This is a genomic window from Bifidobacterium sp. LH_419, from assembly GCF_056356955.1.
Window position 1 is genome coordinate 1 of record NZ_JBKEVG010000001.1, and the last position, 57,671, is coordinate 57,671.

50 protein-coding genes, 1 tRNA gene and 1 rRNA gene (1 of these 52 running past the window's edge) are annotated in these 57,671 nt (G+C 65.8%); 38 read left to right on the forward strand and 14 right to left on the reverse strand.

Annotation, left to right across the window (positions count from 1 at the left end):
* Positions 1–7: 7 nt before the first annotated feature.
* The 6 genes from rrf to AC1AYX_RS00030 all read left to right on the forward strand — a co-directional run bounded on the left by rrf (position 8) and on the right by AC1AYX_RS00030 (position 8,456).
* Positions 8–124: ribosomal RNA gene (gene rrf / locus AC1AYX_RS00005) — 5S ribosomal RNA — on the forward strand.
* Between the two features lie 175 nt (positions 125–299).
* Positions 300–1,781: a DUF1846 domain-containing protein gene (locus AC1AYX_RS00010; RefSeq protein ID WP_476501579.1), complete on the forward strand. Its 1,482-nt coding sequence runs from the start codon at positions 300–302 to the stop codon at positions 1,779–1,781.
* A 126-nt stretch (positions 1,782–1,907) separates the two neighbouring features.
* Positions 1,908–3,770 (forward strand): DUF6020 family protein, encoded by a 1,863-nt coding sequence (locus tag AC1AYX_RS00015; RefSeq protein ID WP_476501580.1) that lies wholly within the window; start codon positions 1,908–1,910, stop codon positions 3,768–3,770.
* Entirely contained in the window at positions 3,767–5,281 is a 1,515-nt protein-coding gene (locus tag AC1AYX_RS00020; protein WP_476501581.1) for a lipopolysaccharide biosynthesis protein, read from the forward strand. Before AC1AYX_RS00015 ends, AC1AYX_RS00020 begins: the two co-directional genes overlap by 4 nt.
* Positions 5,281–6,333, forward strand: coding sequence for a glycosyltransferase family 2 protein (locus AC1AYX_RS00025; RefSeq protein ID WP_476501582.1), 1,053 nt, complete (start codon positions 5,281–5,283; stop codon positions 6,331–6,333). The genes AC1AYX_RS00020 and AC1AYX_RS00025 overlap by 1 nt, the downstream gene beginning before the upstream one ends.
* A gap of 5 nt (positions 6,334–6,338) precedes the next feature.
* Positions 6,339–8,456 carry a hypothetical protein gene (locus tag AC1AYX_RS00030; RefSeq protein WP_476501583.1) on the forward strand — a complete coding sequence of 706 codons (2,118 nt, stop codon included), beginning with the start codon at positions 6,339–6,341 and terminating at the stop codon, positions 8,454–8,456.
* A 52-nt stretch (positions 8,457–8,508) separates the two neighbouring features.
* Here AC1AYX_RS00030 and AC1AYX_RS00035 read toward each other — a convergent pair whose 3' ends face one another.
* Together AC1AYX_RS00035 and AC1AYX_RS00040 are read right to left on the reverse strand one after the other, a co-directional pair.
* On the reverse strand, positions 8,509–9,990 hold the full coding sequence (locus tag AC1AYX_RS00035; protein WP_034528036.1) for an ATP-binding protein: 1,482 nt from the start codon (positions 9,988–9,990) through the stop codon (positions 8,509–8,511).
* An 87-nt stretch (positions 9,991–10,077) separates the two neighbouring features.
* On the reverse strand, positions 10,078–10,329 hold the full coding sequence (locus tag AC1AYX_RS00040; RefSeq protein ID WP_476501584.1) for a helix-turn-helix transcriptional regulator: 252 nt from the start codon (positions 10,327–10,329) through the stop codon (positions 10,078–10,080).
* A 234-nt stretch (positions 10,330–10,563) separates the two neighbouring features.
* On the opposite strand from AC1AYX_RS00040, the gene nhaA reads away from it, so the two are divergent.
* Positions 10,564–11,931 carry a Na+/H+ antiporter NhaA gene (gene nhaA, locus AC1AYX_RS00045; protein WP_476501585.1) on the forward strand — a complete coding sequence of 456 codons (1,368 nt, stop codon included), beginning with the start codon at positions 10,564–10,566 and terminating at the stop codon, positions 11,929–11,931.
* Between the two features lie 133 nt (positions 11,932–12,064).
* On the opposite strand, the gene AC1AYX_RS00050 is transcribed toward nhaA, so the two are convergent.
* Together AC1AYX_RS00050 and AC1AYX_RS00055 are read right to left on the reverse strand one after the other, a co-directional pair.
* Complete coding sequence (locus tag AC1AYX_RS00050; RefSeq protein WP_101623109.1) at positions 12,065–13,429, reverse strand: nucleobase:cation symporter-2 family protein; 1,365 nt, start codon at positions 13,427–13,429, stop codon at positions 12,065–12,067.
* An 86-nt stretch (positions 13,430–13,515) separates the two neighbouring features.
* Complete coding sequence (locus AC1AYX_RS00055) at positions 13,516–14,097, reverse strand: xanthine phosphoribosyltransferase (RefSeq protein ID WP_476501586.1); 582 nt, start codon at positions 14,095–14,097, stop codon at positions 13,516–13,518.
* 171 nt (positions 14,098–14,268) lie between these two features.
* Here AC1AYX_RS00055 and AC1AYX_RS00060 point away from each other — a divergent pair, with 171 nt between their 5' ends.
* The 11 genes from AC1AYX_RS00060 (at position 14,269) to mltG (ending at position 26,360) form a co-directional block, all read left to right on the forward strand.
* On the forward strand, positions 14,269–16,935 hold the full coding sequence (locus AC1AYX_RS00060; protein WP_476501587.1) for an ATP-dependent helicase: 2,667 nt from the start codon (positions 14,269–14,271) through the stop codon (positions 16,933–16,935).
* 211 nt (positions 16,936–17,146) lie between these two features.
* Positions 17,147–17,539, forward strand: coding sequence for a DUF4418 family protein (locus tag AC1AYX_RS00065; RefSeq protein WP_476501588.1), 393 nt, complete (start codon positions 17,147–17,149; stop codon positions 17,537–17,539).
* Positions 17,540–17,559: 20 nt separating this feature from the next.
* Positions 17,560–18,777, forward strand: coding sequence for an ABC transporter permease (locus AC1AYX_RS00070; protein ID WP_476501589.1), 1,218 nt, complete (start codon positions 17,560–17,562; stop codon positions 18,775–18,777).
* 1 nt (position 18,778) lies between these two features.
* The gene (locus AC1AYX_RS00075) at positions 18,779–19,537 is read left to right on the forward strand and encodes an ABC transporter ATP-binding protein (RefSeq protein WP_476501590.1); all 759 of its coding nucleotides are present in this window, start codon (positions 18,779–18,781) and stop codon (positions 19,535–19,537) included.
* Between the two features lie 213 nt (positions 19,538–19,750).
* A complete protein-coding gene (gene rpsD, locus AC1AYX_RS00080) occupies positions 19,751–20,377 on the forward strand; it encodes a 30S ribosomal protein S4 (protein WP_101623104.1) in 627 nt (208 codons plus the stop codon).
* Between the two features lie 169 nt (positions 20,378–20,546).
* Positions 20,547–21,221 (forward strand): histidine phosphatase family protein, encoded by a 675-nt coding sequence (locus AC1AYX_RS00085; protein ID WP_476501591.1) that lies wholly within the window; start codon positions 20,547–20,549, stop codon positions 21,219–21,221.
* Between the two features lie 36 nt (positions 21,222–21,257).
* Positions 21,258–21,650 carry a DUF948 domain-containing protein gene (locus AC1AYX_RS00090; protein ID WP_476501592.1) on the forward strand — a complete coding sequence of 131 codons (393 nt, stop codon included), beginning with the start codon at positions 21,258–21,260 and terminating at the stop codon, positions 21,648–21,650.
* Positions 21,650–21,886, forward strand: a complete 237-nt coding sequence (locus AC1AYX_RS00095; protein WP_476501593.1) for a hypothetical protein — start codon at positions 21,650–21,652, stop codon at positions 21,884–21,886. Before AC1AYX_RS00090 ends, AC1AYX_RS00095 begins: the two co-directional genes overlap by 1 nt.
* Before the next feature lie 131 nt (positions 21,887–22,017).
* Positions 22,018–24,711, forward strand: coding sequence for an alanine--tRNA ligase (gene alaS, locus AC1AYX_RS00100; RefSeq protein ID WP_476501594.1), 2,694 nt, complete (start codon positions 22,018–22,020; stop codon positions 24,709–24,711).
* A gap of 5 nt (positions 24,712–24,716) precedes the next feature.
* Positions 24,717–25,172: a Holliday junction resolvase RuvX gene (ruvX, locus tag AC1AYX_RS00105; protein WP_476501595.1), complete on the forward strand. Its 456-nt coding sequence runs from the start codon at positions 24,717–24,719 to the stop codon at positions 25,170–25,172.
* A 9-nt stretch (positions 25,173–25,181) separates the two neighbouring features.
* Positions 25,182–26,360, forward strand: a complete 1,179-nt coding sequence (gene mltG, locus AC1AYX_RS00110) for an endolytic transglycosylase MltG (RefSeq protein WP_476501596.1) — start codon at positions 25,182–25,184, stop codon at positions 26,358–26,360.
* A 64-nt stretch (positions 26,361–26,424) separates the two neighbouring features.
* Here mltG and AC1AYX_RS00115 read toward each other — a convergent pair whose 3' ends face one another.
* On the reverse strand, positions 26,425–26,883 hold the full coding sequence (locus AC1AYX_RS00115; RefSeq protein WP_476501597.1) for a peptidase A24: 459 nt from the start codon (positions 26,881–26,883) through the stop codon (positions 26,425–26,427).
* A 111-nt stretch (positions 26,884–26,994) separates the two neighbouring features.
* Between AC1AYX_RS00115 and aroC the strand changes: the two genes are divergently transcribed.
* Genes aroC through AC1AYX_RS00140 form a run of 5 tightly spaced genes read left to right on the forward strand, consistent with a single transcriptional unit; the run spans position 26,995 to position 33,445 of the window.
* Complete coding sequence (gene aroC / locus AC1AYX_RS00120; RefSeq protein ID WP_476501598.1) at positions 26,995–28,188, forward strand: chorismate synthase; 1,194 nt, start codon at positions 26,995–26,997, stop codon at positions 28,186–28,188.
* Positions 28,189–28,196: 8 nt separating this feature from the next.
* Positions 28,197–29,819: a bifunctional shikimate kinase/3-dehydroquinate synthase gene (locus tag AC1AYX_RS00125; RefSeq protein ID WP_476502012.1), complete on the forward strand. Its 1,623-nt coding sequence runs from the start codon at positions 28,197–28,199 to the stop codon at positions 29,817–29,819.
* Positions 29,820–29,844: 25 nt separating this feature from the next.
* Entirely contained in the window at positions 29,845–30,294 is a 450-nt protein-coding gene (gene aroQ / locus AC1AYX_RS00130) for a type II 3-dehydroquinate dehydratase (RefSeq protein WP_476501599.1), read from the forward strand.
* A gap of 31 nt (positions 30,295–30,325) precedes the next feature.
* Positions 30,326–31,777 (forward strand): DUF2142 domain-containing protein, encoded by a 1,452-nt coding sequence (locus tag AC1AYX_RS00135; protein WP_476501600.1) that lies wholly within the window; start codon positions 30,326–30,328, stop codon positions 31,775–31,777.
* Between the two features lie 6 nt (positions 31,778–31,783).
* Entirely contained in the window at positions 31,784–33,445 is a 1,662-nt protein-coding gene (locus AC1AYX_RS00140) for a CTP synthase (RefSeq protein WP_034528073.1), read from the forward strand.
* A gap of 157 nt (positions 33,446–33,602) precedes the next feature.
* Here AC1AYX_RS00140 and AC1AYX_RS00145 read toward each other — a convergent pair whose 3' ends face one another.
* The 4 genes from AC1AYX_RS00145 to AC1AYX_RS00160 form a co-directional block, all read right to left on the reverse strand.
* Positions 33,603–34,505: a TraX family protein gene (locus AC1AYX_RS00145; RefSeq protein ID WP_476501601.1), complete on the reverse strand. Its 903-nt coding sequence runs from the start codon at positions 34,503–34,505 to the stop codon at positions 33,603–33,605.
* Positions 34,506–34,573: 68 nt separating this feature from the next.
* A complete protein-coding gene (locus AC1AYX_RS00150) occupies positions 34,574–35,080 on the reverse strand; it encodes a hypothetical protein (protein WP_476501602.1) in 507 nt (168 codons plus the stop codon).
* Between the two features lie 231 nt (positions 35,081–35,311).
* Positions 35,312–36,457: a sensor histidine kinase gene (locus AC1AYX_RS00155; protein WP_476501603.1), complete on the reverse strand. Its 1,146-nt coding sequence runs from the start codon at positions 36,455–36,457 to the stop codon at positions 35,312–35,314.
* Between the two features lie 77 nt (positions 36,458–36,534).
* Positions 36,535–37,212, reverse strand: a complete 678-nt coding sequence (locus AC1AYX_RS00160; RefSeq protein WP_476501604.1) for a LuxR C-terminal-related transcriptional regulator — start codon at positions 37,210–37,212, stop codon at positions 36,535–36,537.
* A gap of 156 nt (positions 37,213–37,368) precedes the next feature.
* Between AC1AYX_RS00160 and sufB the strand changes: the two genes are divergently transcribed.
* The 6 genes from sufB to AC1AYX_RS00190 all read left to right on the forward strand — a co-directional run bounded on the left by sufB (position 37,369) and on the right by AC1AYX_RS00190 (position 43,686).
* Positions 37,369–38,868, forward strand: coding sequence for a Fe-S cluster assembly protein SufB (sufB, locus tag AC1AYX_RS00165; protein WP_034528076.1), 1,500 nt, complete (start codon positions 37,369–37,371; stop codon positions 38,866–38,868).
* A gap of 4 nt (positions 38,869–38,872) precedes the next feature.
* Complete coding sequence (gene sufD, locus AC1AYX_RS00170) at positions 38,873–40,108, forward strand: Fe-S cluster assembly protein SufD (RefSeq protein WP_476501605.1); 1,236 nt, start codon at positions 38,873–38,875, stop codon at positions 40,106–40,108.
* 31 nt (positions 40,109–40,139) lie between these two features.
* Positions 40,140–40,919, forward strand: coding sequence for a Fe-S cluster assembly ATPase SufC (gene sufC, locus AC1AYX_RS00175; protein ID WP_476501606.1), 780 nt, complete (start codon positions 40,140–40,142; stop codon positions 40,917–40,919).
* A 177-nt stretch (positions 40,920–41,096) separates the two neighbouring features.
* Positions 41,097–42,368 (forward strand): cysteine desulfurase, encoded by a 1,272-nt coding sequence (locus AC1AYX_RS00180; protein ID WP_476501607.1) that lies wholly within the window; start codon positions 41,097–41,099, stop codon positions 42,366–42,368.
* A gap of 80 nt (positions 42,369–42,448) precedes the next feature.
* Complete coding sequence (sufU, locus tag AC1AYX_RS00185; protein WP_476501608.1) at positions 42,449–43,006, forward strand: Fe-S cluster assembly sulfur transfer protein SufU; 558 nt, start codon at positions 42,449–42,451, stop codon at positions 43,004–43,006.
* Between the two features lie 92 nt (positions 43,007–43,098).
* Positions 43,099–43,686 (forward strand): metal-sulfur cluster assembly factor, encoded by a 588-nt coding sequence (locus tag AC1AYX_RS00190; protein ID WP_476501609.1) that lies wholly within the window; start codon positions 43,099–43,101, stop codon positions 43,684–43,686.
* A 94-nt stretch (positions 43,687–43,780) separates the two neighbouring features.
* Here the strand turns inward: AC1AYX_RS00190 and glgC are convergent, their stop codons facing one another.
* The 3 genes from glgC to AC1AYX_RS00205 form a co-directional block, all read right to left on the reverse strand.
* The gene (gene glgC, locus AC1AYX_RS00195) at positions 43,781–45,028 is read right to left on the reverse strand and encodes a glucose-1-phosphate adenylyltransferase (RefSeq protein WP_476501610.1); all 1,248 of its coding nucleotides are present in this window, start codon (positions 45,026–45,028) and stop codon (positions 43,781–43,783) included.
* 141 nt (positions 45,029–45,169) lie between these two features.
* Complete coding sequence (locus AC1AYX_RS00200) at positions 45,170–46,036, reverse strand: TrmH family RNA methyltransferase (RefSeq protein WP_476501611.1); 867 nt, start codon at positions 46,034–46,036, stop codon at positions 45,170–45,172.
* A 105-nt stretch (positions 46,037–46,141) separates the two neighbouring features.
* Positions 46,142–46,230 (reverse strand) — tRNA-Leu (locus AC1AYX_RS00205).
* Between the two features lie 100 nt (positions 46,231–46,330).
* Here AC1AYX_RS00205 and AC1AYX_RS00210 point away from each other — a divergent pair.
* The 6 genes from AC1AYX_RS00210 (at position 46,331) to era (ending at position 51,858) form a co-directional block, all read left to right on the forward strand.
* A complete protein-coding gene (locus tag AC1AYX_RS00210; RefSeq protein WP_476502013.1) occupies positions 46,331–47,128 on the forward strand; it encodes a 16S rRNA (uracil(1498)-N(3))-methyltransferase in 798 nt (265 codons plus the stop codon).
* 110 nt (positions 47,129–47,238) lie between these two features.
* On the forward strand, positions 47,239–47,577 hold the full coding sequence (locus AC1AYX_RS00215; protein ID WP_476501612.1) for a histidine triad nucleotide-binding protein: 339 nt from the start codon (positions 47,239–47,241) through the stop codon (positions 47,575–47,577).
* Between the two features lie 82 nt (positions 47,578–47,659).
* On the forward strand, positions 47,660–48,832 hold the full coding sequence (locus tag AC1AYX_RS00220; RefSeq protein WP_476501613.1) for a PhoH family protein: 1,173 nt from the start codon (positions 47,660–47,662) through the stop codon (positions 48,830–48,832).
* A complete protein-coding gene (gene ybeY / locus AC1AYX_RS00225; RefSeq protein WP_476501614.1) occupies positions 48,822–49,367 on the forward strand; it encodes an rRNA maturation RNase YbeY in 546 nt (181 codons plus the stop codon). The genes AC1AYX_RS00220 and ybeY overlap by 11 nt, the downstream gene beginning before the upstream one ends.
* 36 nt (positions 49,368–49,403) lie before the next feature.
* On the forward strand, positions 49,404–50,846 hold the full coding sequence (locus tag AC1AYX_RS00230) for a hemolysin family protein (RefSeq protein WP_476501615.1): 1,443 nt from the start codon (positions 49,404–49,406) through the stop codon (positions 50,844–50,846).
* Position 50,847: 1 nt separating this feature from the next.
* Positions 50,848–51,858: a GTPase Era gene (gene era, locus AC1AYX_RS00235; RefSeq protein ID WP_476501616.1), complete on the forward strand. Its 1,011-nt coding sequence runs from the start codon at positions 50,848–50,850 to the stop codon at positions 51,856–51,858.
* A gap of 90 nt (positions 51,859–51,948) precedes the next feature.
* On the opposite strand, the gene AC1AYX_RS00240 is transcribed toward era, so the two are convergent.
* On the reverse strand, positions 51,949–53,607 hold the full coding sequence (locus AC1AYX_RS00240) for a substrate-binding domain-containing protein (protein ID WP_476501617.1): 1,659 nt from the start codon (positions 53,605–53,607) through the stop codon (positions 51,949–51,951).
* A 96-nt stretch (positions 53,608–53,703) separates the two neighbouring features.
* Complete coding sequence (locus tag AC1AYX_RS00245) at positions 53,704–54,924, reverse strand: NADP-dependent isocitrate dehydrogenase (protein ID WP_476501618.1); 1,221 nt, start codon at positions 54,922–54,924, stop codon at positions 53,704–53,706.
* A gap of 138 nt (positions 54,925–55,062) precedes the next feature.
* Between AC1AYX_RS00245 and AC1AYX_RS00250 the strand changes: the two genes are divergently transcribed.
* From AC1AYX_RS00250 to AC1AYX_RS00260, 3 genes are all read left to right on the forward strand, one after another.
* Positions 55,063–56,190, forward strand: a complete 1,128-nt coding sequence (locus AC1AYX_RS00250) for a GuaB3 family IMP dehydrogenase-related protein (RefSeq protein WP_476501619.1) — start codon at positions 55,063–55,065, stop codon at positions 56,188–56,190.
* A gap of 186 nt (positions 56,191–56,376) precedes the next feature.
* Entirely contained in the window at positions 56,377–56,880 is a 504-nt protein-coding gene (locus tag AC1AYX_RS00255; protein WP_476501620.1) for an Rv3235 family protein, read from the forward strand.
* Between the two features lie 77 nt (positions 56,881–56,957).
* Positions 56,958–57,671: the beginning of an AMP-dependent synthetase/ligase gene (locus AC1AYX_RS00260; RefSeq protein ID WP_476501621.1), read on the forward strand. The gene runs 1,383 nt beyond the window's last position; the window shows 714 of its 2,097 coding nt (coding positions 1–714); it begins with the start codon at positions 56,958–56,960; its stop codon lies beyond the right edge, outside the window.

Below are 57,671 nucleotides of genomic sequence, written 5' to 3' on the forward strand. Positions count from 1 at the left end.
GAAGATTTGCGGCGGTCATAGCCCAGGAGAGACGCCCGGTCCCATTCCGAACCCGGAAGCTAAGACCTGGCACGGCGATGGTACTGCACCCGAGAGAGTGTGGGAGAGTAGCACGCCGCCGCATTATAACGATCAGGCCCCCCGGTCGAGCACACGCTCCCGGGGGTCCATGCATATCTACGCAACCATTCCACGACCCTCCCGATGACGTGACGGGCCGCATGAATCGGTATAATGCTGTGGTCATGTTTCAGGGCCGGACCATGCCGTTCCGCCGTTCGAAAGGGTTGCCACAGCATATGCGACAGGGATTCGACAACGACAAGTACATCGAGCTGCAGGCCGCGAGGATCAAGGAGCGCATCGCCCGCTTCGGCGGCAAACTCTACCTTGAATTCGGCGGCAAACTGTTCGACGACCATCATGCGTCGCGCGTGCTGCCCGGATTCGAGCCGGACGTGAAGTTCCGCATGCTGAAGAGCCTCTCCGACGACGTGGAGATCGTCATCGCGGTGAACGCGAACCACATCGAGAAGGCGAAGACACGCGGCGATCTCGGCATCACCTACGACGAGGACGTGCTGCGGCTCATCGACGTGTTCCGTTCGCGCGGCTGCTACGTGGGCTCCGTGGTGCTCACCCAGTACGCCGGGCAGCCGGCCGCCGACGCATACCGTCGCCGGCTCGCGCGCCTCGGCGTCACCTGCTACCTGCACTATCCGATCGCCGGCTATCCGCATGACATCGAACGCATCGTCTCCGATGAGGGTTATGGGCGCAACGACTACATCGAGACCAGCCGTCCGCTCGTCGTCGTGACCGCGCCCGGCCCCGGATCGGGCAAGCTCGCCACCTGCCTGTCGCAGCTCTACCATGAGCACAAGCGCGGCGTCGAAGCCGGTTATGCGAAATTCGAGACGTTCCCCATCTGGAACCTGCCGCTTAACCATCCGGTGAACATCGCCTATGAGGCGGCCACCGTCGACCTGGACGACGCGAACATCATCGACCCGTTCCATCTGGAGGCGCACGGCGAGACCACCGTCAACTACAACCGCGACGTGGAGGCGTTCCCCGTGCTCAAGGCGCTGATGGAACGCATCATGGGGGAGAGCCCGTATCAGAGCCCCACCGACATGGGCGTCAACATGGCCGGCTACGCGATCGTCGACGACGAGGCGTGCCGTGAAGCCGCGGACATGGAGATCGTGCGTCGCTACTTCACCGCCGCCGTGAACTTCAAACGGACCGGTGCCGGCGAGGAGCAGATCGAACGGTTGCGTTCCATCATGAAGAAGGCCGGCGTGGACGAGGATCTGTCTCCGGCGCGCGCCGCCGCGTTGCGCCGCGAGGAGGAGACCGGTGCCCCGGCCGGTGCGATGGTACTGCCCGACGGACGCGTCGTCACCGGCAAGACGGGTGTGCTGCTCGGCGCCGCCAGCGCCCTGCTCATGAACGCGTTGAAGGCCGTCACCGGCGTGGACACCGATCTGCCGGTGATCGACGACAAGGCGATCGAACCAATCTGCCGTCTCAAGACCGAGCATCTCAACAGTGTGAACCGTCGTCTCCACTCCGACGAGACGCTCATCGCCCTGTCCATCACGAGCGCCGAAGACGAGACCGCCGCACGCGTGATCGCCGGACTGGAGCGATTGCGTGGCTGCGACGCGTTCTTCTCGGTCATCATCTCCGCCGCCGACGAGGCGCTCTACCGCAAGCTCGGCATCAACGTGTGCTGCGAACCGAAGTACGAGCGTCTGAGTCTCTACCACAAGTAGACCGCTGCATACGCACCGGTGCATACACCGGTTCCGACGCGGTGGATGTTACCGATGCGCCAGCATTGGATGAACTTTAGGCCAAATGGAACGTAGCGGCATGCCGGCGCGCCTATCGTCGTAACCATGTTGTTGGGGAGTATCGGACCGTCGGCCGTGGCGCGGCTCGCGTCGTGCGCCGCCGGCGGTCTGGTGATCTCCCTCGCCGACCGTATGGCCGTGCGCGCCGTGGCCGGTCCGCTCGACGGCGGCTTCTGGCTGGAGACGTGCGCGGTCGCCGGAGTCCTGTACGTGGCGTTCACCGCGGGCGAATGGCTGTTGTCCGTCCGACTGCGTGTCGGAATGCCCGACGGCCTCCCCGGGCCCGCGAGACGGTTCGTCGCCCGTGCGCGCGGGGGATTCGACCGGTTCGACACGCTCCGCGCGCCTGTGAGACTGGCGGTCTGCGCGACGGTTATCCTCGTATGCTGGCTGCCGGTCATCGTGGTGATGGCTCCGGGCACGATATGGTACGACACGGGCGATCAGATCGTCCAGTTCCTCGCCGTCGTCTCGCCGGACGGAACCACGGGCGCGGTGTCCGCCCATCATCCTCTGCTGGACACCATCGTCTTCGGAACGGCCGCATGGATGGGGGAGAGCCTGTTCGGCGGCTACGGCACCGGCCTCGCCTGCTATCTCACCGTCCAGGTGATCGTCACCGGCATGGAGTTGGCCGGCGTGTGCCTGTACGCGCGCCATATCGGGTGCGGTCGCGCCGCCTCGATGTGCATGCTGCTGTTCTTCGCCGTATTCCCCGCGTTCCCGATCTTCACGATGTCGATCGTGAAGGACACGTTGCACATGATGGCGCTCATCCCGTGGCTCGTCATGGTCGCTGAGTCGACGCGCACGCGTCTCGCCGCATTCGATTCGCGGCGTTTCCTCATCGGCTTCATCGTCGTTTCGACGCTGTGCGCGCTCACCACGATGACCGGTCTGGTTATCGTCGTCCTCACCCTGGCCTGTCTGCCGTTGCTGCGCGCGCGTCGCGGCCGGCGGATCGCGGCGTTCGCCTGCATGCTCGTCGTGGCGTTCGTCTCCGTCGTGGCGTTCCCGGCGATGGTGCGCGGCCCGCTTCACGTGCGCGGGGAGGATGCGAACCAGCTGCTCGTCGTCCCCATGCAGATGACCGCACGCTACGCGCTCGACCATCCCCATGACGTGACCGACCGGGAACGTCGGATCATCGACCGGGTCAACCGCGTGCCGTATGAACGGATGGCGTCACGCTACAACCCGTATCTCGCCGACCCCGTCATCCAATATTCGCTGCGCGACCCCGCGGCCGTGCCCGAATACCTGCGCGTCTGGGCCGCCATGGGATCACGGCACCCGGACTCGTACGCCGCCGCGTTCGCCGCCTTGGAATCCGGGTGGTTCTCGCTGCGCCGCACGCCACTCAACACCACGAACCGGGGCATCTCCTTGGACCGGTTGTCCCGGCACGCGGACGAGGCGATCGGCAACACCATGTGGTTCCAGATCAACGACGCGATCAGCCCGTCGTTCCGCCCGCTGGCGAAACGCTCGCCCCGCTTCACCGTCGACCGTCCCGCCGTCTACCGGCTCTGGGACGCATGGCGTACGACGCCGATCCTGAACCTTCCCACGTTCACCGCGATGTGGACGTTCATCCTGCCGTTGTTCCTCGCCTTCCGCCTCATCGGCCGCGCCGGACGACTGCGGGAGCGGGCCTCGGCCCTCCCTCAGTCGTCGCCGCGCCGCGCATGGTGGCCGTTCGCGATTCCGCTGTTCTGGTCGCTGCTCTCGTTGCTGCCGAACGCGATCTCGATTCCGTTGAAGCCGACGGCCACACGCTACATGATGTGGGCGCCCGTCACGGTCATGCTGATGCTGGCGCTGCTCCGCGCCGACATGGTTGCGCCGGAACGGCTGTGGAACGACAGGCGCGGCACGGAACGGAGCGTCAGGAGGGCCGACGCATGAGACGCGGCCTCGTCCTCAACCTGATCAGCAACATCGCCTTCTTCGTCGCCGGATACGCGATCCACTGGTTTCTCGGCGGATTCGCCTCACCAGCCGACTACGGCGTGGTCGGCACGGTCATCACCGTGCTCGACTTCGAATACCTGTTCGTCAGCAACGGAGCCCGGCAATCCCTGTCACGCAACATCGCCTCCCACCGTCATGACGGCCGTCAGGTGATTGTGCGCACGCTCGCCGTGCAAGCGTCCATCGTCGCCGTGTTCTTCCTCATCGACTTCGCGGGGGCCCCGCTGTTCGGCTTCATGCTCGGCGACGGAACGCTGGACCGCTATTTCCGCTACGCCGCGTTCCTCGTGCCGGCCAACGGACTGTACGTCGTCATGCTCGGCATCAACGACGGGCTCCAACGGTTCGGTCGCAGCGCGTTCCTCTCCACGTTCTACCCGATCATCAAACTGGGCACGATCCCGCTCATCATCCTCGTGTTCCCGCACGAGCCGGTCATCGGCGTCGAAGCCGGCTACTGCACCGCCATGATCCTGACCATCATCATCGGCCTCATCATGCTCCTGCCCGCATGGAACCTGCTGCCCGACGGCGACGGCACGCCGTTCCCGTGGCGCGACGCCACGCACGGCACGCTCTCGTTCTCCCTGTTCTTCATCATGGCGTCGCTGGTCCTGAGCGTCGACACGCTCGTCGTCAAGGCCGAACTGCCCGACCGGATGGCCGGATACTACACGGGCGCCATGAACTTCGGCAAGACCACGTACTACCTGCTGCAGGCGTTCTCCGTGATCATCCTGCCGGTCGTCTCCCGTCTGATCGCCGAGGACGCGCGCGACGAGGCGCTCGCCAAGGCCCGCGGCCTGTTCCTGCTCGTGTTCGCGCTCGTCGCGCCGATCGCCGCGACGATCTCCGCCACCGCCCCCGACCTGCTCGCCGCGTTCTACTCGTCCGCCTACGCCACCGCCGCGCCCGCCCTGTCGTGTCTTGCGTTCTCGAGCTTCTTCATGGGCGTCACCGTGATCCTCAACATGACGCTCAATGCCGAGCGGGATACGCGCTTCTCCGACCTGCTGTCGCTCGTCTCCCTCGCCGTGGTCGTGCCGCTGTTCGTCGCATCGGCCCGCTACGGCGGCATCACGGCGCTCGCCGCTTCCAGCATGGTCGCGACGTCTGCGGCCATGGTCGTCTCGTACGTCGAGGTCCGCCGCCGGTTCGGCGACATGATGAGCCGTCGCGCGTGGGCGGCAATCGGCTGCGACGCTGTGTTGTGGCTCGTCATGGCCGTGGTCTCGCGGACGGCCCACGTGACGGACTTCGTCGCGCTCATGGCGGTGTACGCGGTCGTCTACGTCGCGTTCGCCGCCGTGCTCGTGCGGATCGGCGTCCTCGACGTGCGCGGGATCGCGATGATGTTTGCGAAACGGACGGAGGACGCCGACGGATCCATGACCCGCGCGATTGCGACAAGGAACACCCTAGCCAAGGAAAAGGATGGCGACTGATGCATGTGTTCGTCCAGATACCCTGCCTCAATGAGGCCAAGACGCTTCCGCTCGTCATGGCCCGCATGCCGAGGCGCATCCCCGGCGTCGACCGGCTCGACGTGATGATCATCGACGACGGATGCACCGACGAGACGGTCGCCGTCGCCAAGCGTCTCGGCATCCGTCACATCGTGCGCCACAACGGCACGATGGGATTGGCGCGGGCGTTCCGCGACGGCGTCGACTACGCGTTGAAGCACGGCGCCGACATCGTCGTCAACACGGACGGCGACAACCAGTACCCGTCCGAACGCATCGGCGACCTCGTCCGCCCGATCATCGAAGGCCGGGCCGACATCGTCGTCGGAGACCGGCAGACCGCCACGATCAAGGAGTTCAGCCCGTTCAAACGGCTCATGCAACGGTTCGGCTCATGGGTCGTCAACCGTGCCGCCGGCACGGACATCCCCGATGCGGCGAGCGGCTTCCGTGCCTATTCGAAACGTTCGCTCCTCCAACTCAACATCGTCACCGAATTCAGCTACTGCATGGAGACGATCATCCAGGCCGGATACAAGCGCATCGCCATCACCTCCGTGCCGATCGTCACCAATCCGAAGACCCGCAGATCGCGCCTGTTCCACAACATCTTCGAACACATGGGCAAATCCGCCGGCGCGATCGTGCGCAGCTTCCTCATGTTCCGGGCCCACTCGGTGTTCACCTGGTCCGCGATCCTGCCCGGCATCGCCGCCCTCGTCGTCTTCGTACGCTATCTCACGTTCTTCTTCGCCGGACAGGGACGCGGCCACATGCAGTCGCTGCTGCTCGGCGTCATGTTCTTCATCTGGATGGTCGTCTCCCTGCTGCTGCTCATCGTCTCCGAAGTGCTGCGCACCCAGCGTAAGCTCGAGGAGGACGAGCTGGAACGCGTCAAGGAGATCGCGTACGCGTCGGCCTCCCGCCGCCTGTGGACGGACGCCGACGGCGATGCCGTGGACGGCGATGACGACAGCCTGGTCCCCGGCGCGGCGGCGGACGATTCCGGATCGAAGGGAGGAACGCGGTGAACCCGATGCCGGATCTCCGACGTTTCGCATCCCGGCTCTCGCCGTGGACGAGACCCTGCGTGGTCGCGCTCGCCGTGATTGTCGCGCTCGAACTGTTCGTGTTCAACCTGCCGTTCTGGCAGACGCTCGGCTCGACGCCGCGGACGGCGCACGACGAGGGATTCGGCAACGGCCTCGTCGTCGAAACCGGCGGCACCGCCGTCGTCACCGACCCGGACCACGCGTGGCGCGACATCTCCTCTGACGAGCCGATCGACTACCTGTACATCGGCCACGCCGCATCCGAACGCCCCGGGCAGAACGACGCGGTGCGCTGGCAGGTGTCCACGATGAAGCCGACCGACTCCGGCTGGTACGACGCCAACGCCGACGTCGGCTATTCGCCGTCCGCCGAACACTCCCGATACCAGCGCATCGGCGACGGCTCCACGCACGTGCGCCTGCGCTACCAGACGGACAAGGGCGCGGTCATCCCGATCAACACGATCACCGTCAACCCGCACGTGCCGATGCGGTTCGACCCCATCCGCCTCGTCGTCGAGATCCTTACGGCGCTCATCATCATCGCCTTCCGGCCCGCATCGCCCTTCTACCGCATGCGGCTCGCCTTGCGCCGCCGATCTACGATCGTGCCGCTCGCCGTATGCGCCGCGGTCTCATGCATCCTGCCGCTCGCCCTGTTCGCCATGGCCGCGCCGCAGGAAAGCCCCGAACCCGTGTACTGGGATTTCTTCGCCTCCTATCAGGCGACCGACCAGTACCAGCGGCTCGCCGACGCGATCCTCCACGGCAGGACGTGGCTCGGCTATCCGGTCAACGACGCGCTCGCCGCCATGGGCAACCCGTACGACACCCGCGCGCGCACGATGACGGCCCTCGACAGTCCGGACACGCCCGTCTACTTCGACGTGGCCTTCCACAATGGCCGGTACTACTCGTATTTCGGCGCGCTCCCCGCGCTGCTCCTGTTCGCCCCGTTCAAAGCGGTCACCGGCATGCGCCTGCCCACGAACGCGGGAGTGGCAATCGCCGTCGCCCTCGCATCCGCGGCGACCACCCTGTTCGCCATCCAGCTGGCGCGCCTGCTCGCACGGCACCGCTCCGTCTCGCTCGGCGCGGCCATGCTCGGCGTGACCGCCATGATGTTCGGCAACGGCATCGCCATGCTCGTCCAGCTCGGCCTGTTCTACCAGATCCCGCAGGAGATAGCCGTGGCGTTCGCCTCGCTCGGCCTCGCGCTGTGGATCGAGGCGAAGCTGCGCGGCCTGGAGAACCACCTGCCGCTGCTCGCCGCCGGATCGGCGTGCATGGCGCTGACCATCGCCTGCCGGCCGCAGGTCATCCTCGCCACGTTCATCGCCATCCCCTTGTTCGCCGACGAGATCCGCGACCTCTGGTCACGCGGGCTGCACGACGCGCGGGCGCTGACGCATGAGACCCGCGTGTGGGCGTGTGCCGCCGTCCCGTACCTGGTCGTCTTCCTGCCACAGTTCGCCTACAACCAGGCGCGGTTCGGCAGGTTCACCGACTTCGGCGCGAAATACAACCTCACCGGATACGACATGACGAACACGCATCCGCCGTTGACCCAATACCTGTCGTTCGTATTCCAATACCTGTTCCAGCCGCCGAACCTCACCGCGCATTTCCCGTTCGTCCAATTGCAGAGCGTGCCGTTGACCACGTGGCGGAGCGAACACCCCATGTTCGGCGGGTGGCTGTTCACCGCCGCGCCGTTCGCGCTCCTGCTGTTCACGATGCTCGTGTGGCGGTTCGCGCTGCGCCGCGTCGCCGCCACACGTCTCATCGTCGGCGCGCTCGCCGCATCCGCGCTGACGTTCCTCATCGACGCGCGCGTCCCCGGCGTCGACTTCCGCTACGAGATCGACTTCGGCTTCATGATCATGACCGCCGTGCTCGTCCTGCTCTACGCGGTCGACGGCGCGGCGAACCGGGCGGGGTATGGTCCGTGGCGGGACGTGACGCGGCGCCTCACCTTCGGATGGTTCACCACCGGAATCGCGGCCGCCTTCCTGTTCCTGTTCTTCAAGCAGTTCGCCTCGGGCATGAACATGCCGGCCGCCATCTGGTGGGACACGGCCTCCTGGTTCGTGTTCATGTGACGCGACGTACGATTCACGCGCCGTATGATACGCGGCGTATACGCCTGCCGGGTCAGGCGCTCGCCAGCCGGTAGCGTTGGGTCGGGTCGTCGCGGAAACGCACCTTGGTGACCCGCCCTTCGCGTATCAGTTCGCGCATGCCGGTGGTCACCGCCAGCGGCGTCAGCTGCAGCTCGTGCAGGATCTCCCGGATGCTCATCGCCGAATGGCGTTCCAGAACGCCGGTGATCGCCTTGGCGATGTCGCTGGGGGTCCCGGCCACGGCGGTCCGATGCCGGGTGATCGTCATCGTGAACGTGTTGATTGTGTTGCGCGTCGTCGCCGGTTCGATGCCCGCCTCGCGCAACGTGGCGGCGATGCGCTGGTAGCCGTCGCCGCCCTCCGGGTTCACGTAGCCGCCGCCCGGATAGGGGGTGGATTCGAGCAGGGTGAACAGGAACTGGTTGCGGGTGGAGACGAACGGCACGCCCGTGACCGGATGCGGGTTGGCGAGCACGTCATGCGTCACCGTGCCGTAGAGGCCTCCGGGATTCGTGATCTCGATGCGGTCGGTGAATACGTTGATGTTGACCTGCGTGCCGCGGGCGTCGGGGGAGTAGTCGCGGTGGGTGAGCGAGTTCGCGATCGCCTCCCGCAGGGCCACGGGCGGATAGTCGGGCTTCTTCGCGCCGATCCAGTGCATGAGCGCGTCGACCGCATCGTCGATCATCACCGGAATCGGCCCGACGATGGTCTGCGAGGCGACGAGCCGTTCGTCACCGCGGAACACGTCGTCGCGGCTCGTACCCGGAAACACGGCGATGGAGACGCTCAGACGCGGATAGTATTTCTGAGGGTAGCGGCCGAGCGCGAGGAGGCCCGCGAGCGTGGGGCGCAGCACGCCGCCCACCGCCCTGACGTCGGAATCGTCGTGGCGCAGCACCTCCAGATCGAGTAGCATGTCGGTGTCGCCGCGACCGGCGAACACGTGCGGATGCTGCCGTCTGACCCGCTCCAGCAGCCCCGCGACGAGTCCGGGATCGAGATCGTCGGGCGTGGCGCGCGGCACGACGTCCAGATCATAGGTGGGTTGCAGGTGCTCCTCGATGAGTCGGTCCACCTCGTACGAGGTCATATGCCGGTCGCCGTCGCCGGTGCGGATATAGGAGCCGCCGTAAGGTCCCCGTTCGGTGATGAAGCAGGGCTTGTCGCGGGGAATCATCTCGTCGATGCGGGCGAACACGAGGTTCGCTCCCTCGAACGGACAGGTGACGATCACCGGACGCACGACCGGCGTCATCTTCTCGCACGCCTGGCTCAGCGCCTCCTGCATGGCGCGCGCGTTGAACCCTTCGACCGGCGTGAACCCGTTGCGTTCGCTCAATCCGAGGATGATCCAACCGCCCGAGCCGTTCGAGAACGCGGACAGCGTGTCCGTGATCGTGGACGAGATGCGCCGCGCGCACTCCTTGACCTCGCACTGCTGCGTATCGTTGCCGATCAGACGCATGAGACCGATCAGTTCGGTCATCTTCGCGGTGTAGTCATCGACCATGGCGGGCCTCCTTGCCACCATTGTGCCGTATGCGAGGCGGCGTCCGGCGTGCGTGCGTCGGTTCGCCGTCGGCCGTTCACCCGGAATTCACGCGTCGAAGCTGATGGTGAGCGTGCGGCCCATCCCGTGCGCGAGCGCCTCCAGCGTCTTGAACGACGGGTTGATGTGCGCCTGTTCGATGCGTTGGATGGTGATGCGCGAGACACCGGTCGCGTCGGCCAGCTGTTGCTGGGTCATCCCCGACTCCTTGCGCGCCTTGAGCAGCGCCGCACCCACCTCCGGGTAGACGCGCGGCTTGTCGGATGCGGATGCGTCGCCGTCGATTGTTGTCTCGGTCATAGTCGTCACAGCCTTTCTCACGGTGTCCCTGCCCATCCAACATACCGCATGCCACGGTGCGATCGGACACGTTCCCCCGTCCGTCCGCGACCGGACGGTTTCGCGGGCGGCGGAGGGATGTTTGGGGGAGTCCGGTAGAGTGGATGGGTTGAATCCTCGCGGCCGCGCATGACGGGCATGGCAAGTCATGCCGGGCGGCCGACTCCATTCACCCCAAGCAGTCAGGAGCCTCACATGACCTCACACCCTCCGATCCACGAGGGCATCCTCGAACCGGGCGCCGTCAGGATACACAAGGGCAAACGCCGCCTCATCCGGTTCACCCACTCGTCGACGCGAGCCACCATGCTCATGGTCGGCGCCGCGCTCGCCGCGTTCCTCATCGAGAACACGCCCGCATTGCCGTACTTCAACGAATTCTGGCAGTCCGTGCATCTCTCGTTCTCCATCGGCCCGCTCCACGCGGACATCAGCCTCGAACACTTCATCAACGATTTCCTCATGGCCCTGTTCTTCCTCATGGTCGGACTGGAGATCAAACACGAGATGCGCGCCGGCGAGCTCACCGAACCGCGCAAGGCCGTCCTGCCGATCGTCGCCGCGGCCGGCGGCGCCGTCCTGCCCGCCCTCGTCTACCTCGCGGTCAACATGGGCGGCGAGCACGCGGGCGGCTGGGGCGTGCCCATGGCCAACGACATCGCCTTCTGCCTCGGCCTGCTCGCCCTGCTCGGCAGCCGCGTGCCCGCAGGCCTGCGCGCCTACCTGTCCACGCTCACCATCGCCGACGACATGATCGCCATCGGCGTGATCGCCCTGTTCTACACGTCCGATCTGGATCTGCCGTGGCTGATCGCCGCGCTCGTCATGCTCGCCGTGCTGTTCGCGTTCAACCGACTCCACATCCACGACCTGCCGCCCTATCTCGCCGTCGGATTCGTCATGTGGGTGTGCGTGCTGTTCTCCGGCGTGCACGCCACGCTCGCCGGCGTGATGCTCGCGCTCGCCGTCCCCGCCCGGTCCGAGATCAAGCTCGACCGTGTGGGCGCATGGTTCGCGAAGCGCGTGCGCTCCGCCGAGGACCGCTACGATCCGGGCGAGCCGGACATCGCGCAGAAGGAGTACCTGCGCGAGGTGGAGTCGATCCGGCGCGTCTCCAGCGCCACGATCCCGCCGACCATCCGGTTGGAGAACGGCCTGCACACGTTCGTCACCTTCTTCGTGCTGCCCCTGTTCGCGTTCTCGAACGCCGGCGTCGTCTTGGGCGGCATGTCCGTGGGGGAGATCGTGACCAGCCCGGTCGCGATCGGCGTGTTCCTCGGCCTGTTCGTCGGCAAGCCGCTCGGCATCTTCCTCGCCACGTGGGCGACCGTGCGCCTCGGCGTCTCCGGTCTGCCGGACGGCGTCAGGTGGGGGCATATCGCGGGCGTGTCCATCCTGGGCGGCGTCGGATTCACGATGGCGATCTTCGTGACGAACCTCTCGTTCGCCGACCCGCAGACCGCGGCCATCGCGAAGACCGCGATTCTCGCCGCGTCGATTCTCGCCGGGGCGATCGGCTTCCTCGTCCTGCGCCGGCAGGTGGCGGACACGGAGGAGGCATAGGCCTCCGGACCCATGCCGGAGAGTCCCGGATATGCAACAGGTACGCGAAAGGGCGGGGCCCGAACCATATCGGTTCGGGCCCCGCCCTTTCGTCATGCGGCCGATCCCGTTTCAGGAACCGGCCGGAACGTCGTCACTCGGCGTCCGCCTGCTCCTTCGGAGCGGAGAGGAAGTGCTCCTCGCTCGGTAGCACGGCGTTGAGGATCACGGCCACGACGAATGCGACCGCGATGCAGTTCGAGGCGAAGATCTGCTGGAACAGCGCCGGGAACTGGTCGAAGATGTCGCTCACCTGCGTGAAGCCGATGCCAATCGTCAGGCTCAGCGCGGCGATCGTGATGTTGCGCTGCGTGAAGCCCGCCTCCGCGATCATCTGGAAGCCGGAGAGGATGATGTTGCCGAACATCATGATCGTGCAGCCGCCGAGCACCGCCTGCGGCAGCGAGTTGAACACCTCGGCGATGGCCGGCACGAAGCTCGCCACCACGAGAATCAGGCCGCCGGAGAGAATCACCTTGCGGTTGACGACCTTCGTCATCGCGACCAGTCCGATGTTCTGCGCGAACGAGGTGAGCGGCAGGCATCCGAACAGGCCGGACACGGAGGAGATGAGACCGTCGCCGGCGATCGCGCCCGCCGTCTCCTTCTCCGTGGGGAGCCTGTTCAGACCGACCTTGGTGAGGGCGGCCGTGTCGCCCAGCACCTCGACCGAGGAGACCACGTACAGCAGGCCGAGGGAGATAATCGCGCCCCAGTCGAACACCGGCTTGAACGGCATGAACTGCGGCACGGAGACGATGGCGAGATGCTGGAAGCCGGAGAAATCGACCTTGCCCATGCAGATGGCCGCCACATAGCCGACGACTAGGCCGAACAGCACGGACAGCTGCTTCGCAGTGCCCTTCATCAGCAGCTGGAACGCGAGGCAGGCGACCAGCGAGATCAGACCCAGCGTGAGGTTCTGCCACGAGCCGAAGTCCTTCGCACCGCTGCCGCCGCCGAAGCTCGTCGCGCCCACGTTGAGCAGCGAGAAACCGATCGACGTGACGACGATCGCCGAGACGATCGGCGGCACGAACCGACGCCAGTACTTCGCGGTCAGGCCGAGCACCAGTTCCAGCAGACCGCCGACCATGACGGCGCCGACGACCGCGCCGTAGCCCTTGTCCGCGCAGATCGCGACCGCGGCCGCCACGTACGTGAACGAGATGCCCGTCACCATCGGCAGGCGCGAGCCGATGCGCCACGCGCCGTACAGCTGCAGGCAGGTGCCGAGGCCCGCCACCAGCAGGCCGGCCTGGATGACGGCGGCCGACTGGGCGGCGCTCATCTTCGCCGCCGAGGCGACGATGAAGATCGGGGCGAGGTTCGCGACGAACATCGCCATCACATGCTGCAGGCCGAACGGAATGCCCTTCCAGAAGGAGACCGGCGCGTCGAGGGAGGTCAGCGCCTCCATCGAGATGCCCGCCTTCCCGACGTTCTTCTTCTCTTCCATGATGTCCTCTCTTGATTCCTTGCGACATGAACGGCCCTCCCCGAGGATGGTCAAGGGGAGGGCGCGGTCACATCGTCATCGTACGGTCAGCGGCGGAACTCGATGTCGCCGGTCTCGGCGTCCATGCTCTCGACGATCGCGAGGGAATCCACGTCGTAGCCCTCCTCGCGCAGCCTGTCGCCGCCGCCCTGGAAGCCCTTCTCCACCGCGATGCCGATGCCCTCGACCACCGCGCCGGCCGACTCGCACAGGTCGATCAGGCCGCGCAGCGCCTTGCCGTTCGCCAGGAAGTCGTCGATGAGCAGCACGTGGTCGCCCGCGTTGAGGTACTTCTTCGCGACGATCACCGGGAACTCCTTCTGCTTCGTGAAGGAGTAGACGGTGGTCGTGTACTGGTCCCCATCAAGGTTGATGGACTGCGCCTTCTTCGCGAACACGACCGGCACGCCATCGAAATGACGGGCGGCGACGCAGGCGATGCCGATGCCCGACGCCTCGATCGTGAGGATCTTCGTGATGGTCTTTCCCGCGAAATGCTCGGCCCACGCGGCGCCCATGTGGTCGAACAGGGTCACGTCGCACTGGTGGTTCAGAAAGGCGTCCACCTTCAGCACGTCGCCCGGCTTGACCGTGCCTTCCCTGCGGATGCGCTCCTCGAGTTCCTTCATACAACCCCTTTGATGAATAACGGGTAACGGATGATTGAACCGACAGTCTACGCCGCGCGCATGACCTCCACGCCCCATCCGCACGACGACGGCATGTGGTAGACATGGATGGCCGAAAACAGGGGGAGCGCGTCCCCCGGAAGAACCCATCAGACGACACAAGGGAGCAACGTGCAGCAGGATCCGGACGTCATCGCAAGAAGCGCCGACGAACTCGTCGGAGACCTCAATCCGCAGCAATCGCAGGCCGTGCAGTACCGCGGTCCCGCGCTGCTCATCGGCGCCGGCGCCGGATCGGGCAAGACCCGCGTGCTCACCCGACGCATCGCATGGATCCTGAGCCGGTTCGGCGCATGGCCCAGCCAGGTCCTCGCCATCACCTTCACCAACAAGGCCGCCGCCGAGATGCGCGAACGCCTCGAAACGCTCATCGGGCCCGTCGCCCAGCGCATGTGGGTGTCCACCTTCCACTCCGCCTGCGTGCGCATCCTGCGCCGCGACGGCAAGGCCATCGGGCTCAACAGCGGATTCTCCATCTACGACTCCGCCGACTCCGAACGCCTCGTCAAGATCATCGCCACCGAATTCAACATCGACGTCAAACGCTACACGCCGCGATCCATCCTCGGACGCATCTCCGACTACAAGAACCAGCTCATCGGCGTCCAGACGCAGCTCGCCCAGTACGCGCCCGACTTCAAACCCGGCCAGCGCGGCTACAAGATCGGCACCGTCGGCGACATCGAAGCGCTGTACGCGGTCGTCTACGCCGAATACCAGCACCGGCTCGCGCTCGCCAACGCCGTCGACTTCGACGACCTCATCGTGCGCACCGTCGAGCTACTGCGCGACCATCCGGACGTCGCCGAGTACTACCACCACCGCTTCCGCTACATCCTCGTCGACGAGTACCAGGACACCAACCACGCGCAGTACGTGCTCGTGCGCGAACTCGCTGGCGTCGACGCGGGGGAGGGGAAGGCCGTCGCGCCCGCCGTCCCGTCGCAGGAGGCGACCGCCGGCCGCCAGGGCCCGGCGTGGATCACCGTGGTGGGCGACTCCGACCAGTCCATCTACGCGTTCCGCGGCGCCGACATCCGCAACATCCAGGACTTCGAGCAGGACTTCCCCGACGCGAAGACCATCATGCTCGAACAGAACTATCGTTCCACGCAGACCATCCTCGACGCGGCGAACGCCGTCATCTCCAACAACGAGGGGCGCAAGCCGAAGAAGCTGTGGACGGCGCTCGGCAAGGGCGAGCCGATCGTCGGCTATGCGGCCGACAACGCGCAGCAGGAGGCGCAGTGGGTCGCCGGCGAGATCGCCCGTCTCCACGCCGAGGAGGCCATCGCGTACTCGGACATGGCCGTCATGTACCGCGCCAACGCGCAGTCCCGCTCCCTCGAGGAGGCGCTCATCAACGCGGGGCTGCCCTACCAGCTGGTCGGCGGCACCAAGTTCTACGAGCGCCGCGAGGTCAAGGACGCGATGGCCTACCTGCAGGCCATCGTCAACCCGGACGACGATGTGAACCTCAGGCGCATCCTCAACGTGCCCAAGCGCGGTCTCGGCGCGCGCGCCGAAGGCATCATCCTCGACTACGCGCGGGCGCACGGGGCGAGCTTCTTCGCCGGCCTCATGCACATGGACGAGATCGAGGGCATCCCCACCCGCACGCTCAAGCAGCTGCACGCGTTCCGCGACCTCATGGGCGGACTGTCCGCGTTCGCGCGCGCCAACGAGACCAAGCCGAGCGAGATCGTCGCCGAAGTGCTCGAGAAGTCCGGCCTGCTCGAGGAGCTGCGCAAATCCACCGATCCGCAGGACGAGTCACGCGTCGAGAACCTCTCCCAGCTGCAGTCCACCGCCGCCGAATTCGAGCAGAAGACGCCGGACGCCACGCTCGCCGGGTTCCTCGAGACCACGGCGCTCGTCGCCGATTCCGACCAGTTGCCCGGCGAGAACGAGGATTCCGGCAAGGTCACGCTGATGACCCTCCACACCGCGAAGGGACTTGAATACCCGGTCGTATTCCTGACGGGCATGGAGCAGGGCACGTTCCCGCATTCGCGTTCCATGGAGGACACGAGCGAACTGCAGGAGGAGCGTCGTCTCGCCTACGTGGGCATCACGCGCGCCAAGCGTCGCCTGTACGTGACGCGCGCCGCCGTGCGCGCCCAGTGGGGCCAGGCGGCGGGCATGATGCCCAGCCAGTTCCTCGACGAGATCCCCGAGAACCTCATCGACTGGAAGCGCCGCGAGGCCGGCGTCGAACGCATGCGCTCCAGCTGGGACGACGACGAGTTCGGCGGATGGGACGACGGCATGCCCTCGTCCGGACCGACGTTCGGCGGCTCCTACGGGTCGTCGTCCTACGGTTCCGGTTCACGTTCGTACGGCGGCGGCTCGTCGTACGGCTCGCGCTCGCGCTCGTACGGCTCCTCGTACGGTTCCGGCTCGCGCGGCTCGTCCGGTTCGTCGCGGCGTGGATCGGCCTACGGCTCGTCCACATACGGCGGCTCCTCCGGCTCACGGTACGGCTCGGGCTCATATGGTTCGGGTTCCGGCTCGCGCTCCGGCAAGGTCACGACGCGACGTGTCACGCCGAAGGCCGCGTCGTCGAGTCACGGCGTGACGGCGTCGTCGTTGACGAAGGACAACGGCCTCGACGTCAAGGACTTCGCGATCGGGGACCGCATCACCCACGACCGCTACGGCATGGGCAAGGTCGTCGACGTGCAGGACAAGGGACGCAACTCGGTCATCACCGTCGACTTCGGCACCGACGGCGTCAAACGCCTCATGCTGCGCGTGGCGCCTATCGAGAAGCTCTGACGGCTTCCCGATAGGCGCCCTTCGCGGCCGCCGCCGCTCACCTCGCCTACGGACGTCCCACCGGGCCGTCCGTTCGACGGCCCGGCCATGGAAAAGCTCTGATTCCGTAGCAGACGGGCGGGCGACAGTCAAGACTTGTGTTCCATGGGATCATCTGCGCATAATGCCAGACGTTCCGGCAAACGGGACAGCAGCATAGGAAGAGAGAACCATGAAGAACAAGCTCATTGCATCCGTCCCGTCCATCGTCATCGGCGCCCTGACCGCCATCGCGCCGCAAACCTTCGCCCACGCCTGCACGGGTCACGGCACGTTCGGCGCCTGCCACTGGTCGCAGCATGCCGCCGCCGGCATCGGCGTCGTGATCCTCGTTCTCGGCGTCATCGCCTTGTTCTCCGGACCGAAGACCCGCATGGGCCTCAACATCGCCGTCATCGCCGACTGTCTGCTGCTGCTCGCCGTGCCCACGATCCTCATCGGCGTCTGCCCGGGCGCGATGATGCACTGCCGCATGGTCATGCTGCCGACACTCATCGTGCTCGGCGTGCTCGGCATCGCCTTCGCGGCGGCCGGCGCATGGCTCGACTCCCGCACCCGCGCGTGACGACGCGACACGGCGACGCCATGGACACGCACGTCACGCTCCGCGACCTTCCCCTCGCGAACCTCGCACGCAAACCCCTGCGCACGACGGCGCTGCTCGCCGTCGTCACCGTACTCGCCGTCGCTCTGTTCGGCGGAACCATGCTCGGCATGAACCTCGGCAACGGCATGCGCAGCATGGAACGCCGGCTCGGCGCCGACCTCATGGTCGTGCCGCAGAACAGCGCGAACCAGGCCGAGGCGCTGCTCATCGGATCGAACTCCAGCACGTTCTACTTCACCCGCGACATCGCGCGCAAGGTCGAACGCGCCGACGGCATCGCACAGGCCACCGAACAGACCTACATCTCGTCGCTCGCCGCCGCATGCTGCGAGGAGAAGCTCCAGATCATCGGCTACGATCCCGCCACCGACTTCGTCATCGCGCCATGGGTGGCCTCCCAGTTCCAAGGCGAGTTGGAGGACGGGCAGATGGTCGCCGGGGCGAACGTCAACGTCTCCACGGACGGCACCATCGAACTCTACGGACGCAGCTGGCCGGTCGTCGCCCAACTCGCGAACACCGGCACCGGACTCGACAACTCCGTGTTCATCAACCAGCGCACCGTGCCCGACATGGTCGAGGCGTCCGCCGCGGTCTCCAAGCGCGTCATGCCCGAGGAATACGCGGGCAAGGCCGTCTCCACCGTGATGATCAAGGTGAAGGACGGCTACGACCCGCAGACCGTCGCCGCGAACATCAAACGGCTCGACACGCGGTTCGCCGATCTCGGCTACGTGTATCCGGGAGGCGTGACCGCGACGACGAAGACCGCGCTGGACGCGCTGACCGGCTATATGGCGGCGTTCGTCGCCGCGTTGTGGGCGATGGGCGTCATCGTCCTGCTCGCCGTGTTCGCGGCCAGCGCCAATGAGCGCAAACGCGAATTCGCGTCGCTGCGCATCATGGGCGCCACACGCGGCATGGTCAACGGCGTCATCGCGAAGGAGGCCGCCGTCATCGGAGCGGCCGGCGGCGTGATCGGCGTCGCCTTGGGGGCTCTGGGCATCCTGCCGTTCAGCGCGCTCATCGGCAGCAGACTCCAACTGCCGTACCTGCAGGCCGGGCCCTGGACGGTCATCGGCCTCGCCCTGCTCGCCGTCGCCTGCTCCACGGCGGTGGGCGTCGTCTCGTCGTTCGCCGTCATGGGCAGGATCTCCCGCGGCGACGCCGACATCATCCTCAAGGAGGGACGCTGACATGACGGCCGAAACGGAGAAGCGAGACCCGGGCGCGACCCCGCTGCTGCGCATCGACGACCTGACCCGGACCTTCACGCGCCGTGGCAAGCCGTTCGATGCGGTGAGCCATGTGAGTCTCGACCTGGACGCGGGCGGATTCGTCGCCATCGTCGGGCGTTCCGGCAACGGCAAGAGCACGCTCATCAACATGGTCGCCGGACTCGTGCGGCCCACCGGCGGATCCGTCGAGGTGGACGGCGCGCGCGTCGCCGACCTCGACGACCGCGGGCTGTCGCTCCTGCGCAACCGGACCATCGGATTCGTCACGCAGGAGCAGACGCTGCTCGGCAACCTGCCCGTGCTCGATAACGTGATCCTGCCCGCCACCTTCTTCCCGGACGGGAAAGCCGGGTCGGAGCCGTCCGGGGAACGAGGCGACGGGGAAGGGGAGGGCCGCGATCCACTCGTCGACCGCGCGATGCGGCTGCTGGAACGGCTCGGCGTCGACGATCTCGCGGGATGCCTGCCGCGCGAACTGTCCGGCGGCGAGATGCGCCGCGTGTCGATCGCCCGCGCCCTCATCAACGATCCGAAGCTCATCATCGCCGACGAGCCGACCGGCGACCTCGATGCGGACAGCACCACGACGGTCATGCGTCTGCTGCGCGAGCGCGCGGATTCCGGCGCCGGAGTGCTCATGGTCACGCATGACGCGGACGCGATTGGCTACGCCGACACGGTGTACCGGATGGATGCCGGAACGTTGTCCCGGGCATAGGTGTAGATTAGTCGATTGGTGTCTGCCGCAAGGCGGACGTCATCTGGAGTCTTAGCCCGTCAACGGGTCGGCAGCCGGAATCGTCAGAATCCGAATGATACGGCCGCTCGTGAGCAATCACGATGAAGCGTTGGAGAGGCCCGACTCAGCGCGGGGCGCCGCACAGGCGCATCGCGTTCCGTTCAGATAACGACAGAAAGAGAACAAACCAAAATGACGAACGTTCAGCGTTCCCGCCGTCAGGTGCGCCTGTCCCGCGCCCTCGGCATCGCCCTGACCCCGAAGGCCCAGCGCATCTTCGAGAAGCGCCCGTACGCTCCGGGTGAGCACGGCCGCACCCGCCGCCGCACCGAGTCCGATTACGCGGTGCGTCTGCGCGAGAAGCAGCGTCTGCGCGCCCAGTACGGCGTGTCCGAGAAGCAGCTGCGCGCCTCCTACGAGAAGGCCACCCGCACCGCCGGCCAGACCGGCAACGCCATGCTGGCCGATCTCGAGGTCCGCCTCGACAACCTGGTCCTGCGTGCCGGCTTCGCCCGCACCACCGCCCAGGCCCGCCAGTTCGTGACCCACCGCCACATCCTCGTGGACGGCAACATCGTGAACCGCCCGTCCTACCGCGTCAAGCCGGGCCAGACCATCCAGGTCAAGGCCAAGAGCCAGACGATGGTCCCGTTCCAGATCGCCGCCGAAGGCGTCCACCGCGACGTCCTGCCCGCGGTCCCGGGCTACCTCGATGTGAACCTGGCCTCCCTCAAGGCCACCCTGACCCGCAAGCCGGAGGCCGAAGAGGTGCCGGTGCAGGTCAACATCCAGTACGTGGTCGAATTCTACGCCCGCTGATCCGGGCCCACTTCTGTATCCACATACAGTCAAGGACATACCGCCGAAACCCCGCGCCTCCCGGAAGGGACGCGGGGTTTCCGCGTTCCCGGGACCCCGGCGTGGCGGCCGTGGCGTCCGCCGGCCCCGGCCGGAGCCTTCGCGCCGCTTCCCGTTGTAGAGTGGTGCCATGATTCTCCACCTGCATCTCGTCCGCCACGGACAGACCACGTTCAACAAGTACAACCGCCTCCAGGGCTGGTGCAACGCCCCCCTGACCGAATCCGGACTCGCCGACGCCGACAAGGCCGGACACAAGCTCGAAGACCTCGACTTCGCCGCCGCCTACTGTTCGGACACCTCCCGCGCCGAAATCACCGCGAAACGAATCCTCGACATCAACGAGGCCGCCGGGCACCGCCGCCCCGAGCTCGTCGCCGACATGCACTTCCGCGAGCAGTGCTACGGCTACTTCGAAGGACAGGACATGTCGCTCGCATGGACCGCTGCCGGCGGCCCCCACGGCGCGAAGAACTACAACGACATCGTCGCGAGGTTCGGGCTCGCCGCCACCCGCGATTTCCTCAAGGAAGCCGATCCGTTTCACGATGCGGAATCCGACGAGGAATACTGGAAGCGCGTCGAAGGGGCGTTCGCGCTCATCGCCTCGAACCCCGATCTCAAGGACGGTGACCACGTGCTCCAGATCTCGCACGGCAACACGCTGCTGAGCCTCGGGCACCGCTTCGGCGGCCCCGATCTCGACCTGAGCGAGCGTCCCGCGAACGGGTCCGTCACGCTCGTCGACTTCGATACGGACAAGCCGTTCGCCGAGGCGATCGCCATCGTGTCGTATGGCAAGTGATAGTCTTGTGCGGGTAACTGTGTACTAGGAGGCAATATGGGAGTTGGAGAGATCGCCGGTCTCGTCGCCGCGATAGCGTTCGCCGTGCTCGCCGGGTTCATGATCTATCCGCTGATCCGTCTGGGCAAGCTGTTCGACCAGATCGCCGACACCGTGCGCGAATCGGGCGAGCACGCCATCCCGGCGCTCGACGAGGGCGTCACCACCGTCAAGCAGGTCAACAAGTCGCTGGAGGACGTCAACAAGATCTCCGCCGCCGCCTCGACGACCGCGAACAACGTGGGCGCGCTCACCGACCTGTACGGCTCGTTCCTCGGCAAGCCGGTCATCAAGGTCGCCTCCGCGGCGTACGCCCTCAAGTCCACCGCGCAGTCCTTCCTCGTCCGCCAGTCCGCCGGGCGCCCCGACGACCAGGCCAAGGGGGAGTGATGTTCAAACGCATCTTTTGGGTCGGCCTCGGCTTCTCGCTCGGAGTCATCGCCGTCACCAAGGCCCAGGCCTACGTCAAGGCCAATACCCCGGACACGGCGCGGCAGTTCCTGCTCGGCCCCGATCAGGATCATGTCGGGATGAAGACGCTCGAAGGGCTCGTCAACGAGTTCAACGCCACGCGCCGAGCCCGCGAGGCTGAACTCAACAAGCAGTACATCGGCGAAGACCGCTGAGACGGTCCCGCGTCGTGTGCCGCCCGCGCCGTACGGGCGGCACACGCATGATGTAGGACGGTTACGGCGACGATACGTTCCCATAGGGCCCCATGCCCGCACAAACACACAACAAGGAGTTCCATCCGCTTATGCGCACCTCAGAAATCGCGAAGCGCTACCTCGACTATTTCGCGGCGCACGACCACATGGTCGTCCCCTCCGCGTCGCTGATCTCACCGAACCCGACCACGCTGTTCACCATCGCCGGCATGGTCCCGTTCATCCCGTACCTCATGGGCGAGCAGACCCCGCCCCACAAGCGCATGGCCTCCAACCAGAAGTGCGTGCGCACCCTCGACATCGACGAGGTCGGCAAGACCACGCGCCACGGCACGTTCTTCCAGATGATCGGCAACTTCTCCTTCGGCGACTACTTCAAGGAGGAGGCCATCCACTACGCGTGGGAGCTGCTCACCTCCCCGCAGGACAAGGGCGGCTACGGCTTCGACCCGGAGAAGCTGTGGATGACCACGTTCACCGACGACGAGGAGGCCCGCTCCATGTGGGTCAACGAGGGCGTCGACCCCGAGCACATCCAGAAGATGGGCATGGAGGACAACTTCTGGACCACCGGCGGCCCCGGCCCCGGCGGTCCCTGCTCCGAGATCTACGTGGACCGCGGCCCCGCCTTCGGCAAGGAGGGCGGCCCGATCGCCGATGAGAACCGCTACATCGAGATCTGGGACCTCGTGTTCGAGAACTACGAGGTCGACAACGTCAAGTCCAAGACCGACCTGCACATCGTCGGCGAGCTCGAGAACAAGAACATCGACACCGGTGCTGGTCTTGAGCGCCTCGCTTACCTGCTGCAAGGCAAGAACAACATCTACGAGACCGACGAGGTCTTCCCCGTCATCGAGGCCGCCGAGCGCCTCTCCGGCCGCAAGTACGGCGAGGACGAGGCGATGGACGTCAAGTTCCGCGTCGTGGCCGACCACGTGCGCTCCGCGCTCATGATCATGTCCGACGGCGTGCGCCCGTCCAACAACGGCCGCGGCTACGTGCTGCGCCGCCTGCTGCGCCGCACCATCGAGGCCATGCGTGTGCTCGGCGTCGAGAACGAGGTGCTGCCCACCCTGTTCCCGACCTCCAAGGCCGCCATGGAGCCCAGCTACCCGGAGCTCAACAAGACGTTCCACGAGGTGAGCGAATCCGCGTACGGCGAGGAGGACGCCTTCCGCCGCACCCTCACCTCCGGCATCGAGATCCTCGACGTCGCCGTGAAGAAGGCGAAGAAGGACTCCGCCGACGGCAGGTCCGAGGCCGTCGTCTCCGGCGACGACGCGTTCAAGCTGCACGACACCTACGGCTTCCCGATCGAGCTCACGCTCGAGATGGCCGCCGACCAGGGCGTGAAGGTCGACGAGGCCAAGTTCCGCGAGCTCATGGCGGAGCAGAAGGGCCGCGCCCGCGCCGACGCGTTGAAGAAGCGCCACAACGTGGACCTGTCCGTCTACGACGACTTCAAGAAGACGCTCGTCAAGCCGATCGACTTCCTCGGCTACACCGACATGTCCGCCCGTGCCACCGTGCTCGGCATCATGCAGGAGGGCAAGGGCTCCGTGCCCGCCGTCACCGGACCGGCCAACATCGAGGTCGTGCTCGACCGCACCCCGTTCTACGCGGAGGCCGGCGGCCAGCTCGCCGACCAGGGCGAGATCCTGTCCGACGACGGCGCCGTGCTCGAGGTCGATGACGTGCAGAAGCCGATCAAGGACCTCATCGTCCACCAGTGCCGCCTGACCGAGGGCACGCTGGTCGTCGGCACTCAGGTGAACGCCAGCATCGACCTGGCCCGCCGCGGCGCCATCGCCCGTTCGCACACCGCCACGCACATGGTGCACAAGGCGCTGCGCGAGGAGCTCGGCCCGCAGGCCACCCAGCGCGGCTCCGAGGACGCCCCGAACCGTCTGCGCTTCGACTTCCAGTGGTCCAAGGCTCCGACCAAGCAGGTGATGAGCGCCGTCGAGGAGCGCGTCAACGACCGTCTGCGCGACAACCTCGTCGTCACCACCAAGGAGATGAAGTTCGACGACGCCATCGCACTCGGCGCGATGCACCTGTTCGGCGAGAAGTACGGCGACATCGTGCGCGTCGTGTCCATCGGCGAGGACGGCTGGAGCCGCGAACTGTGCGGCGGCACCCACGTCGACCACGTCGGCAAGATCGGCGCCATCAACATCATGTCCGAATCCTCCATCGGTTCCGGCGTGCGTCGCGTCGACGCCGTGGTGGGCGCCGGTGCCTACGAGTTCAACGCCCGCGAGCACGCGCTCGTCTCCCAGCTGAGCGACAAGCTCAACGCCCGTCCGGACGAGCTCGCCGAGCGCGTCAACGCGCTGCTCGCCAAGCTCAAGGAATCCGACCGCCGTCTGGCCTCCATGTATGAGAGCCAGCTCGCCGCGGCCGTCCCGGAGCTCGTGAAGAACGCGCAGGCCTCCCAGGCCCCCGTCAAGGTCGCCGCGAAGAACGTCGGCCACTTCGGCTCGTTCGACGCGCTGCGCAAGACCGTGCTCGACGTGCGTTCCCGCCTCGGCGAGGAGTCGCCGGTCGTCGTGGCCCTCGCCGGCGTGAGCGCCGACGACAAGCCGATGGTCGCCGTCGCCACGAACGAGGCGGCGCGCAAGCTCGGCATCAAGGCGGGCGATCTCGTGCGCGGCGCCTCCAAGGTCCTCGGCGGCGGTGGCGGCGGCAAGCCGGACTTCGCCCAGGGCGGCGGCGCCGACGCGTCGAAGATCGACGACGCGATCTCCGCTCTCGAACACGAGGCGCTGAAGGGCTGAGCCGTTTGACCTGGCTTGGCATCGATCTGGGTGACGCCCGGGTCGGACTCGCGTTGTCCGACCCGGAGCTCACCCTCGCACACCCCATCGGCAACATCCAGGCGTACGGTGATTCATTCCGTGCGCTCGACGATGTGATCTACGTCATCGAGGACGAACAGGTCGACCACGTCGTCGTCGGGTTGCCCCTGCTGCTCAACGGCGATGAAGGAAAAAGCGCCAAAAAGGCGCGTCGTTGGGCCGCCAATCTCGTCAAACGCATCGAGCGTATGATCGCCGACGGCGACATACACCTCGATGCGACACCTGACGTAGAATTGCTGGACGAGCGTCTGACCACGGTGAGCGCGCATCGTCAGCTGCATGAGGCGAACATCGCCGGTCGGAGGCACCGCCCGGTGGTGGACCAACAATCCGCCGTCGTGATCCTGCAATCCGCGTTGGATCGCAAAGAGCGATAGGGAGAAGTGATGTCCGAAAGCTTCAACGATTTCTTCGAGGAGAACGCGCAGAAGGTCTCAGGCAATTCCGCCGCGCCGGCGGCCGAACCGCCCAGGCCTCCGAAATCCCGCAAGGAGATGCGCAGGCATCGTCGCAAGGGACGGCAGAAGAAGGTGATCGTCCTCGTCTCCGTCCTCGTCGTGCTCGCGCTCATCGGCGTCGGCTGCTTCTTCGGCTACCGGCGCATCGCCGCGATCCGCGCGGTCAACGCGTACAACGAGAGCATCTCCCAGGAGTTCAAAGGCAAGGCGTACGGCACCGTCTACTTCACCATCGAACAAGGGCAGGATTCGCTGACCGTCGGCAAGAACCTCGTCAAGGCGAAGATCGTCAAATCCGCCGAGACGTTCGCGGCCACGGTGTCCGCCAATTCGGCGACGCTCTACCCGGGCACGTACGAGATGCAGTACCACATGCAGTCGGCCGACGCGGTCGAGATCCTCTCCGACCAGACGAAGGCCACCGGCTTCCTCGACGTGAAGTCCGGCGAACGCGTGTCCGACGTGATCGCGAACGCCGCACAGCTGAGCGGCATCGACGAGTCCGAATTCAAGTCCGTCGTCGACGGCGGTGGCAGCGGCATCCTGCCCGCCGAGGCGAAGGGCAAGTTCGAAGGTTGGTTCGAGCCCGGCCAGTACGACGTGAAGTCGAAGAAGTCCGCCTCCGACATCCTCAAGATGATGGTCGACAGGCGCATCGCCAAGCTCGACGATCTCGGCGTGCCGACCGGCGACGAGCGTGAGCGCATCCTCAACATCGCCTCCATCGCCGAGGCCGAGGTGAACTCGAAGGAGTACTACGGCAAGGTGACGCGCGTCATCCTCAACCGTCTGGACAAGAACATGACCCTCGGCATGGATTCGACCGTCGCCTACGGCAACAACGTGAAGTCCGCCGACATCACGCAGGCCATGCTCGACGACTCCTCGAACGCGTACAACACGCGCATCAGGAAGGGGCTGCCGCCCACGCCGATCTCCAATCCGGGCGACGACGCGATCGACGCCGCGCTCCACCCGGAGAACGGCGACTGGCTGTACTTCGTGACCGTGGACCTCCAGAGCGGCGAGACCAAGTTCACCGACAACGAGGACGAATTCGACAAGTTCGTGCAGGAGTACAAGAGCAACAACGCCGACGCGAACTGATACGCAACGCGATCGGAACCATGTGGGCTCCTTCCCGGGAAACGGGGAGGAGCCCACATCCGTATCAGGCCAGCACGGCGGCGACGGCGGCCATCACAATCACCGGGACGAACGGGGCCTTGCCCGCATAGGGGGTCCCGCGCTGGGGGTCGAGACGCGTCCACGCGGCGACGAACACCAGACCCAGCACACCCATCGCGAGCCACCAGACGGCCACATGGACCAGTCCGTATGCGCCGACGGCGAGCCCCGACGGCAGCATCGCCGTCACGTCGCCGAGCCCCAGCGCCCCCGGTTTCGCCAGGGCGAGCAGCAGCTGGACGCCCGCGCACAGGGCCGTGAACAGCAGCGCCTGCAGCACGGTGAAGAAATCATTGGCCATCGCCGCCCACACGAGATCCGCGGCGAGCTGCAACCCGCATCCGGCAGCCACCCACGCGCGCGGCACGCGCCGCCGGCGCACGTCCTCGACGGTGAGGGCGATGCCGCAAATGAGACCGGGCAGACAATACAGGTATGGCATGCCTTAACATTAACCCCTAGTTGCAAAACGCGAGAGCCGCCCACGCCGCGGCCGCGGGCCATGTCCCGACCGGCGGCGAGGCGGCGTACGACCATGGAGGAGCGAGAGAGTATGTTGCGTTGGCAGACGGCGGGGGAGTCGCATGGCGAGGCGTTGGTCGCGATGATCGAGGGGCTGCCCGCGGGGGTGTCCGTCACCAGCCAGGACGTGGTGGACGCGCTGGCCCGCCGCCGACTCGGCTACGGCCGCGGCGCGCGCATGAAGTTCGAGCAGGACAAGGTGAGGCTGCTGACCGGAGTGCGTCACGGCTCCACGCTCGGCGGCCCGATCGCCGTCGAGATCGCCAACACCGAATGGCCGAAGTGGACCGAGGTGATGAGCGCCGACCCGCTCGACCATGAGATTCCGCGCGAGGGCCGCAACGCGCCGCTGAGCCGTCCGCGCCCCGGCCATGCCGATCTGACCGGCATGCGCAAGTACGGCTTCGACGACGCCCGTCCGGTGCTCGAACGCTCCAGCGCGCGCGAGACCGCCTCGCGCGTCGCACTCGGTTCGATCGCGGCGAAGTTCCTGGAGCAGGCGTTCGGCATCCGCACCGTCGCCCACGTGATCTCCATCGGCGGGGCTGGCGTCGAGGACGCCGACGACGCCGCGCTGCCCACCCCGGACGACGTCGCCGCGCTCGACGCCTCCCCGGTGCGCACGCTCGACAAGGCCGCGGAGCAGCGCATGATCGAACGCATCGACGAGATCAAGGCGAACGCCGACACGGTCGGCGGCGTCATCGAGGTCATCGCCTACGGCGTGCCCGCGGGCATCGGCACCTACGTGGAATCCGACCGTCGTCTCGACGCCGCCCTCGCCTCCGCCGTCATGGGCATCCAGGCCATCAAGGGCGTCGAGATCGGCGACGGCTTCCTCGAGGCCGTGCGCCCCGGCTCCGCCGCGCACGACGAGATGGTGCCCGGCGAGGACGGCCGCATCACCCGCCTCACCAACCGCGCCGGCGGCATCGAAGGCGGCATGTCCAACGGACAGCCGATTCGCGTGCGCGCCGCCATGAAGCCGATCCCGTCCATCCCGCGCGCCCTGCGCACCGTGGACGTCGCCAACGGCGAGGCGGCGCAGGCCATCAACCAGCGTTCCGACTCGACCGCCGTGCCCGCCGCATCTGTCGTCGCTGAGGCCATGGTGCGTCTCACGCTCGCCAAGTACGCGCTGGAGAAGTTCGGCGGCGACAGCGTCGCCGAGACGCGCCGCAACTGCGAGAACTACCTCGCCTCCTGGCCGGAGCACATGAGGTGAGGCGCGGCATCATCCGCCCGAAGGCCGTCATCATCGGCATGATGGGCGCCGGCAAGACACGCGTCGGCAAGGAGGTGGCGCACCTCATGCACCTGTCGTTCGCCGACGCCGACATCGAGATCGAACGCGAGGTGGGGATGAAGATCCCCGCCTACTTCGAACGGTACGGCGAACCTGCGTTCCGCGAGGTGGAGGCCGACCTCATCGCCGACTATCTGGAGGACTTCGACGGCATCTTCTCCCTCGGCGGGGGAGCGCCGATGACGCCGTCCACGCAGGACGCTCTGGCCGACTACATCGCCGACGGAGGACGCGTCGTCTACCTCGACGCCGACCCGCACGAGGCGATGGAACGCGCCAACCGCGGCGGCGGCCGTCCCATGCTCAACGGCGACGCGAACGCGCGCTGGAGGAAGCTGTACAAGCAGCGCGACCCCGTGTTCCGCGAGGTCGCGAACGTGCATGTACGCACGCGCAGACAGACGCCGCAGATGGCGGCGAGGAAGGTGATGGACATGATCGGCGAACGCACGGTCCACGTGACCGGCAGCGGCATCGAACCATACGACGTGGTGATCGGCGAGGGGGCGATGAACCATCTCGCCGACGTGCTGGGGGACAAGGTCGCCAAGGTCGCGCTCATCCACACGCAGCCCGTGCAGCGCCACTCCGACCGTGCACGCACCCTGCTGCGCCAGGGCGGCTACGACGTCGTCGACATCGTCGTGCCCGACGCCGAGGCCGGCAAGACCGTCGACGTGGCGAACGGCGTGTGGACGCGCCTCGGCGACGAAGGCTTCACCCGCTCCGATGCGATCGTCGGCGTGGGCGGGGGAGCGGCCACCGACCTGGCCGGTTTCATCGCCGCCACGTGGATGCGCGGCATCCGCTACGTGAACTGCCCGACCTCGCTGCTCGCCATGGTCGACGCCTCCACCGGCGGCAAGACCGGCATCAACACCGAGGCTGGCAAGAACCTCGTCGGCTCGTTCTACACGCCGGCCGGTGTGCTCGCCGACACGAAGACGCTCGCCTCGCTGCCGAACGACATCTTCATCGAGGGTCTCGGCGAGGTCGCGAAATCCGGTTTCATCGAGGACACGGAGATTCTGCGCATCCTCGAGGAGCACGCCGACGAGCTGCGCGCGTTCGACGGCGCGACGTTCCTCGGCTCCGGGCTGGAGGACGTGGTCGGCGAGCTCATCGAACGCACCGTCACCGTGAAGGTGCACCACGTGTCCGCCGACCTCAAGGAGAAGGGCAAGCGCGAGTTCCTCAACTACGGGCATACGCTCGGCCACGCCATCGAGAAGCTCGAGCACTTCCGCTGGAGGCATGGCAACGCGGTCGCCGTGGGCTGCGTGTACGCGGCCGAACTCGCCCACCAGCTCGGCTATATCGACCAGGAGCTCGTCGACTACCATCGCGCGTTGCTCAGCTCGCTCGGACTGCCGATCTCCTGGAACGGAGGCTCGTTCGACGACGTGCTCGCGCTCATGCACAAGGACAAGAAGGCCCGTGGCAACAAGCTGCGCTTCGTCGTCCTCGACGGCACGCCCGGCCATATGATCCACCTCGAGGATCCGCCGGCCGACGCCGTGCACGAGGCGTTCCGCCGCATCCAGCACTGAACAGTCCGAAGGAGGAGGGAGAACCATGTCCACCAAAGTCATCGTCGTCAACGGGCCGAACCTCGGTCGCCTCGGCGTGCGCCAGCCCGACGTGTACGGCCGTCAGGACCTCGCCGAGCTGCGTCGCCTGTGCGCCGCATGGGGCGCCGAACTCGGCCTCGAGGTCGAGGTGCGCCAGACCGACGACGAATCCGAGATGGTGCATTGGATGCACCAGGCCGCCGACGAGAAGACGCCGGTCGTCATGAACCCGGCCGCGTTCACCCACTACTCGTACGCGCTGGCCGACGCCGCCCACATGGTCGGCGACGCGGGCCTGCCGCTCATGGAGGTGCACATCTCCAACCCCTCCGCGCGCGACGAGTTCCGCAAGCGCTCCGTGATCTCCCCGGTCGCCACCGGCACCATCACCGGCATGGGCTTCTACGGCTACAAGCTGGCGCTCGACGCCGTCGCCCACATCGTCAACGGCTGATTTCCGGATCGTCCCAGGAACCTTTCCGTATATGAGTCGTACCGACGAATCGAAACATACCGGCGGCGGGCGCGGCAGGGCATGGCTCACGACGCTGCGCGCCGTCATGCCCGTCGTCGTCGCCATGGGCACCCTGCTCATCGGCGGACTGTTCATGACGCACATGCCGCCATGGCGCATCCCCGACATCTGGTCCCACGTCTACCGGGTGGACGGCATCCTCAACGGCGATGTGCTCGCCCGTCCGGTCGGATCGATGAGCTACCTGCACCACCGCGACGGCAACGTGGGCGGTCGCGTCGACTGGCAGTGGATCGAGTTCTCGCTGGAGCGTGATGAAGGACACGATCCCACGATCATCCTCCCCGACACGATCACCGTCTCGGACGCCTCCGGCGCCGACGTGCCGTACAACAACACGGCCACGAACTCGCCGACGGCCTATCTGCCGCAGCTTGCCGGATTCGCGCTGGGCCGGGCGCTGGGGCTGACCGCGGGCGCGACCTACCTGCTCGCCGAGACGATCATGCTCGTCGTGTACGCCGGTTGCGCCGCGGCGGCCGTCGCCCTGCTGCCCAAGTGGAGGATTCTCGTCGGACTGGTCATGCTGTGCCCGGTGCTGCTCTACCGCTACTCGTTTGCCATATCCGCCGACTCGCTGACCCAGGCGTTGACGTTCCTGCTCTCCTGCATGCTGCTGCGCATGCTGCACCGGCGCGCGGGCGTCGCGGGTCATGCCGCGACGGCCGTCGTGTGCGTGATGCTCGCGATGTGCAAGTTCATCTACGCGCCGCTCGTGCTGCTCGCATTGCCGGCCGCGTGGGCGGCGTCGCGCGGCGGCGGGTCCGCCCCACGTGACGCCGACGGCGACGAGGCCGCGTCGTCGGTCCCGTCGCAATCGACGTCCCGCTCCGGTCTTCCCATCGCGGCGGCCGGCGTCGTCGTCTCGATGGCATGGCTCGCCGTGTGGATGAGGCTCACCGGATGGTTCGTCACGACGCCGATGATGGTCCCCTACGCCGAGATGGAGCAACGCAAGCACGCGATGCTCACCGATCCGCAGGCGCTGCTGGCGACGCTCAAGGCGATCGGACTGTCCGTCGTCACCGGGCGGGCGAACCTCGAGAGGCCCGTGGACACGTGGCTCATCCGCTGTTGCTGGGCGGCGATGCTGGCCATGGTGGTCGTGCTCGCCATAGCTACCGCGCGCCGGGCCATGGACGCGCGGGAGACGGTGTTCTGGTGGTGCACGTCGGCCGTGATGGTCGGCATCGCGCTGCTCACCTATCTGGCGTTGTGGCTCCAGTACACGCCGGCAGGCTCCGTCATGGTCGAGGGCATGCAGCACCGGTACTTCCTGCCGTTGACGGTTCTCGGCGTGCTGTGCGTCGCCGAAAGCGCGTCGCACCTGAAGCGGCGTACGACGGGCGTACGGCGATGCCTCCGGGCGAACACGCCGGGTCACGCACGCGTGATAGAGTGAAATTCCATGGTTAGAAGAACACATGGCAATTCGCAAGAGCACGTCACCAAGCACATCTTCGTTACCGGCGGCGTGGTCTCCTCCCTCGGCAAAGGCCTGACGGCGTCCTCGCTCGGCCGTCTGCTGCGTTCCCGCGGTCTGCATGTGCTGCAGCAGAAGCTCGACCCGTACATCAACGTGGATCCGGGCACGATGAACCCGTTCCAGCACGGCGAAGTGTACGTGACCGAGGACGGCGCCGAGACGGATCTCGACATCGGCCACTACGAGCGCTTCCTCGATGTGTTCCTTTCGCAGAAGGCGAACGTCACCACCGGCCAGATCTACCAGGAGGTGCTGCGCAAGGAGCGCGCCGGCGAGTACCTTGGCCAGTGCGTGCAGGTCATCCCGCACATCACCAACGAGATCAAGTCCCGCATGCGCGCCCAGGCGGCGGACGACGTGGACGTGATCATCACCGAGATCGGCGGCACCGTCGGCGACATCGAATCCCAGCCGTTCCTCGAGGCGGCCCGCGAGGTGCGCCGCGAGCTCGGCCAGGAGAACTGCATGTTCGTGCACGTCTCCCTCGTGCCGTACATCTCCGCCGCCCACGAGCTCAAGACCAAGCCGACCCAGCATTCCGTGATGATGCTGCGCCAGCTGGGCATCACGCCGGACGCGCTCGTGCTGCGCTCCGACCGTCCGCTCAACCAGTCCATCAAGGACAAGATCTCCCTCATGTGCGACGTGGACGCGGAGGGCGTGGTCAACTGCGTGGACGCGCCCAGCATCTACGACGTGCCGAAGATCCTGTTCAACGAGGGCCTTGACGCCTACGTGGTGCGCGAGCTCGGACTGCCGTTCCACGACGTCGACTGGGACGAGTGGGCGGACCTGCTCGAGCGCGTCCACCACCCGAAGCACGAGGTCAACATCGCGATCGTCGGCAAGTACATCGACCTGCCGGACGCCTATCTGTCCGTCACCGAGGCCATCAAGGCTGGCGGCTTCGCCAACTGGGCGAAGGTGAACGTCAAGTGGGTGGCGGCCGACCGCTGCGAGACCGAGGAGGGCGCGGCCGCCGCGCTCGACCAGGTCGACGGCATCGTCGTGCCCGGCGGCTTCGGCATCCGCGGCATCGACGGCAAGATCGGTGCCCTCAAGTTCGCCCGCGAACACAAGCTGCCCGCGCTCGGCCTGTGCCTGGGCCTGCAGTCCATGGTCATCGAATACGCCCGCCACGTGCTCGGCATCGAAGACGCGAACTCCACCGAGTTCGAGCCGGACTGCGTCAACCCGGTCATCGCCACGATGGAGGAGCAGAAGGACATCGTCGCCGGCAAGGGCGACATGGGCCACACCATGCGTCTCGGCTCCTACCCGGCCGACCTCGAGGAGGGTTCGCTGGTCGCCGAGCTGTACGGCTCCACGCACGTCACCGAACGCCACCGCCACCGCTACGAAGTGAACGTGGCCTACAAGGACCGCCTGCGCGAAGGCGGCCTGCGGATCTCCGGCCAGAGCCCGGACGGCGAGCTCACCGAGTTCGTCGAACTGCCGCAGGAGGTGCATCCGTTCTACGTGGCCACCCAGGCGCACCCGGAGTTCAAGAGCCGCCCGACCAAGCCGCACCCGCTGTTCGCCGGCCTCGTCAAGGCCGCGCTCGACCACCAGCGCGAACGCTGAACGGTCTGTTTTCGGCGCTCGTCTGAGCGGTTGATGCGATGACCGGTGTGGGTGGCCATCCCTATAGGAGATGGCCACCCACACCGGTCATCGTCTTTATGAAGGTCGTCTTTCTGACGGCGACATGGAGGTGAGGGAGATGATTATTCGGTGTGTATCAGAACAGCATATAGTTGTTTAACGCTATGCCGGTAAGGAACAGCACGATGATGTGTGCAGGGTAAAAAATATAGAAAAACCATTTGACGTGTGGGCCGCGCTTCTGGTTGTATGACAGTAAAAAGGGTAACGCGAAAATCATCATCCATTGATAGTTTGCTGTAAGAGGAGATTGTCCGAGACTGAACGGAGAAATCCCAATTGTTCTCAAAGCAAAAGTGACGATTGTAAAAAGAGATTCCGAATGCGACAGATTTGCGAATGCGTGACCTACAGCAGGCATCGAAACAAATAGATATGTAAAGGAGATTCCACTGAAGGCCAATGACATGTGAATCCTATTAGTGCGGGTCGCCCATAGGATGATGCCGATTGCAACAACGAGCAAACCTCCTTCTAGGTTCAGGACGGTTCCGCTTGAAGCGAACAGAACATAGAGAACAGGTGTCGCGTTTGGGTTAAATCTGTCCAAAAACGTTGCTATGAAGTGCACAATTGCGCTAATGGTAAATTGGGCCAGAATGTAGATTGTAATATTGATTACCCGTTCATGACGTGTTGGTGTGGACAGCAGACATATGATTAAAGCCATCTGCAAAAGCGTTGCAAAAATATTATTGCCTATCGGTTGAGCGCTGTGAATAAAGGGAATATTCATTTGAATAAGGGCGAAAGAAGCGGCCTGTATAATCGACATGCCAATACTGGCTATATAAAGTCGTATCAGGAAGCGCTTTCGATTGCTGGTATATACACAGCTCCATCCAATAAGGAAATAGAAAATAGGTGCCGATAGGCGGCCGGTCCAGTGCATCCATAATGGCATGGACGGTAGGAATTCCGCTATGTGATCGATGACCATGAGCAGGCAGGCAAATGCCTTCAATTGAAAACTGTTCATATGTATATCGTCCGTATGTCAAGAAGCGGGTCATCTTCAGATCTCATATGAAGATGACCCGCTAAGTATTAGCGAATCACGCCATTGAAGATGATGAAATCATCATTTACATCATTATTGAAACCAAGGTAAATCTGATCACTGTTGCTGAGTCCACCAACAGTGAAGGTAGCGGAAGCCTTGGGGGCAATGGTGATGTATTTAATCATATCGTCATTGGCGCTGAACCGCTTGACTTTAAACGCGCGTACCAGGATCCTGTAATTGCCGGTGTTGTACACGGTGACGGTGTAGGAACTCTTTCCCGTAAAACGATAATCTGTGTACATTAGACTGCCATAGCGGACTGAAGCTCCGAAAGAATACTGGCCCCCGACAGACATGTTTCTCACGTTTGTCGGATAGTCGGTGCTTCTCGTGGCTGGAGGGGCATCGGTGGGTGGAGTGGTGGAGAGGCCATAGACCGGAGGGGCTTCGTCACTGGAAGCGGCGAAAGCCGTGGAAGTTGTTGTAGCGGCGCAGAGAAGCGCGATGATGCAGAACAGTGCTGCAAGGTTCTTGTAGATAGTGGACATCGTTATCCTTTCTTATAGAGACGTTTTCAATATTAGATCAATAATCGGTGGCATCATCTAAAAGATGATAGGGGTCATCAGCCCATAGAATTGGTACGAGGAAAGGAGTTGTCATGCGATTGATATCAGGCATCATGATTGCTGTGGTCCTTATGGTCGGTCAGCACGCCCCTTCGCATCAACGGATGGAAACGGTGAATACGTCGATATCCATGCAGACGGTGGTGGGATTCAGTTGTCCGCCATGGTTTGCATGGTTCTGCAATTGGTAGTGTGATAAAGAGGGATACGCGCACGCACAATCCAATTCTCTTCCTCCTTGCGCGTCTCAAGAGAACCTCCGAGCGCATGGATGCGTGTTGCGTGGAGGGACAGACCTCTGCCGCGGTGCGGCCACATCCGCGATTCATTCCTGATGATATTGAACTGCTCCACACACAGCACCGAGTTCTCGATCTCCACGTGCATGTAGTAGGCGTCATCGCCTTGGGTGCCGTATACGGCAATGTTCGAATATAGTTGATTCAGGAAATCCGAGATTTCCTGAATGATATCGGACGGAACGGTACGCATATCCGGTGCCGTTTCACTCTGCACTGCGCTGTGCCCGTATATGCCGATGCTGCGCAGTTCCGCATCATTGCTCTCCATGATGCCGTGCACCATATCCGCAATGGTGAGCGTTGCATCGTCGTGTGCGGACTTCGCATTTCGGTCGGTTTCAAGGGCGTCTATCACCTTGCGCACGTCGGCCAACGTGGATTGCGCGGTGGATTGGATGAGTGCCAGATTGGCCTGCCTCTCATCCGGAGGGCAATCCATGCACTGATTCGCCAGAATCGTAATGAGCGCGAGCCCACGCGTCGTGGAGTCATGGATGCGGCTCGCCAACTCGATATCCCGTCGCAGCAGATCGCGTTCACGTTTCGCATTCGCCGTCTCAAGGGCCTTCTGCCGCAGGATGTCGGCCGATCGATGCTCCGCTATGGCGTATCCGACGACGATCATGATGATGCAGCTTGCATTGAAGGTTCCTATCCCGGAAAGACTCCAACCGCTGGTGCCATGAAGATGCCACATACCCGTCATAGCTGCGGCCTGGACGAGAATCGTCATGGCCGCTGCCAGGAGATGACGACCATACCCGAGCATGCCGAAGGCCAGCCAGACATTCCAGAACTGCATGGGGAAATCGGCATCCGGAACGCAGCCGAGAACGATGGACAGCGATAAAATCGTCGTTCCACAGAGGAATGGATTCCAGTACATTCCGATCAGCAGACCGATATAGACGGCGAAGATGGTCAGCGGCATGAGCCCGCCATCCCCATCGGCCATTCCCTGGATGCAGGTGCAGCATACGGCGATGGCTATCATCGCCGCCGTACGGGGACGCCTGATCAGCTTTGTGGGTTCATGCCCTATTCCGGCGGAAGATAAGGATGGAACGCGCATCATCGCCCTCTTCTGATTTCGGACCATACCCTGACGGCCTGCAGCTTGTTGCGTACCTGTAGCTTTTCGATGGCGTGGCGGATATGGGTTTTCACCGTTGATTCGGAAACCGACATCTTCAGGGACACCTCCTTGGCCGTCAATCCCTCGATGGTCCAATCCATGGCTTCGGCCTCCCTGGAGGACAACGATTGTGGAACAAACGATTCGCCGTCGGGGTATTCGACGACCGCGGCTGCCGGTGGCGACATCCGATCGGGGGCCGGGCTGAGGTCTCCGGATACGCAATCATGTAGGCAGCGGAGCAATCCGGCGATATCGGACTTGTCCAACAGAATCCTGGCTCCTGCCCTTTGGGCGGAAGTCCTGTAACGGTTCAGGGAATGCGAGGTCATCGCCAACAACATGATCCGTGATGAGAAACGCCGGAGCCGCTCCAACACCGACGCCCCGTCCACATCATCCATGCCCATGTCGACCAGTACCGCATCCGGTCTGCTTCGTTCATTCACACACAAATCGACGGCCGTTTCGCCGGATCTCGTCGTCCATGCCACGGACACGCCCTCCTCCGCGAGGCGTTGCGTGATGAGCGCATGCAACGCCGCAAGGGTCAACGCGTCATCATCGACGAGTCCTATGCGCCATCCCGTCCTTCTTTCCGCACCCGGCATCATTACCTCCCCTCAATCCCATTATGGTCTTGTGCCGGGGAACAATCGCCCGTAACCAAGCTCACGTTCATCCATAGCCGACATGCGGTGTCGGTCGTGGAGTTCGCGCATGGGTTCTGCTACATTGACGTAGGAATGTTGTGACCAACGGAAGGCAGGATGGTGAGCGAAACACAAGCGCCAAACGCCGCCGCTGACGTGGAGATGAGCCAGTACGTGGCCGATCGCTCCCGCGTCAACGAGGAGAAGATCAGACAGGATGACGAGATCATCCAGCAGTTCGGCGACTACAGCTACGGCTGGCATGATTCCGACGCGGCCGGCGAGGCCGCCAAGCGAGGCATCGACGAACAGGTCGTGCGCGACATCAGCGCCGACAAGGGCGAACCCGAGTGGATGCTCGACATGCGTCTGCGCGGCTTCAAGGCGTTCCTCGACAAGCCGATGCCCAAGTGGGGCGTCGACCTGTCGGGCTTCAACGCGGACGATTTCAAGTACTACGTCAAGCCGATCGAGAAGCAGGCGAAGTCGTGGGAGGAGCTGCCGGACGACATCCGCAACACCTACGACCGCCTCGGCATCCCGGAGGCGGAGAAGAACCGCCTCGTCTCCGGCGTGGCCGCCCAGTACGAGTCCGAGGTCATCTACAACTCCATCCAGGAGGACCTGAAGAAGCAGGGCGTCATCTTCGTCGACACGGACACCGCCGTGCGCGAATACCCCGACCTCGTCAGGAAGTACTTCGGCACCGTCGTGCCGCCGGAGGACAACAAGTTCGGCGCGCTCAACACAGCCGCATGGTCCGGCGGCTCGTTCGTGTACGTGCCGAAGGGCGTGCACGTGGACATCCCGCTGCAGGCGTACTTCCGCATCAACACGCCCGCCATGGGCCAGTTCGAGCGCACGCTCATCATCGCGGACGAAGGCTCCTACGTGCATTACGTGGAGGGCTGCACCGCCCCGATCTGGTCCGAGGACTCGCTGCACGCCGCCATCGTCGAGATCATCGTCGAGAAGCACGCGCGCGTGCGCTACACCACCGTGCAGAACTGGTCGAACAACGTCTACAACCTCGTCACCCAGCGCGCCTACGTGCGCGAGGGCGGCACGATGGAATGGGTGGACGGCAACATCGGCTCCAAGGCCACGATGAAGTACCCCGCCTGCATCCTCGCCGAGCCGTACGCGAAGGCCAGCACCATGTCGCTCGGCTTCGCCGGCAAGGGCCAGTACCAGGACACGGGCGCGAAGATGATCCACCTCGCCCCGCACACCAGCTCCACGATCGTCGCCAAGTCCATCTCGCGCGGCGGCGGCCGTTCCGCCTACCGCGGCCTGGTCAAGATCGTCAAGGGCGCGGAGGGCTCCTCCAACTCGACCGTGTGCGACGCGCTGCTCGTCGACGACTTCAGCCGCTCCGACACGTACCCGCATGTGGACGTGCGCGAGGACGACGTCTCCATGGCCCACGAGGCCACCGTCTCCAAGATCTCCGAGGACCAGCTGTTCTACCTGATGAGCCGCGGCCTGTCCGAGGAGGAGGCGCAGGGCATGATCGTGCGCGGCTTCGTCGAGCCGATCAGCCGTGAGCTGCCGATGGAATACGCGCTCGAACTCAACAGACTCGTCGAACTGCAGATGGAAGGATCGGTGGGCTGATCCCATGGCCGAAACCGAAAACAAGGCGGCGGAACTGAACATCCCGGTCGCCGACCCGAACGACCCGTACAAGATTCCGGCGGCCATGCCGTCGAGCGCCGACCGCGCGCCCCGCTCCTTCGAGGTGTCCGCGTTCCCGGTGCCCGCGCGCGACCAGGAGGACTGGCGATACACGCCGATCGACCGCATCGGCGAGTTCTTCGACGTGTTCAAGCCTTCCGGCGAGACCGAGATCGAAGTGTCGATGATCGACGGCTCGCCGCTGGCCGAAGGCGTCACGCTCAGCCAGGTCAGGCTCGGCGAGGGGGCGTCCGGCACCGTCTCCAAGCCGAACGACCGCGTGTCCGCCGTCGAATGGAACTCCGGCTCCACGGCGACGATCCTGCGCCTCGACGGCGAGATCGCCCAGCCCGTGCTCGTCAAGGTGCACGGCGCTGGCGAGGACCTCGACGCGTTCCACCTCGTCATCGACGCCGCGGACCGCGCGCACGCCGACGTGGTCGTCGAACACGACGGCGACGCCCGCCTCGCCGAGGGCGTCGAGGTCACGACCGGCAGGGACTCGCACGTCTCCACGACGTTCATCCAGGAGTGGGACCGCACGGCCAAGCACGTCGGCAACCACCGCATCCACGTCGGCGAGGGCGCGTCCCTGCGCCACTCCGTCGTCACGCTCGGCGGCGACGTGGTGCGCATCCGCATGGACCAGGACTTCGGCGGCGAGCAGGGCGAGCTCAACATGCTCGGCATCTACTTCGTCGACCCGGGCGAGCACATCGAACACCGCACGATGGTCGTGCACAACCATCCCGACTGCCGCAGCCGCGTCGTCTACAAGGGCGCGCTCGACGGCAAGGGCGCGCACTCCACGTGGGTGGGCAACGCCCTGATCGAGCCGACCGCCCCCGGCACCGACTCCTACGAGCTCAACCGCAACCTCGTGCTCACGCCGGGCGCCATCGCCGACTCCGAGCCGAACCTCGAGATCGAGAACGGCAACATCATCGGTGCCGGCCACGCCTCCTCGGTGGGCCGCTTCGACGACGAGGAGCTGTTCTACCTCGAATCGCGCGGCATCCCGGAGGCCGAGGCGCGCAAGCTCGTCGTGCGCGGCTTCTTCGGCGAACTCGTCGAGGAGATCGGCATCCCCGCCGTCTCCGACCATCTCATGGACGTCATCGACCGCCGCCTGGCGCGCGGCGAGGACGCGGCCATGGCGCAGGTGCTGGAAGACAAGTAACCCAAGACTTTTCGGACTGTTAGGAGAACCAATGTCCACTCTCGAAATCAAGGACCTCTACGTCCACGTCGAAACCAAGGAAGGCACCAAGCAGATCCTCAAGGGAGCCTCCCTGACCGTCAACTCCGGCGAGACCCACGCCATCATGGGCCCCAACGGCTCCGGCAAGTCCACGCTCGCCTACACGCTGGCCGGTCACCCCAAGTACGTGGTCGACTCCGGCGAGGCGCTGCTCGACGGCCAGGACATCCTCAAGATGACCCCGGACGAGCGCGCCAAGGCGGGTCTGTTCCTCGCCATGCAGTACCCGGTCGAGGTGCCCGGCGTCTCGATGACCAACTTCCTCAGGACCGCGAAGACCGAGGTCGACGGCGAGGCCCCGTCCATCCGCACGTGGACCAAGGAGCTGTCCCAGGCGATGAAGCGCCTCAAGATGGATCCGAAGTTCGCCACGCGCTCCGTCAACGAGGGCTTCTCCGGCGGTGAGAAGAAGCGTGCCGAGGTGCTGCAGCTCGAACTGCTCAAGCCGAAGTTCGCCATCCTCGACGAGACCGACTCCGGTCTCGACGTGGACGCGCTGCGCATCGTGTCCGAGGGCGTGAACCGCGCCAAGGAGGCCAACCAGTTCGGCATCCTCATGGTCACGCACTACACGCGCATCCTCAAGTACATCAAGCCGGACATCGTGCACGTGTTCGCCGACGGCCACTTCGTGAAGACCGGCGGCCCGGAGCTGGCCGACGAGCTCGAGGAGAACGGCTACGACGCGTACCTGCCGGAAGGGGCGGACTCCGAGTCCGCACTCGCCTGACATCCGACGGACGGTTCCATCCGGCTTCTTCACGGTTCCGGCGGAGCCATGGGAGTCGGCGGAACGCATACCGTGACACGCTCCGGGCCGCTCTGGCCGAGTCTTTACGGTCTCGACATGCGTTCCGCCGACTCCCACTCACTTGCATGTGAATGTCACGAAATGGGGGAAATGACAATGGTTGATTTCGCAGCGATCAGGGACGAGTTCCCGATTCTGGACCAGGAGATCCACGGGCATCCGCTCGTGTACCTCGACTCGGCGGCCACCTCGCAGAAGCCGCAATGCGTGATCGACGCGGAGAGCGACTTCTACCGCACGATCAACGCGGGCGTGCACCGCGGCGCCCACGAGCTCGCGGCGCGTTCCACGGTGGCGTTCGAGGAGGCGCGTGCGAAGGTCGCGAAGCTGGTCGGCGCGAGCGCCGAAGAGGGCAACGAGGAGATCGTCGTCACCGGCGGCGCGACGGCGGGCCTGAACCTGTTGGCCACCGCGTTCGGCAACGCGTCGCTCGGCCGTGGGGGAGCGGCTGCCAAGCGCTTCGCGTTGAAGCCGGGCGACGAGATCGTCGTCTCGAAGGCGGAGCACCATTCGGTGCTGCTGCCGTTCCAGGAGCTCGCCTACCGCACCGGCGCCACGTTCAAGTGGATCGACCTGACCGAGGACGGCCGCGTGCGCACCGACGATCTCGACGAGGTCATCACCGAACGCACGAAGGTCGTGGCCGTCATGCACGTGGGCAACACGACCGGCGCGATCACCGACATCGCCCCGATCGTCGCCCGCGCGCACGCCGTGGGCGCCGTGTTCATCCTCGACGCCTGCCAGTCGGTGCCGCATCTCAAGGTCGATTTCCACGCGCTGGACGTCGACTTCGCCGCATGGAGCGCGCACAAGATGTACGGCCCTACCGGCGTCGGCTTCCTGTACGGCAGGCGCGAGCTGCTCGAGGCGCTACCGCCGGCCAACTTCGGCGGATCGATGGTCGAGCTCGCATGGATGGACCAGCCGGCCCAGTACATGGAGCCGCCGGCCCGCTTCGAGGCCGGCACGCAGCCGGTCGCGCAGGTCGTGGCCGCCGGCGTCGCAGCCGAATGGATGATGAACGTCGGACTCGAGAACATCGAGGCGCATGAGCGCACGATCGCCGCCGAACTGCTCAAGCTCGGCGACATCGACGGCATCCGCATCCTGGGCCCCCGCGAGAACGTGGACCGTATCGGCACCGTCGCGTTCGACGTCAGGGGCGTGCACCCGCACGACGTCGGCCAGTACATCGACGCGCAGGGCATCGCCATCCGCGTCGGCCACCATTGCGCCCAGCCCGTGCACCGCCACTTCGGCCTGTACGCCTCCAACCGCGCCTCGTCCGGCGTGTACAACACCGTCGAGGACGCGCAGGCGCTCGTCGAGGCGGCGAAGGGCATCAGGAAGTTCTTCGGCGCCTGACGGCGTCCGGAGGCGTCCGACGAGTCCGGCGGCACCCGACCGTCCACGTCTGTCCGAGGGGACGATACGATAAGGAAGTTATGAACGATTACGGCATGAGCGGCGACGACCTCGAGCAGATGTACCAGGAGGTCATCCTCGAGGCCGCGAAAAACCCGCATGGCAAGGAGCATTTCGCGGCGGACCTCACCAAGGAGGGAACCGGCGCCCAGTCGTCCGGCGACACGGTGGTGCGCGCCAGCCACGAATACTGCACGCCAGGCGAATCCCACCAGTTCAACCCGACCTGCGGCGACGAGGCGACCGTGCACGTGGAGGTCTCCGACAAGGAGCCGCACACCATCGAACGCGTCGTGTGGGACGGCCAGGGTTGCTCCATCTCCCAGGCCAGCCTGTCCGTCATGGTCGATCTGGTCGACGGCAAGACCGTGGATGAGGCCATGGAGCTCGAGCACACGTTCCACAAGCTCATGGAATCGCGCGGCAAGGGTCTCGGCGACGACGAGCTCGAGGAGTCGCTCGGCGACGGCATCGTCTTCCAGGGCGTGTCCAAGTACCCGATGCGCATCAAATGCGCGCTCCTCGCCTGGGAGGGGCTCAAGGACTCCGTCGCCAAGGCGCTGGCCGCCAAGCAGTGACCGACGCCCGATTCCCGTATGCGCGTCGCCCAGGGCGAAAAGCCGTGGGCGACGCGTACAGTGGATACGACCCGACGATTTTGGAGTGAACTATGAGCGATAATCTCGTGCCCGAACCCCAGCCCAGCGTGTTCGACGCGGTGAACGGCGTGCTGCAGGACGAGGAGGCGTCCCGTCGCGTGATGGCCAACCCGGCCCTCGCGAAGGGATTCCCGAACGGCCGTCCCGCCGAACCGGCCTCCGACGACGACATGTGCGCATGCGGACGCCACAAGAAGAGCGAATGCGGTCACGGCGACGATGCGGAATCGGATGACAGCCACATCCCGCTGAAGTTCGTCGACGACATCGGCCGCGCCACCGCGGAGGACGTGCGCGAGGCGCTGCACCAGGTCATCGACCCGGAGCTCGGCATCGACGTCATCGACCTGGGACTCGTCTACGGTATCGAGATCGACGATCTCGGCCGCGCGATCATCACGATGACGCTCACCACGCCCGCCTGCCCGCTGACCGACCTCATCGAGGACGAATGCGCGAGCACGCTCGCCGGCCTCGTCGAGGAGTTCCGCATCGACTGGACGTGGCAGCCGCGCTGGACGATGGACAAGATCACGCCGGAGGGACGCGAGCAGCTCGCCGCCCTCGGCTTCAACTTCGACAATCTGCCGAAGTACTGATCCGATGCCGATCCAATCGGAAACGGCTGAGGATACGGGAAGGCCCCGAACCGGATGAACGGTTCGGGGCCTTTTTCGCGTCCTCGGGAATCCGTCAGTCGTCGACGACGGTGCCCTTCGGCACGACGGTGATGCCCTCGGGCGTGACGGTGAAGCCACGGGCGAGATCATGCTCGGTGTCGATGCCGACCGTCGAGTTCTCGGTGAGCACGACGTTCTTGTCGAGGATGGCCTTGTACACGCGCGCGCGACGGTTCACGACGACGCCGTCGAACAGCACGGAGTCCACGACCTGCGCCCACGAGTGGATGCGCACGTTCGGCGACAGCACGGAATGGTGCACCTCGCCGCCGGAGACGATCACGCCGGGGGAGACGATCGAATCGGTCGCGTGGCCGAGGCGGTCGCGGCCGGCGTGCACGAACTTGGCCGGCGGCAGGGTGCCGGAGTTCGTGTAGATCGGCCAGGCCTGGTTGTACAGGTTGAACTCGGGCACGTAGGCAATCAGGTCCATGTGCGCGTCGTAGAACTGCTTGATCGTACCCACGTCGCGCCAGTAGGCGTGGTCGGTGGGCGTCGAGCCCGGAATCTCGTTCGAGTTGAAGTCGTACACGCCGGCCTCGCCGCGGGATGCGAAGTACGGGGCGATGTCGCCGCCCATGTCATGCTTCGTGTTCTCGTTCTTCTCGTCCTTGGCGAGCGCGTCGAACAGGGCGTCCGTGTTGGCCACGTAGTTGCCCATGGAGGCGAGGAACGAATTCGGGTCGTCCGGAAGGCCCGCGCAGGTGTCCGGCTTCTCCAGGAAGCTCTTGATCTGGTTCGGGTGGTTCGGATCGACGTCGATCACGCCGAACTGGTTGGACTGCTCGATCGGCTGGCGGATGCCGGCCACGGTGAACTCCGCGCCGGATTCGATGTGCTGCTCGACCATCTGGCCGAAGTCCATGCGGTAGACGTGGTCGGCGCCGACGATCACGACGATGTCCGGCTGGACGTCCTCGATGATGTTGATGGTCTGGTAGATGGCGTCCGCGGAGCCGAGGTACCAGTGCTTGCCGAGACGCTGCTGCGCGGGGACCGGGGAGACGTAGTTGCCGAGCAGCGAGGAGAAGCGCCACATCTGGGAGATGTGACGGTCAAGGGAGTGGGACTTGTACTGGGTGAGCACGACGATGTGGCGGTAGTCGGAGTTCACCAGGTTGGACAGCGGGAAGTCGATGAGGCGGAACACGCCGCCGAACGGAACGGCCGGCTTCGCGCGGTCGCGAGTCAACGGCATCAGTCGGGTGCCCTCGCCGCCCGCCAACACTATCGACAGAATCTTCTGCTTGTTTTTGGCCATTGTCGTGTTGCTCCTCTCAACAACCAACAGCGCCTTTCGGCGCCGCGCTCGGGTTTGGTCCGGGCTTCCTCGCTCCGAACTCACAATGACAATGATTGCACAAAAACCGCGACACGCCCGAATCGTGTCCAGCGCGTCGCGTCAGCGCATGCGCGTGGCGTAGAAGGCGACCGCGCTGGAGGCGGCCACGTTGAGCGAGTCGACGTCGTGGCTCATCGGGATCTTCACCGTCAGGTCGGCGCGGGCGATGGTGTGGCGCGACAATCCGTCGCCTTCGGTGCCGAAGATGAGCGCGAGACGGTCGATGCGGTCGGGGTCGCCGTCGTCGGCGTGGAGACGTCGCGTGAGCTCGTCCAGGCTGATCGAATCGTCCTCCAGCGCCATCGCGACGGTGGTGAAGCCGAGCGACTTCAGCTCGTCGATGCCCTGGAACGGCCAGTAGCGCTTGTCCTCGCCGCCGATGCGCGTCCACGGGATCTGGAAGACGGTGCCCATCGACACGCGCGCCGCGCGACGGTACAGGGGATCGCCGCAGGAGGGGGTGACGAGCACGGCGTCCACGTCGAGCGCGGCCGCGGAGCGCATCAGCGCGCCGACGTTCGTATGGTCGACGATGTTCTCCATCACGGCCACGCGGCGCGCGCCGCGGCAGACGTCGGCGACGGACGGCAGCGGCCAGCGGCGCATCGCCGCGAGCGCGCCCCGGTGCAGGCGGTAGCCGGTGAGCCGCCTCAGCTGTTCGGGGGAGGCGACGTAGACGGGGACGTCCGCGCCCCAACGCGCGTCGATGGCGTCGAACGTGGCGGCCATGCCCTCGATCCACGGCTCCTCGACGAGCAGGGAGATGGGTTCGCGGCCCGCCGCCAGCGCCCGGTCGATCACCTTCGGGGATTCGGCGATGAACAGGCCCTTGGCCGGTTCGAGACGATTGCGCAGCTGGATCTCCGTCAGGTTGACGTAGGCGGACACACGTTCGTCGTCGATGGATTCCAGATGGACGAAGCGCATGGCGGTGCCTCCTGTGGTGAGTGTGATGGGCCGTATCGCGGGGACACGGGGACGATATGCATGCAGATACGAGAAAACCCCTTGTTTCCAAGGGGTTTTCGACGGTGCCCGAGACGGGACTTGAACCCGTACGCCCGTTAAAAAATAGGCACTAGCACCTCAAGCTAGCGCGTCTACCATTCCGCCACCCGGGCAGGTGCGTTGTCGCTGTGAAGCAACGAGTGATTACAATACACGGTTTCCGGGCTTGCGCAATCGTCGGCGTGTCGCAATGATGCTGATAGCCTTGTGGTCATGACGAAAGCCCTGTTCCTCTTGGATTCCGACCATGACGACGTCCCCGTGAACTCGGATGAGCTCAACGCCGGGTGGAAGCTCACGCTGCCCGCGCAGGTCAGACGGCACGCGGTGCAGTCGATGCGCCTCAAGGCCGGCGACGAGCTCCAGCTGTCCGACGGCCGGGGGCTGCGCGTCACCGCGGTGCTCGACGATCCGGACGACGGCGTCGCCGAGGTGCGCGAATTCGTGCGCGAACCCGCGCCCGTGACCCGCCTCGCGCTCGTGCAGGCCCTCGCGAAGAACGGGCATGACGAGCAGGCCATCGACATGGCCACGCAGATCGGCGTCGACGAGGTGATCCCCTGGCAGGCGGACCGTTCCATCGCCAAATGGAAGGCCGGCCGCACCGACCGCAAGTGGAGGACCACGCTGGACGCGGCCACCGAGCAGTCCCGTCGCGCGTGGCGGCCCGGATTGGGGGAGTGCGTCTCCTCGAAGCAGATCGTCGCCATGTGCCTGCGCGCCAACGTGCACGGCGACCTGGTCATCGTGCTCCACCAGGACGCCACCGACACATGGGCGTCGGTGGAGGGGCTCGTGTCCGGACTCATGGACCGCTGCCTGAAGGACGCCAAGGCCCGCACCGTCTACGTGGTGGTCGGCCCCGAAGGCGGCATCAGCGAGGATGAGGTCGCCGCGTTCACCGAGGCCGGCGCGCACAGCGTCGTGCTCGGCTCGAACATCCTCAGGGCGTCCGCCGCCGGCCCCGTGGCGCTGTCCCTGCTCAGCCGCGCCCTGGGACGGTTCGCGTAGGGCGGACGTCCGTCGGGCGTATGGAAGGCGGGTGACGGGACGCGCTAAGCTGGGTGCGGAAACCATGGCCGTGCGTCCCGACACCGCGCGGCCCGCATGAAGGAGCAACCATGAGCGCATCGGACGACTGCCTGTTCTGCAAGATCATCGCCGGGGATATCCCCAGCGCCAAGGTCTACGAGGACGACACCACATACGCCTTCAAGGACATCAACCCCAAGGCCAAGGTCCACGTGCTGGTCGTGCCGAAGAAGCATTACGCGAACGTCGCCGAACTCGCCGCTGCCGATCCCGCCGAACTCGCGCACATCGTCGAAGTCGCCCAGAACATCGCCGACGACGCCTTCCATGGCGCGTTCCGCCTCGTGTTCAACACCGGGCTCGACGCCGGCCAGACCGTCTTCCACGTGCACGCGCACGTGATGACGGGCGAGAAGCTCGACGAGTAGCGGAACCGGCCCGCGCCGGCGGACCGCCGGACGCGCGGGCCATCCACCCTTCAGGAACGGTCCATATTCCAGAAAGGAATCCGTGGCGACCACAACACGCACCATCACCATCCCCACCCAGCTCGACCCGGTGGCCGTGCTCGGCCCCGTGGACCAGGTGATCCGCGAGATAGAGAAGGCGTTCCCCGAACTGACGATCATCGTGCGCGGCAACCGCGTGGCCATCGTCTCGCGATCCAAGCAGACCGAGACCGATGCGTCGAAGGCCGAGGAACTCATCAACACGATCATCGAAGCCGCCCACACGGCGCCCATGGACGCCGACACCGTGCGGCGCATGATCGACCAGGACGTGCTCGACAACCGCACGCGCGCCACGCACCCCGGCCACGGCCGCGAGATTGAGACGCTGCAGCGCGTCGAAGCCGCGTCGACGAAGAACCGCCGCGACGGGGGCGGACGGCGCAGGCCCGCGGTGCCCGGCGTCATCACCTACGCGAACGGCAACCCGGTACGCGCCAAGACCCCCGGACAGGCCGCCTACGTGGCCGCCATCGAATCGCACACCATCACGTTCGGCATCGGCCCGGCCGGCACCGGCAAGACCTACCTCGCCGTCGCCAAGGCGGTGCGGGCCTTCCAGGACCGTCAGGTGCGCCGCATCATCCTCACGCGCCCGGCCGTCGAGGCGGGGGAGAGCCTCGGCTTCCTGCCCGGCACCCTCAACGACAAGGTCGACCCGTACCTGCGCCCCCTGTACGACGCGCTCGGCGACATGCTCGGCGCCGACCAGCTCAGACGGCTCATGGACGACAACACCATCGAGGTGGCGCCGCTCGCCTACATGCGCGGACGCACCCTCAACGACGCCTACGTCATCCTCGACGAGGCGCAGAACACCACCGAACAGCAGATGAAGATGTTCCTCACCCGCCTCGGCTTCAACACGAAGATGGTCATCACCGGCGACATCACGCAGGTCGACCTCACCGTGCCGCGTTCGGGTCTCGCCACCATCGAACGCATCCTCGGCGGCATCAAGGACATCGCGTTCGTGCACCTGAAAGCCGAGGACGTGGTACGCCACCGCCTCGTCGGCCAGATCGTCGAAGCCTACAACCGCCACGAGGGACTGGACGGCGACCACCGGCGCATCTCGCGGGCGAAAGGCTCGAAAGACACGAAGGCCATGACCGCCGAAGCCGCGGACGGCGCGACGGACGAACGAAAGGACACCGACACCGATGAGCGTTGACGTCTCCAACGAGACCGTATGGACCATCGACCCGAAACTCTTCTCCGACCTCGGCGTATGGGTCCTCGACCAGATGCGCGTGAGCACCCAGTCCGACCTGACGATCCTGTTCGTCGACCCGGAACCCATCGCCGAGATGCACGAGCACTGGATGAACCTCGAAGGACCCACCGACGTGATGAGCTTCCCGATGGACGAGCTGCGCCCCGGCGACGGCAAGACCGTGATGGAAGGCGTGCTCGGCGACATCGTCATTTGCCCATGGGTCGCCGCCCAGCAGGCCGCCGCCGCCGGACACGGCGTGCTCCAGGAGATGATGCTCCTGACCATCCACGGCATCCTCCACCTGCTCGGCTACGACCACGTGAACCCGCAGCAGGAACGCCAGATGTTCGGCCTGCAACGCCAGCTGCTGCTCACGTTCATCGCCGTGCGCCACGACCTCGGCGCTCCCGTCGCGCTGCCCGCCGGCAGCGAGGACGCGCTCGCCGCCTACGACGCGCAGCACGGTTCCGGCCGCCAGATCACCCACTGACCGCCGACCGCCGACACAAAAGGAAACACGACACCGATGGAGTATTCCCAACAGACCCTGATCGCGGTCACCGCCGCGCTCGTCATCGTCGCCGCGCTGATGGTGTGGCTGTCCCTGTCCCTCGCCGCCGCCGAAGGCGCGGTCGGCAGGGTCACGCGCGCCAGCCTCAACAACCTCGTGCTGGAGGCGCAGACCGACGGCGAGCTCACCCAGTTCAGCCGCATGAAGCGCGTCGACCGCATCCACCGCGTGCAGCGGCTCATCGCCGACCGGTACGTGACCGCCGGCGCGTGCGCGTTCTTCCGCATCGCCAGCAACGTGCTCGTCGGCGTGCTCGTCGCCATCGTCGCCGGGCTGTGGGACGCCCGCGTGTGGCTCGCGCTCGTCATCGGGGCCGTCGTCGCCATCGTCGTCGCCGTGGTCAGCGTGTTCGTCCGTCCGCGCGAGACCGGCGCGATCAAGCCAGCCGACATCATGATCGAACACTCCCGTCTCGTCGCCGCGGCCGTCCGCCTCACGCCGTTCCTGCGCCTCGGCGCGGCGCGCGAGGGGCGTCGCCGCGCGCAGGAGCTGTCCGACGACGAGGAACTGGAGAAGATCCAGCAGGAGCAGGGGCGCGCCACCATCGACCGTCTCGTCGAATCGAACGACTTCGACCCCGAGGTCTCCGAGATGCTGCGCAACGTGCTCACCCTGTCCGACACGCTGACCCGTGAGATCATGGTGCCGCGCACCGACATGATCTGCATCGAGAGGGACGCGACGCTCGAGGCGATGCTCAAGCTGTGTTCGCGTTCCGGCTTCTCCCGCGTGCCTGTCATCGGCGACGACGTGGACGACCTCATCGGCGTCGCCTACCTCAAGGACGCCGTGCGCGCCACCGCGTTCAACCAGGCGGCGCTCGGCCGTGCGGTCGAATCCATCGTGCGCGACCCGATGCTCGTGCCCGAATCCAAGCCGGTCGACGACCTGTTCCACCAGATGCAGCGCTCCCGGCAGCACGTCGCCGTCGTCGTCGACGAATACGGCGGCATCGCCGGACTCGTCACCATCGAGGACGCCATCGAGCAGATCGTCGGCGAACTCGAGGACGAGCACGACCGCACGCAGCGCGAGGAGCCGGAGCGGATCGGCGACCGCAAATGGCGGATGCCGGCGCGTACGCCCATCGCCGATCTGGAGGAGATCTTCGAGATCGACATCGACGAGGACGACGTCGACACCGTCTACGGGCTGCTCACCAAACTGCTCGGCCGCGTACCGATCGTCGGCGCCTCCGCCGTGACCCGCGGCCTGAAGCTCACCGCCGTCGATTCCGCCGGCCGACGCAAGAAGGTGTCCACCATCGTGGTGGAGCCCGCCCACGTCGAGGGGCGCGAGGAAGATGGCAACGCCGGAGACGGCGAGCGGCAGGCCGGGGCGTCCGAGGACGACGCCGACGGCGGGGCCGCGGACACGAAGACCCAAGCCAAGGAGTGACATGACCGAAACCGCCGTATCGACGAACGAGAACACGACCGCGGACGACGGCGCGGACCGCCGCGAGGCGCAGCCGTACCGTTCCGGATTCGTGGCGGTCGTGGGCAGGCCGAACGTCGGCAAATCCACGCTCATCAACGCGCTCATCGGCAAGCGCATCGCCATCACGTCGTCCCGTCCGGAGACCACGCGCAAGGCGATCCGCGGCATCCTCACCACCGAGAACGCGCAGCTCGTGCTCGTCGACACGCCCGGCATCCACCGTCCGCGCACGCTGCTCGGCCAGCGGCTCAACGACATCGTCGACGAAAGCCTGTCCGACGTGGACGAGGTGGCGTTCCTGCTGCCCGCCGACCAGGAGATCGGCCCCGGCGACAAGCGCATCCTGTCCCGTCTGCGCTCCGACTTCGCCGTGAAGCGCGACGACGGCACGTTCGCATGGAAGGTGCCGCTGATCGCCGTCGTCACCAAGATCGACGAACTCTCGCGCGAACAGCTCGTCGCCAAGCTCATCGAGATTGACGGGTTCGCCGACTTCGCGGACATCGTACCGGTGAGCGCCCTCGGACACGACAACGTCGACGAGGTGCGCAAGGTGCTCATCGAGCACACGCCGGAAGGCCCGCAGATGTACCCGGAGGAGCAGATCAGCGAGGAACGCCCCGAGGACACCATCGCCGAGCTCATCCGCGGCGCGTTCCTCGAACAGCTGGACGACGAGCTGCCGCATTCGCTGGCGGTCGTCGTCGACTCCATCGACTATCCGGAGGACAACGAGACCGGCGAGGCCTACGACGGCAAGGCGGACGTGCGTGTGTCCATCTACGTGGAGCGCGACTCGCAGAAGCCGATCATCATCGGCAAGGGCGCGAGGAACCTGACCGCCGTGAAGAAGAAGCTGCGCACCCCCGTCAACCGCATCGTCGGCCAGAAGGCGCGCCTCGACCTGCACGTCAAGGTCGCCAAGAGCTGGCAGTCCGATCCCAAGCAATTGGAGCGTCTCGGCTTCTAGCCGTTCTATCGCGCGATGAAGGCCCGCTTCCCATCAGGGGGAGCGGGCCTTCATCGTATCCGGATGTTGGTGCGGGGAACGTCGGGAACGTCACAGGCCGGCGTCGGCCATGGTGATGTAGCCGGGGTCGATGAGCGTGGCCTTGAGGTTCGAGGCGCTGACGGCCAGCGGCTCCTCCTCCACGACGTTCGTCTTCTTCAACGCGCCGGGGACCTTCTTCCTCGACACGTAGGCGAGCTTGCCGAGCGATTCGCCCCGGTTGAGCCTCACCGTGACCTCGGCCGTGTCGGCCGCCAGGGCGACGCGGTTCTCCAATCCGGTCATCCACTGCTTGCCGTTCACCACCTGGGGAAGGGTGTCCACGTAGCCGCCGAAGCCGGTGACGATCGGCCAGCGTCGGTTCACTTCGCTGGTCCCGGCCTGCGTGGGAGTGTCGGAGCCGTCCGCTTCGTCGCCTTGGCCGCCGTCCGTATCGTCTTCGGGGGCCTTCGCCGGATCGGGCACGCCGCCGCGCTGCAGGTCCTTGCGGCCGGCGATGTTGCCGACGATGCCTGAGATGGTGATCTGCGGGTTGACGTCCGCCGCCGAACCGGTGTATCCGAGCGCGTCGAGTTCGTCGGTCACCGCGGAGGCGACGTAGTCGTTCATCGCGATGACGCCGTCGATGCGCGTGAACGAGGTGCCGTCGGCGGTCTTCTTCGTCGGCAGACGCTTGTCGACCTCCGCCGTGATGTGCTTCTCATCGGTGGCGTCGACGGTCACGTCGTCCCAATCGGAATCCGATGTGTCCTTGGTGAGCAGGCCGGAGGGCGAATACGCCTTGCCCTGCGTGAAATACGGTTGCAGCACCTGCCACATGCCGGCGAACGCCTCGCGCGCGAACGCGTCGTCATCGACGGCGTCGGTCGCCTCGTCGCCGTCCTTCGCGTTCGCGGAGTAGGGGATGAACACCTCGACGGCCTTCGGATTGTCCTTGCTGGCCTTGGCCAGGTCGAGCTTCGTGACGAGCTTCTGCGCCTGCATGCGGCCGATCTGCTCGGCCGTGGAGAACCGCACGAACGCGTCCGGAGTGATGTCATCCACCCCGTTGGCGAGCAGCACGACGTGCATGCCGGAATCCTGCGCGAGTTGGAGCGCGGAGGCGAGACGGGAGTATGCGTCGTCCTGCGTTTGGTCGTCCGTGGACGTATCCGTGGCGGTATCCGTCTTGTCCGTCGTATCCGTGTCCGCCGAATCGGACCGCGACGCGTCGGAGGAGGACTCGGACTGCGGCTGCGTGACGTAGTCGCCGTACTGGCGTGTCGAGGAATCCACGTCGACGGCGGGGGCGACGATCAGCGTCGTGCGCTTCGCCTCCGCCTTGCCGGACTTGGACGCGTCCGCGGCGGTCATATGGTCCACGACCCAATCCTGCACGTCACGGCTCTGCGTGTCGAGGTCGGAGGAGGTCTTCGTCTCGATCGACTTCTTCGCCATGCCGGCGTCGACGAGTTTGGCGGTGATCTCGGGCGTCAGCTTCGCCCACTTGTTGAGCGGCGTGCGCTGGGAGATGGTGATGCCGTCCGACGGCGTGAAGATGACGGCGCTGCCGGCGGACGTCTTCGACGTGGTCGCGGTGCCGCCGGAGGATGTGGCGCCATTCGTCGGACCGTCCTGCGCGGCGCCGCACGCCGCGCAGGACGCGAGCATGGCGAATCCCGCCGCCATGGCGATCAGTCGTGCCGCGGGATTGCTGCTGCGAAGTGCCATGGGACGGGATTCCTTTCGATCGGCGGGCTGTGCACTGCCGTCGATTGTAGTAGCATCCCCGCGGATACGCCGCTGGGGGAGCCGCGCGTGCCGCCGTCAGTCGGCGAGCGCCCTGGCGAGGTTCTCGTCGAGCGCGTCCATGAAGCCCTCGGTGTCGAGCCACGGCTCGTCGGGGCCGATGAGCATGGCGAGGTCCTTGGTCATCTGGCCGCCTTCGACGGTGGAGACGATGACCTTCTCGAGCGTCTCGGCGAAGTGGCGGACCTCGGGGGTGCCGTCGAGGTCGGCGCGGTGCTTGAGGCCGCCGGTCCAGGCGAAGATCGAGGCGATCGGGTTCGTGGAGGTCTTCTCGCCCTTGAGCCAGCGGCGGTAGTGGCGGGTGACGGTGCCGTGGGCGGCCTCGGCCTCGACGGTCTGCCCGTCGGGGGTCATGAGCACGGAGGTCATGAGGCCGAGGGAGCCGAAGCCCTGGGCGACGGAGTCGGACTGCACGTCGCCGTCGTAGTTCTTGCAGGCCCAGATGTAGCCGCCGTGCCACTTGAGGGAGCTGGCGACCATGTCGTCGATGAGGCGGTGCTCGTAGGTGAGGCCCTCCGCCTCGAAGCGTTCCTTGTATTCGGTCTCGTAGATCTCGGCGAAGATGTCCTTGAACTGGCCGTCGTACGCCTTGAGGATCGTGTTCTTCGTGGACAGGTACACGGGGTAGTGGCGCATGAGGCCGTAGTTGAAGCAGGCGCGCGCGAAGCCGCGGATCGAATCGTTGACGTTGTACTGCACCTGGGCGACGCCGCCGTCGGGGCCGTAGTCGTAGACCACGTGCTGGATCGGCTCGGAGCCGTCCTCCGGCGTGAAGGTCACGGTGAGGCGTCCGGCGCCCGGCACCTTGAAGTCGGTGGCCTTGTACTGGTCGCCGAAGGCGTGGCGGGCGACGACGATCGGCTTGGTCCAGCCGGGCACGAGGCGCGGCACGTTGCTCATCACGATCGGCTCGCGGAAGATGGTGCCGCCGAGGATGTTGCGGATCGTGCCGTTGGGGGACTTCCACATCTTCTTCAGGCCGAATTCCTTGACGCGCGCCTCGTCGGGGGTGATCGTCGCGCATTTGACGCCCACGTGCTCGCGCTGGATGGCGTGCGCCGCGTCGATGGTGACCTGGTCGTCGGTGGCGTCGCGGTTCTCGATGCCCAGATCGTAGTAGTCGAGATCCACGTCGAGGTACGGCAGGATGAGACGGTTCTTGATGTCCTTCCAGATGACGCGCGTCATCTCGTCGCCGTCGAGCTCGACGACCTTGCCTTCGACCTTGATTCTGGCCATGCTTCCTCCTGACAGTTCGGTTGAGACATTGCCATTCCTAGCGCAGGAATGTAACGCCGCATGCGGGCGTTCGATTATGTGAGATGGCGGGCGGTATGCCGCGCGCCGCCGTCCCGCGCGCGCATTAGTCTCGGAGGCATGTCTCAGGAAATTGAAATCGGTTTGGGCAAGAAGGGCCGCATGGCCTACTCGCTGGACGACGTCTCGATCGTCCCCTCCCGCAGGACGCGCGACCCGCAGGACGTCTCCACGTCCTGGCAGGTCGACGCCTACGAGTTCGACGTGCCGGTCATCGGCGCCCCGATGGACTCGGTGACGAGCCCGGCCACCGCGATCGCGATGGGCAAGCTCGGCGCGCTCGGCGTGCTCGACCTCGAGGGTCTGTGGACCCGCTACGACGATCCGGAACCGTATCTGAAGGAGATCGCGGACCTGCCGGCCGAGAGCGCGACCCGCCGCATCCAGGAGATCTACGCGGAGCCGATCAAGCCGGAGCTCATCACGAAGCGTCTGCACGAGATCCGCGACGCCGGCGTCACCGTGGCCGGCGCGCTCTCCCCGCAGCGCACCCAGCAGTTCTACTCGACCGTGGTCGAGGCGGGCGTCGACCTGTTCGTGATCCGCGGCACCGCCGTGTCCGCCGAGCACGTGTCGCAGGACCACGAGCCGCTCAACCTCAAGCAGTTCATCTACGATCTGGACGTCCCGGTCATCGTCGGCGGCGCCGCCAACTACACGGCGGCCCTGCACCTGATGCGCACGGGCGCGGCCGGCGTGCTCGTCGGCTTCGGCGGCGGCGCCGTGTCCGCCACGCGCCAGACGATCGGCGTCGAGGCACCGATGGCGACCGCCATCGCCGACGTGGCCGAGGCCCGTCGCGACTACATGGACGAGTCGGGCGGCCGCTACGTGCAGCTCATCGCCGACGGCGGCATGGGCGACTCCGGCAGCTTCGTCAAGGCGCTCGCCCTCGGCGCCGACGCGGTCATGCTCGGCGCGCCGCTCGCCCGCGCCACCGAGGCGCCGGGCCGCGGCAAGCACTGGGGCGCCGAGGCTCGCCACCAGACGCTGCCGCGCGGCTTCCGCACCGACGTCGGCACGGTCGCGCCGCTCGAGCAGATCCTGTTCGGGCCGAGCCACACGGCCGACGGCACCACGAACTTCGTCGGCGCGCTGCGCCGCGCGATGGCGTCCACCGGATACGTGGACGTGAAGAACTTCCAGCGTTGCGGCGTGGTCGTCACGCCGTACGCCGGCCGCCGCTGAGACGGCGGCGCACGGGCGCGGCGAGGGAGCTCCCCGCCGCGTCCGTGCGCGCTTGTCCACCGTGTCGTCCACGGTGATGCACCAAGGTCCCGCGCCTGTTGACGCGGGACCTTTCGCATGATGTGATGGCCCCACGTCCGGCCCGCCGCCGGTCCGGACGCGAGACATCGGACGAAGGAGCCCATCATGCAGCCGCAGCAGTACGTCATCTTCCCGTCAGCCGGATTCTCGTATGGCCGTACGCCTCCCGTCTACGAGGGCGTCGTCCACGTCGAACTGTCGCCGGAACCCGTCCCGTACCGCGTCGTCGCGGTCGTCGACGACGCGATGAGCGACGAGCAGATGCACGCGATGGCCGTGTCCGGCTGCCGGGTCGCATGCCTGGCGGCCGACGTGATGCGGGGCAGCCTGTCCCCGTCGATACTGCGACGCGCCGTCGAACCGTCATGCGTGGGCAAGCTGGAGACGATGGCGTACATGATGGACGGCAGGATGCGCGCCGACGACGCGTACCGGGCGCGCATGCGCTACCTGCCGGTGGTGCCTCTCTCGCTCAGCGGCATGCTGGTGAGCGCCACCGCGCTCGAATTCGCCGTGCACCTGTCCGTCGGAGGGGAGTCCTACTGGTCGAACCTCAGATTCGAGGTCCGCGGGTCGCGGTGGATGTGCACCGTCGCCGACATCGGATAGCGACGGTCCCGGATCCTCGCGCGGACGTGCGGCCGCGCCGGCACGGCTGATACCGGACCGGGTATAGTCTGGTGTCCATGTTGCGTGAGTATATTTCCGACCCCGAGTATGTGACCAACGACGGCGACACGATCTTCTCGCTGCTCGCCGCCCGCGCCGAGAGCGCTCCCGATGACGAGATCGCCGAATACCAGGACGACGACCGGCGCTGGCATTCGGTGAAGGCCTCCGAGATGCTGGAACGCGTGCGCGCCGTGGCGAAGGGGCTGCTCGGGCTGGGCGTGCGTCCCGGCACCATGGTCGCCATCTACTCGGCCACCTGCTACGAGTGGGGCGTGACGGACTTCGCCTGCGCGGCCATCGGCGCGGTCAGCGTGCCGATCTACGAGACCGACTCGGAACGCCAGGCCGCCTCGATCATCGAGGACACCGCGCCGCTGATCGCCTTCGCCGGCGACCAGGCGCATGCACAGACCCTCGAACAGGTGCGCGACGAGGTCAAGAGCCTCGAATACGTGTTCAACTTCAAGGCGAAGGGACTCGACGCGGTCGCCGACTTCGGCGCGAACGTCCCCGACGAGGAGCTCGACGAGGCCATCGCACGCGTGAAGGCCGACGACATGACGACCATCGTCTACACGTCCGGCTCCACCGGCAAGCCGAAGGGCGCGATGCTGTCCAACCGCAACTTCACGCACATCGTGAAGAACGGCTACATCATCCTCGAGGACATGCTCTACAACCCGAACCGCCTGCTGCTGTTCCTTCCGCTGGCGCACTGCTTCGCCCGC

Excerpts from the sequence above, each read along its gene's own strand:
- aroQ (WP_476501599.1), top strand. The coding sequence starts at position 29,845 with ATGTCCACCAAAGTCATCGTCGTCAACGGGCCGAACCTCGGTCGCCTC.
- ybeY (WP_476501614.1), top strand. The coding sequence starts at position 48,822 with ATGAGCGTTGACGTCTCCAACGAGACCGTATGGACCATCGACCCGAAA.
- era (WP_476501616.1), top strand. The coding sequence starts at position 50,848 with ATGACCGAAACCGCCGTATCGACGAACGAGAACACGACCGCGGACGAC.
- AC1AYX_RS00095 (WP_476501593.1), top strand. The coding sequence starts at position 21,650 with ATGTTCAAACGCATCTTTTGGGTCGGCCTCGGCTTCTCGCTCGGAGTC.
- AC1AYX_RS00180 (WP_476501607.1), top strand. The coding sequence starts at position 41,097 with ATGGTTGATTTCGCAGCGATCAGGGACGAGTTCCCGATTCTGGACCAG.
- AC1AYX_RS00240 (WP_476501617.1), bottom strand. The coding sequence starts at position 53,607 with ATGGCACTTCGCAGCAGCAATCCCGCGGCACGACTGATCGCCATGGCG.
- AC1AYX_RS00155 (WP_476501603.1), bottom strand. The coding sequence starts at position 36,457 with ATGATAGCCATCGCCGTATGCTGCACCTGCATCCAGGGAATGGCCGAT.
- mltG (WP_476501596.1), top strand. The coding sequence starts at position 25,182 with ATGTCCGAAAGCTTCAACGATTTCTTCGAGGAGAACGCGCAGAAGGTC.
- AC1AYX_RS00255 (WP_476501620.1), top strand. The coding sequence starts at position 56,377 with ATGCAGCCGCAGCAGTACGTCATCTTCCCGTCAGCCGGATTCTCGTAT.
- AC1AYX_RS00140 (WP_034528073.1), top strand. The coding sequence starts at position 31,784 with ATGGTTAGAAGAACACATGGCAATTCGCAAGAGCACGTCACCAAGCAC.
- AC1AYX_RS00190 (WP_476501609.1), top strand. The coding sequence starts at position 43,099 with ATGAGCGATAATCTCGTGCCCGAACCCCAGCCCAGCGTGTTCGACGCG.
- AC1AYX_RS00015 (WP_476501580.1), top strand. The coding sequence starts at position 1,908 with ATGTTGTTGGGGAGTATCGGACCGTCGGCCGTGGCGCGGCTCGCGTCG.
- AC1AYX_RS00090 (WP_476501592.1), top strand. The coding sequence starts at position 21,258 with ATGGGAGTTGGAGAGATCGCCGGTCTCGTCGCCGCGATAGCGTTCGCC.
- AC1AYX_RS00135 (WP_476501600.1), top strand. The coding sequence starts at position 30,326 with ATGAGTCGTACCGACGAATCGAAACATACCGGCGGCGGGCGCGGCAGG.
- AC1AYX_RS00145 (WP_476501601.1), bottom strand. The coding sequence starts at position 34,505 with ATGAACAGTTTTCAATTGAAGGCATTTGCCTGCCTGCTCATGGTCATC.
- AC1AYX_RS00200 (WP_476501611.1), bottom strand. The coding sequence starts at position 46,036 with ATGCGCTTCGTCCATCTGGAATCCATCGACGACGAACGTGTGTCCGCC.
- AC1AYX_RS00085 (WP_476501591.1), top strand. The coding sequence starts at position 20,547 with ATGATTCTCCACCTGCATCTCGTCCGCCACGGACAGACCACGTTCAAC.
- AC1AYX_RS00030 (WP_476501583.1), top strand. The coding sequence starts at position 6,339 with ATGCCGGATCTCCGACGTTTCGCATCCCGGCTCTCGCCGTGGACGAGA.
- sufB (WP_034528076.1), top strand. The coding sequence starts at position 37,369 with ATGGTGAGCGAAACACAAGCGCCAAACGCCGCCGCTGACGTGGAGATG.
- AC1AYX_RS00115 (WP_476501597.1), bottom strand. The coding sequence starts at position 26,883 with ATGCCATACCTGTATTGTCTGCCCGGTCTCATTTGCGGCATCGCCCTC.
- nhaA (WP_476501585.1), top strand. The coding sequence starts at position 10,564 with ATGACCTCACACCCTCCGATCCACGAGGGCATCCTCGAACCGGGCGCC.
- sufU (WP_476501608.1), top strand. The coding sequence starts at position 42,449 with ATGAACGATTACGGCATGAGCGGCGACGACCTCGAGCAGATGTACCAG.
- AC1AYX_RS00215 (WP_476501612.1), top strand. The coding sequence starts at position 47,239 with ATGAGCGCATCGGACGACTGCCTGTTCTGCAAGATCATCGCCGGGGAT.
- sufC (WP_476501606.1), top strand. The coding sequence starts at position 40,140 with ATGTCCACTCTCGAAATCAAGGACCTCTACGTCCACGTCGAAACCAAG.
- AC1AYX_RS00055 (WP_476501586.1), bottom strand. The coding sequence starts at position 14,097 with ATGAAGGAACTCGAGGAGCGCATCCGCAGGGAAGGCACGGTCAAGCCG.
- AC1AYX_RS00070 (WP_476501589.1), top strand. The coding sequence starts at position 17,560 with ATGGACACGCACGTCACGCTCCGCGACCTTCCCCTCGCGAACCTCGCA.
- AC1AYX_RS00150 (WP_476501602.1), bottom strand. The coding sequence starts at position 35,080 with ATGTCCACTATCTACAAGAACCTTGCAGCACTGTTCTGCATCATCGCG.
- AC1AYX_RS00010 (WP_476501579.1), top strand. The coding sequence starts at position 300 with ATGCGACAGGGATTCGACAACGACAAGTACATCGAGCTGCAGGCCGCG.
- AC1AYX_RS00210 (WP_476502013.1), top strand. The coding sequence starts at position 46,331 with ATGACGAAAGCCCTGTTCCTCTTGGATTCCGACCATGACGACGTCCCC.
- rpsD (WP_101623104.1), top strand. The coding sequence starts at position 19,751 with ATGACGAACGTTCAGCGTTCCCGCCGTCAGGTGCGCCTGTCCCGCGCC.
- glgC (WP_476501610.1), bottom strand. The coding sequence starts at position 45,028 with ATGGCCAAAAACAAGCAGAAGATTCTGTCGATAGTGTTGGCGGGCGGC.
- AC1AYX_RS00040 (WP_476501584.1), bottom strand. The coding sequence starts at position 10,329 with ATGACCGAGACAACAATCGACGGCGACGCATCCGCATCCGACAAGCCG.
- AC1AYX_RS00035 (WP_034528036.1), bottom strand. The coding sequence starts at position 9,990 with ATGGTCGATGACTACACCGCGAAGATGACCGAACTGATCGGTCTCATG.
- sufD (WP_476501605.1), top strand. The coding sequence starts at position 38,873 with ATGGCCGAAACCGAAAACAAGGCGGCGGAACTGAACATCCCGGTCGCC.
- AC1AYX_RS00075 (WP_476501590.1), top strand. The coding sequence starts at position 18,779 with ATGACGGCCGAAACGGAGAAGCGAGACCCGGGCGCGACCCCGCTGCTG.
- AC1AYX_RS00020 (WP_476501581.1), top strand. The coding sequence starts at position 3,767 with ATGAGACGCGGCCTCGTCCTCAACCTGATCAGCAACATCGCCTTCTTC.
- AC1AYX_RS00245 (WP_476501618.1), bottom strand. The coding sequence starts at position 54,924 with ATGGCCAGAATCAAGGTCGAAGGCAAGGTCGTCGAGCTCGACGGCGAC.
- AC1AYX_RS00065 (WP_476501588.1), top strand. The coding sequence starts at position 17,147 with ATGAAGAACAAGCTCATTGCATCCGTCCCGTCCATCGTCATCGGCGCC.
- AC1AYX_RS00230 (WP_476501615.1), top strand. The coding sequence starts at position 49,404 with ATGGAGTATTCCCAACAGACCCTGATCGCGGTCACCGCCGCGCTCGTC.
- AC1AYX_RS00160 (WP_476501604.1), bottom strand. The coding sequence starts at position 37,212 with ATGATGCCGGGTGCGGAAAGAAGGACGGGATGGCGCATAGGACTCGTC.
- alaS (WP_476501594.1), top strand. The coding sequence starts at position 22,018 with ATGCGCACCTCAGAAATCGCGAAGCGCTACCTCGACTATTTCGCGGCG.
- aroC (WP_476501598.1), top strand. The coding sequence starts at position 26,995 with ATGTTGCGTTGGCAGACGGCGGGGGAGTCGCATGGCGAGGCGTTGGTC.
- AC1AYX_RS00050 (WP_101623109.1), bottom strand. The coding sequence starts at position 13,429 with ATGGAAGAGAAGAAGAACGTCGGGAAGGCGGGCATCTCGATGGAGGCG.
- AC1AYX_RS00025 (WP_476501582.1), top strand. The coding sequence starts at position 5,281 with ATGCATGTGTTCGTCCAGATACCCTGCCTCAATGAGGCCAAGACGCTT.
- AC1AYX_RS00250 (WP_476501619.1), top strand. The coding sequence starts at position 55,063 with ATGTCTCAGGAAATTGAAATCGGTTTGGGCAAGAAGGGCCGCATGGCC.